Source organism: Rhodococcus sp. NPDC003382 (genome assembly GCF_053589135.1).
In genome coordinates this window covers 226039-283709 of sequence record NZ_JBSFRH010000002.1, presented here as the reverse complement: position 1 = coordinate 283709, position 57671 = coordinate 226039, and the positions used below count along the sequence as shown (strand labels likewise).

51 protein-coding genes, 1 tRNA gene and 2 pseudogenes (2 of these 54 only partly in view) are annotated in these 57671 nt (G+C 67.0%); 39 read left to right on the top strand and 15 right to left on the bottom strand.

From position 1 onward, the window contains the following. From egtD to ACWDUD_RS03150, 23 genes and pseudogenes are all read left to right on the top strand, one after another. Positions 1–918, top strand: the 3' portion of a protein-coding gene (gene egtD / locus ACWDUD_RS03260) for an L-histidine N(alpha)-methyltransferase (protein ID WP_450108302.1). 39 nt of this gene lie to the left of the window's left edge; the window shows 918 of its 957 coding nt (coding positions 40–957); its start codon lies beyond the left edge, outside the window; its stop codon occupies positions 916–918. A gap of 153 nt (positions 919–1071) precedes the next feature. Continuing rightward, a complete protein-coding gene (locus ACWDUD_RS03255; RefSeq protein WP_450108301.1) occupies positions 1072–1953 on the top strand; it encodes a TIGR03619 family F420-dependent LLM class oxidoreductase in 882 nt (293 codons plus the stop codon). Positions 1954–2128: 175 nt separating this feature from the next. Further along, entirely contained in the window at positions 2129–2842 is a 714-nt protein-coding gene (locus ACWDUD_RS03250) for a FadR/GntR family transcriptional regulator (protein WP_450108300.1), read from the top strand. A gap of 343 nt (positions 2843–3185) precedes the next feature. Beyond that, positions 3186–4019 (top strand): mycofactocin-coupled SDR family oxidoreductase, encoded by an 834-nt coding sequence (locus tag ACWDUD_RS03245; RefSeq protein WP_450108299.1) that lies wholly within the window; start codon positions 3186–3188, stop codon positions 4017–4019. A 9-nt stretch (positions 4020–4028) separates the two neighbouring features. Continuing rightward, positions 4029–4217, top strand: coding sequence for a ferredoxin (locus ACWDUD_RS03240; protein WP_420750818.1), 189 nt, complete (start codon positions 4029–4031; stop codon positions 4215–4217). A gap of 13 nt (positions 4218–4230) precedes the next feature. Continuing rightward, a complete protein-coding gene (locus ACWDUD_RS03235) occupies positions 4231–5460 on the top strand; it encodes a cytochrome P450 (protein ID WP_450108298.1) in 1230 nt (409 codons plus the stop codon). Between the two features lie 94 nt (positions 5461–5554). After that, a complete protein-coding gene (locus ACWDUD_RS03230) occupies positions 5555–5941 on the top strand; it encodes an ester cyclase (RefSeq protein ID WP_450108297.1) in 387 nt (128 codons plus the stop codon). A 78-nt stretch (positions 5942–6019) separates the two neighbouring features. Further along, the gene (locus ACWDUD_RS03225; protein ID WP_450108296.1) at positions 6020–6961 is read left to right on the top strand and encodes a PDR/VanB family oxidoreductase; all 942 of its coding nucleotides are present in this window, start codon (positions 6020–6022) and stop codon (positions 6959–6961) included. A 41-nt stretch (positions 6962–7002) separates the two neighbouring features. After that, on the top strand, positions 7003–7785 hold the full coding sequence (locus tag ACWDUD_RS03220; protein WP_450108295.1) for an SDR family NAD(P)-dependent oxidoreductase: 783 nt from the start codon (positions 7003–7005) through the stop codon (positions 7783–7785). Positions 7786–7831: 46 nt separating this feature from the next. Continuing rightward, complete coding sequence (locus ACWDUD_RS03215) at positions 7832–8596, top strand: SDR family NAD(P)-dependent oxidoreductase (protein ID WP_450108294.1); 765 nt, start codon at positions 7832–7834, stop codon at positions 8594–8596. A gap of 192 nt (positions 8597–8788) precedes the next feature. Then, positions 8789–10093 carry a CaiB/BaiF CoA transferase family protein gene (locus ACWDUD_RS03210; RefSeq protein ID WP_450108293.1) on the top strand — a complete coding sequence of 435 codons (1305 nt, stop codon included), beginning with the start codon at positions 8789–8791 and terminating at the stop codon, positions 10091–10093. Next, positions 10093–11265, top strand: a complete 1173-nt coding sequence (locus ACWDUD_RS03205; RefSeq protein WP_450108292.1) for a CaiB/BaiF CoA transferase family protein — start codon at positions 10093–10095, stop codon at positions 11263–11265. Before ACWDUD_RS03210 ends, ACWDUD_RS03205 begins: the two co-directional genes overlap by 1 nt. After that, complete coding sequence (locus ACWDUD_RS03200; protein WP_450108291.1) at positions 11258–12439, top strand: thiolase C-terminal domain-containing protein; 1182 nt, start codon at positions 11258–11260, stop codon at positions 12437–12439. Before ACWDUD_RS03205 ends, ACWDUD_RS03200 begins: the two co-directional genes overlap by 8 nt. Next, positions 12436–12858 (top strand): Zn-ribbon domain-containing OB-fold protein, encoded by a 423-nt coding sequence (locus tag ACWDUD_RS03195; RefSeq protein ID WP_450108290.1) that lies wholly within the window; start codon positions 12436–12438, stop codon positions 12856–12858. Before ACWDUD_RS03200 ends, ACWDUD_RS03195 begins: the two co-directional genes overlap by 4 nt. Beyond that, complete coding sequence (locus ACWDUD_RS03190; protein ID WP_450108289.1) at positions 12855–13952, top strand: phosphotransferase family protein; 1098 nt, start codon at positions 12855–12857, stop codon at positions 13950–13952. The genes ACWDUD_RS03195 and ACWDUD_RS03190 overlap by 4 nt, the downstream gene beginning before the upstream one ends. After that, entirely contained in the window at positions 13952–15202 is a 1251-nt protein-coding gene (locus ACWDUD_RS03185; RefSeq protein ID WP_450108288.1) for an acyl-CoA dehydrogenase family protein, read from the top strand. Before ACWDUD_RS03190 ends, ACWDUD_RS03185 begins: the two co-directional genes overlap by 1 nt. A 174-nt stretch (positions 15203–15376) precedes the next feature. Next, positions 15377–15511 (top strand): annotated as a pseudogene (locus ACWDUD_RS03180) (DNA-binding protein); the annotation flags it as partial. 21 nt (positions 15512–15532) lie between these two features. After that, positions 15533–15826, top strand: a complete 294-nt coding sequence (locus ACWDUD_RS03175) for an OB-fold domain-containing protein (RefSeq protein WP_450108317.1) — start codon at positions 15533–15535, stop codon at positions 15824–15826. Continuing rightward, positions 15823–16974, top strand: a complete 1152-nt coding sequence (locus ACWDUD_RS03170; protein WP_450108287.1) for a thiolase family protein — start codon at positions 15823–15825, stop codon at positions 16972–16974. The genes ACWDUD_RS03175 and ACWDUD_RS03170 overlap by 4 nt, the downstream gene beginning before the upstream one ends. Before the next feature lie 19 nt (positions 16975–16993). Continuing rightward, positions 16994–18292, top strand: a complete 1299-nt coding sequence (locus ACWDUD_RS03165; RefSeq protein WP_450108286.1) for an acyl-CoA dehydrogenase family protein — start codon at positions 16994–16996, stop codon at positions 18290–18292. A 152-nt stretch (positions 18293–18444) separates the two neighbouring features. Continuing rightward, entirely contained in the window at positions 18445–18639 is a 195-nt protein-coding gene (locus ACWDUD_RS03160) for a hypothetical protein (RefSeq protein WP_450108285.1), read from the top strand. Between the two features lie 12 nt (positions 18640–18651). Beyond that, positions 18652–20163 (top strand): class I adenylate-forming enzyme family protein, encoded by a 1512-nt coding sequence (locus ACWDUD_RS03155; RefSeq protein WP_450108284.1) that lies wholly within the window; start codon positions 18652–18654, stop codon positions 20161–20163. Next, entirely contained in the window at positions 20160–21260 is a 1101-nt protein-coding gene (locus tag ACWDUD_RS03150; RefSeq protein ID WP_450108283.1) for an acyl-CoA dehydrogenase family protein, read from the top strand. The genes ACWDUD_RS03155 and ACWDUD_RS03150 overlap by 4 nt, the downstream gene beginning before the upstream one ends. On the opposite strand, the pseudogene ACWDUD_RS03145 reads toward ACWDUD_RS03150, so the two are convergent. After that, positions 21227–22269 (bottom strand): annotated as a pseudogene (locus tag ACWDUD_RS03145) (DMT family transporter). The gene ACWDUD_RS03150 and the pseudogene ACWDUD_RS03145 sit on opposite strands and share 34 nt — an antisense overlap. Between ACWDUD_RS03145 and ACWDUD_RS03140 the strand changes: the two are divergent. Together ACWDUD_RS03140 and ACWDUD_RS03135 are read left to right on the top strand one after the other, a co-directional pair. Then, positions 22268–23686 carry an aminotransferase-like domain-containing protein gene (locus ACWDUD_RS03140; RefSeq protein ID WP_450108282.1) on the top strand — a complete coding sequence of 473 codons (1419 nt, stop codon included), beginning with the start codon at positions 22268–22270 and terminating at the stop codon, positions 23684–23686. The pseudogene ACWDUD_RS03145 and the gene ACWDUD_RS03140 sit on opposite strands and share 2 nt — an antisense overlap. 51 nt (positions 23687–23737) lie before the next feature. After that, the gene (locus tag ACWDUD_RS03135; RefSeq protein ID WP_450108281.1) at positions 23738–24961 is read left to right on the top strand and encodes an MFS transporter; all 1224 of its coding nucleotides are present in this window, start codon (positions 23738–23740) and stop codon (positions 24959–24961) included. A 9-nt stretch (positions 24962–24970) separates the two neighbouring features. Here ACWDUD_RS03135 and ACWDUD_RS03130 read toward each other — a convergent pair whose 3' ends face one another. Both ACWDUD_RS03130 and ACWDUD_RS03125 read right to left on the bottom strand, forming a co-directional pair. Continuing rightward, positions 24971–26077, bottom strand: coding sequence for an NAD-dependent epimerase/dehydratase family protein (locus ACWDUD_RS03130; RefSeq protein ID WP_450108280.1), 1107 nt, complete (start codon positions 26075–26077; stop codon positions 24971–24973). A 51-nt stretch (positions 26078–26128) separates the two neighbouring features. Continuing rightward, positions 26129–28705, bottom strand: coding sequence for a LuxR C-terminal-related transcriptional regulator (locus ACWDUD_RS03125; RefSeq protein WP_450108279.1), 2577 nt, complete (start codon positions 28703–28705; stop codon positions 26129–26131). A gap of 283 nt (positions 28706–28988) precedes the next feature. On the opposite strand from ACWDUD_RS03125, the gene ACWDUD_RS03120 reads away from it, so the two are divergent. Next, complete coding sequence (locus tag ACWDUD_RS03120; protein WP_450108278.1) at positions 28989–30089, top strand: LLM class flavin-dependent oxidoreductase; 1101 nt, start codon at positions 28989–28991, stop codon at positions 30087–30089. A 40-nt stretch (positions 30090–30129) separates the two neighbouring features. Beyond that, a complete protein-coding gene (locus ACWDUD_RS03115) occupies positions 30130–30822 on the top strand; it encodes a ZIP family metal transporter (RefSeq protein WP_450108277.1) in 693 nt (230 codons plus the stop codon). Positions 30823–30843: 21 nt separating this feature from the next. Here the strand turns inward: ACWDUD_RS03115 and ACWDUD_RS03110 are convergent, their stop codons facing one another. The 7 genes from ACWDUD_RS03110 to ACWDUD_RS03080 all read right to left on the bottom strand — a co-directional run bounded on the left by ACWDUD_RS03110 (position 30844) and on the right by ACWDUD_RS03080 (position 37597). Next, positions 30844–31026, bottom strand: coding sequence for a YbdD/YjiX family protein (locus tag ACWDUD_RS03110; protein WP_197253038.1), 183 nt, complete (start codon positions 31024–31026; stop codon positions 30844–30846). After that, positions 31023–33356, bottom strand: a complete 2334-nt coding sequence (locus ACWDUD_RS03105; protein ID WP_450108276.1) for a carbon starvation CstA family protein — start codon at positions 33354–33356, stop codon at positions 31023–31025. Before ACWDUD_RS03105 ends, ACWDUD_RS03110 begins: the two co-directional genes overlap by 4 nt. Positions 33357–33504: 148 nt before the next feature. Further along, the gene (locus tag ACWDUD_RS03100) at positions 33505–34173 is read right to left on the bottom strand and encodes a hypothetical protein (protein ID WP_450108275.1); all 669 of its coding nucleotides are present in this window, start codon (positions 34171–34173) and stop codon (positions 33505–33507) included. A gap of 170 nt (positions 34174–34343) precedes the next feature. Beyond that, positions 34344–34973, bottom strand: a complete 630-nt coding sequence (locus ACWDUD_RS03095; RefSeq protein WP_450108274.1) for a DUF2461 domain-containing protein — start codon at positions 34971–34973, stop codon at positions 34344–34346. 28 nt (positions 34974–35001) lie between these two features. Next, positions 35002–35979: a ribose-phosphate diphosphokinase gene (locus tag ACWDUD_RS03090; protein WP_450108273.1), complete on the bottom strand. Its 978-nt coding sequence runs from the start codon at positions 35977–35979 to the stop codon at positions 35002–35004. Further along, a complete protein-coding gene (gene glmU, locus ACWDUD_RS03085; protein WP_248674944.1) occupies positions 35976–37454 on the bottom strand; it encodes a bifunctional UDP-N-acetylglucosamine diphosphorylase/glucosamine-1-phosphate N-acetyltransferase GlmU in 1479 nt (492 codons plus the stop codon). Before glmU ends, ACWDUD_RS03090 begins: the two co-directional genes overlap by 4 nt. A 71-nt stretch (positions 37455–37525) precedes the next feature. Continuing rightward, a tRNA-Gln gene (locus ACWDUD_RS03080) sits at positions 37526–37597 on the bottom strand. Positions 37598–37815: 218 nt separating this feature from the next. Between ACWDUD_RS03080 and ACWDUD_RS03075 the strand changes: the two genes are divergently transcribed. From ACWDUD_RS03075 to ACWDUD_RS03040, 8 genes are all read left to right on the top strand, one after another. Beyond that, positions 37816–38409 (top strand): TetR/AcrR family transcriptional regulator, encoded by a 594-nt coding sequence (locus tag ACWDUD_RS03075; protein ID WP_197253033.1) that lies wholly within the window; start codon positions 37816–37818, stop codon positions 38407–38409. Between the two features lie 171 nt (positions 38410–38580). After that, the gene (locus ACWDUD_RS03070) at positions 38581–39216 is read left to right on the top strand and encodes a ScbR family autoregulator-binding transcription factor (RefSeq protein WP_197253032.1); all 636 of its coding nucleotides are present in this window, start codon (positions 38581–38583) and stop codon (positions 39214–39216) included. Between the two features lie 137 nt (positions 39217–39353). After that, complete coding sequence (locus ACWDUD_RS03065; RefSeq protein WP_450108272.1) at positions 39354–40679, top strand: lipase family protein; 1326 nt, start codon at positions 39354–39356, stop codon at positions 40677–40679. After that, positions 40676–41926: a Tat pathway signal protein gene (locus ACWDUD_RS03060; protein ID WP_450108271.1), complete on the top strand. Its 1251-nt coding sequence runs from the start codon at positions 40676–40678 to the stop codon at positions 41924–41926. The genes ACWDUD_RS03065 and ACWDUD_RS03060 overlap by 4 nt, the downstream gene beginning before the upstream one ends. 49 nt (positions 41927–41975) lie before the next feature. Then, positions 41976–42305 carry a helix-turn-helix domain-containing protein gene (locus ACWDUD_RS03055; RefSeq protein WP_197253030.1) on the top strand — a complete coding sequence of 110 codons (330 nt, stop codon included), beginning with the start codon at positions 41976–41978 and terminating at the stop codon, positions 42303–42305. A gap of 18 nt (positions 42306–42323) precedes the next feature. After that, on the top strand, positions 42324–42887 hold the full coding sequence (locus ACWDUD_RS03050; protein ID WP_450108270.1) for a PIN domain-containing protein: 564 nt from the start codon (positions 42324–42326) through the stop codon (positions 42885–42887). Positions 42888–42951: 64 nt separating this feature from the next. Further along, complete coding sequence (mfd, locus tag ACWDUD_RS03045) at positions 42952–46602, top strand: transcription-repair coupling factor (RefSeq protein WP_450108269.1); 3651 nt, start codon at positions 42952–42954, stop codon at positions 46600–46602. Next, on the top strand, positions 46599–47489 hold the full coding sequence (locus tag ACWDUD_RS03040; protein WP_450108268.1) for a MazG family protein: 891 nt from the start codon (positions 46599–46601) through the stop codon (positions 47487–47489). Before mfd ends, ACWDUD_RS03040 begins: the two co-directional genes overlap by 4 nt. Before the next feature lie 21 nt (positions 47490–47510). Here the strand turns inward: ACWDUD_RS03040 and ACWDUD_RS03035 are convergent, their stop codons facing one another. The 3 genes from ACWDUD_RS03035 to ACWDUD_RS03025 all read right to left on the bottom strand — a co-directional run bounded on the left by ACWDUD_RS03035 (position 47511) and on the right by ACWDUD_RS03025 (position 50082). After that, complete coding sequence (locus ACWDUD_RS03035) at positions 47511–48410, bottom strand: glycosyltransferase family 2 protein (RefSeq protein ID WP_197253026.1); 900 nt, start codon at positions 48408–48410, stop codon at positions 47511–47513. A 4-nt stretch (positions 48411–48414) separates the two neighbouring features. Beyond that, entirely contained in the window at positions 48415–49401 is a 987-nt protein-coding gene (locus ACWDUD_RS03030; RefSeq protein WP_248674949.1) for a hypothetical protein, read from the bottom strand. Positions 49402–49482: 81 nt separating this feature from the next. Further along, complete coding sequence (locus ACWDUD_RS03025; protein ID WP_231610854.1) at positions 49483–50082, bottom strand: methyltransferase type 11; 600 nt, start codon at positions 50080–50082, stop codon at positions 49483–49485. 195 nt (positions 50083–50277) lie between these two features. Here ACWDUD_RS03025 and ACWDUD_RS03020 point away from each other — a divergent pair, with 195 nt between their 5' ends. Together ACWDUD_RS03020 and gmd are read left to right on the top strand one after the other, a co-directional pair. Continuing rightward, positions 50278–51531, top strand: coding sequence for a glycosyltransferase family 4 protein (locus ACWDUD_RS03020; protein WP_197253023.1), 1254 nt, complete (start codon positions 50278–50280; stop codon positions 51529–51531). After that, a complete protein-coding gene (gene gmd / locus ACWDUD_RS03015; RefSeq protein ID WP_197253022.1) occupies positions 51531–52568 on the top strand; it encodes a GDP-mannose 4,6-dehydratase in 1038 nt (345 codons plus the stop codon). The genes ACWDUD_RS03020 and gmd overlap by 1 nt, the downstream gene beginning before the upstream one ends. 11 nt (positions 52569–52579) lie before the next feature. On the opposite strand, the gene ACWDUD_RS03010 is transcribed toward gmd, so the two are convergent. Continuing rightward, the gene (locus tag ACWDUD_RS03010) at positions 52580–53521 is read right to left on the bottom strand and encodes a GDP-L-fucose synthase family protein (protein ID WP_197253052.1); all 942 of its coding nucleotides are present in this window, start codon (positions 53519–53521) and stop codon (positions 52580–52582) included. A gap of 63 nt (positions 53522–53584) precedes the next feature. On the opposite strand from ACWDUD_RS03010, the gene ACWDUD_RS03005 reads away from it, so the two are divergent. Together ACWDUD_RS03005 and ACWDUD_RS03000 are read left to right on the top strand one after the other, a co-directional pair. Continuing rightward, positions 53585–55504, top strand: coding sequence for a WecB/TagA/CpsF family glycosyltransferase (locus tag ACWDUD_RS03005; RefSeq protein WP_450108267.1), 1920 nt, complete (start codon positions 53585–53587; stop codon positions 55502–55504). Beyond that, positions 55497–56348: a glycosyltransferase gene (locus ACWDUD_RS03000; RefSeq protein ID WP_197253020.1), complete on the top strand. Its 852-nt coding sequence runs from the start codon at positions 55497–55499 to the stop codon at positions 56346–56348. The genes ACWDUD_RS03005 and ACWDUD_RS03000 overlap by 8 nt, the downstream gene beginning before the upstream one ends. A gap of 24 nt (positions 56349–56372) precedes the next feature. Here ACWDUD_RS03000 and ACWDUD_RS02995 read toward each other — a convergent pair whose 3' ends face one another. Next, positions 56373–57671, bottom strand: the 3' portion of a protein-coding gene (locus tag ACWDUD_RS02995) for a DUF4082 domain-containing protein (RefSeq protein ID WP_450108266.1). Its footprint extends 435 nt past the window's final position; the window shows 1299 of its 1734 coding nt (coding positions 436–1734); its start codon lies off the right edge, out of view; it ends in the stop codon at positions 56373–56375.

Below are 57671 nucleotides of genomic sequence, written 5' to 3'. Positions count from 1 at the left end.
GAGGCGTTGCGGGCCGACGCGCGCCGCGGCCTGACCGCGACACCGAAGTGGCTGTCGCCGACCTGGCTGTACGACGAGCGCGGCGGGGACCTGTTCGAACAGATCACCCGGCTGCCCGAGTACTATCCGACCCGCACCGAACGTGCTCTGCTGAAAGCGTTCTCGGCGGACATCGCGGACGCGATGCGGCCCGAGCTGCTCGTCGAACTGGGGTCCGGATCGTCGGAGAAGACCCGGTTGCTGCTCGACGCGCTCGCCCCCTCCCTGCACACCTACGTCCCGCAGGACGTGTCCGAGTCCGCCCTGCAGGGCGCGGTCGCCCGCCTGTCCGCCGACTACCCCGACCTCACGGTGCGCGGGGTGGTCGGGGACTTCACCGGTTCGCTGAGTCATCTGCCCGACGGGGGCCGGAGGATGATCGCGTTTCTCGGGGGCACCATCGGCAACCTGGTCCCGGCCGAGCGGGCGGAGTTCCTGGCCGAACTCGCCGCGACCCTCGACAAGGGGGAGTGGCTGCTGCTCGGCGTCGGTCTCGTCGTCGATCCGGAGATCGTCGTCCCCGCGTACGACGACGCGGCGGGTGTCACCGCCGAATTCGACCGCAACGTGCTGCATGTGCTCAATCACCGGCTCGGGGCGAACTTCGAACCGGATCGTTTCCGACATGTGGCGCTGTGGGACGCGGACAACGAGTGGATCGAGATGCGGCTCGAGGCCACCGCGGCGATGACGGTGCAGATCCCCGGCCTGGACCTCGAGGTGTCCTTCGACGAGGGCGAGCAGCTACGCACGGAGATCTCCGCGAAGTTCCGGCTCGACGGTATCGCCCGCGAACTCAGCGACGCCGGCTTCGTCGTCCGCCACGAATGGGTCGACCCCGACGACCGGTTCGCACTGATCGGGGCGTCGCGTCGCTGAGTCCGCCTGCCCCGGTTCGCTCTCGCTGTGTCGTCTGCGTCCCTGTAGAGGCTGGACAACGCGACTCCATTTATATCATGATGAATATGCGCTACTGTGGTGCAGGTAACAGTCGCGACGGAACGTCGGCGACGCCGCGAGAAGAGGTGAAGCGTGCCGTCCATCGGTCTGAGCGCGTACGGGGCGACCTGCGCAGAACTCGTCGAACTCGCCGTGTGCGCCGAGGAGGTGGGATTCGACGCGCTGTGGTTGGGTGAGCATGTCCTGCACCCGGTCGGCCATCGGAGCGAGCATCCGTCGACGGGTAGCCGGCAACATCACACGGGCCCCCTCGTCGACGCCACGACGGACCTGCCGGACCCCCTGGTCGTGCTTGCGGCCGTCGCGGCGGTGACCGAAACGCTCGAGCTCGGGACGGCGGTCTACCTGGCACCGCTCCGTCATCCATTGCTGTCGGCGCGCGCGGTCGCCACCCTGCAGGAATTGTCCGGAGGCCGGGTTCGTCTGGGCGTGGGAGCGGGGTGGCTCGCGGAGGAGTTCGAAGCGCTCGATGTCCCGTTCCGCAGTCGCGTCTCGCGCACCGAGGAGTGTGTCGAGATCATGCGTAGGGCGTGGGTCGGTGTCCCGTTCTCCCACGAGGGTACGCATTTTCGATTCGACGAGGTGCAGGTTCACCCGCGACCGGTGTCGGTGCCGGTGGTCTTCGGTGGCAACGGACCGAAAGCGCTTGCTCGCGCGGCCGTTCTCGGGGACGGCTGGTTCACTTCGGGCACACCGGATTTCGCCGAGTCGTACCGGATGGTCCGGGAGATCGAGCGCCTCCGATCCGAAGCCGGTCGCACCGACGAATTCCGGTGCTATGTCCGCGTCGACCCGGCTGATGCCGGCGATCTGCATCGCTATCGGGAGAACGGGATGGACGATCTGGTGTTGTGGGCGGATAAGCTCTGGGTCGGAGAGGCACTCGCCGATCGGCGAGCGTCGCTGGCCGCGGCGGCCGAAAGGCTGGAAGTCGGGTGCCGGGTGAGCCGGTAGATGCCGGTGCGTCGATAGCATCGACGGGCACAGACGGAGCAACGCCCGCTCGGACGCCGCGTGCGGTAGCCGAGCGGGACGCGAGTACGGAGGGGAGACCATGCCGAGAACCGGGGTTCGGCGCAGCAACAACGGAAGTGAGGGCGGTGGCCGGGAGGTATCGCTGCTCCGGCCGTTGAAGGCCGCGGAGATCGTCGCACGCTCGATCGTGGGGGACATCCAAGCCGAGGGGCTCGAGCCGGGAACGTGCCTTCCGTCGGAAGCGGCGATGCTGGACAAGTACGGGGTCAGTCGTGAATCCCTCAGAGAGGGATTGAGACTACTCGAGGTCCAGGGAATGATTACGATCAGGCGTGGCCCGGGGGGCGGACCGGTGGTCGGCTCGGTCGATTCGGCTCACCTGGGCCGGGTTTCGGCCCTGTTCTACAACATGTCCGGAGCTACGTACGGGGAGTTGTTCGAGGCATGGGTCTGGGCCGAGGGTGAGCTCGCGGATCGGGCGGCTCGCAATCCGGATGCTGCGTTGCGCGTAAGCACGATGAGTCCTTTCGTCGTGGACGGTGCCCATGTCGAGCCCGAGAGCCTGGATTCCTACCTCGAGGCCCACGCGGGCTTCCATCATGCGGTAGCAAAGTTGTCCGGAAATCGTGTTCTGGCATTGAGTCTCGAAGCGTATGGGCAGATCGTTGCACACCATGTCGCGATGGTGGACGATCCGCGCAAGCTCAACGATGTGCTGTTGGACGATCACCAGCATGTGGCGAAGGCGGTCAGCGCAGGTCATTCGCGTAGGGCGCGTGAACTGATGGAGGAGCACCTGCGCCGTGTCGTCGAGTACTGCAGTGACCGCTTGAACGGAACTCTCGAATCTGCTGTCGAGTGGTTGTAGCTTCGCGACCCGCACTGCAGTAGCAGCGCAACCGATCGCACTCTCACAGATGCCCGGCCGTGAATTGCACGGCCGGGCATCGTGTTTCTCCTGAATCGGGACCTTCGATGCGGGACCGACGTCCCCGTTGCGCAAGCTGTCGAGGGGAATCCGGGATATATCGAGCGATCTCTTGACTTCCAAGTTCATCATGAGCAATATGGGTTTCATTGAAACCAAGTGATGTCCGTCACCGGTCGATCCGGTTTGCTGTTCTCGTAGTGGACGGCGGCATCTTTTCTCGTTCCTCGCAGGACTCGATGTCCGGTTGCAGGCAATCCACAGCAGCGCTCAGGAGGCGTACATGAAACGGTTGGAGGGCAAGGTCGCATTCATCACCGGTGCGGCACGTGGCCAGGGCCGCACCCACGCGGTGCGACTGGCGCAAGACGGCGCAGACATCGTTGCCGTCGACCTGTGTAGGCAGCAGGACCAGCTGGACTACTCCCAGGGCACCCCGGAGGATCTCGAGGAAACCGTCCGTTTGGTGGAGAAGGAAGGCCGACGGATCATCGCGCGTGCCGCGGATGTCCGGGATCTCTCCTCGCTCCAAGCGGTGACGGACGAGGCCGTCGACGAGTTCGGGCGCATCGACATTCTCGTGTCGAACGCCGGCATCTCGAATCAGGGGCAGGTTGTCGGTCTGTCCGACCAGCAGTGGTCCGACATCCTCGATACCAACCTCGTCGGTGCCTGGCATGCGTGCCGCGCCGTGCTTCCTCAGATGATCGAGCGCGGCGAGGGTGGGTCCGTCATCTTCGTCAGTTCAACAGTCGGACTGCGCGGTGCCCCAGGACAGTCGCACTACGCCGCCTCCAAGCACGGTCTCCAAGGACTGATGCTGTCGTTGGCAAACGAAGTGGGAGCGCACAACATTCGGGTCAATTCGGTCAATCCCGGCGCGGTCAACACCCCTATGGCGATCAACGAGAGCCTGCTCAAGATGTTCCTTCCGCACCTCGAGAATCCGACCCCGGACGACGCGGCCGACCTGTTCGCCCAGCTGACGCTGCTGCCGATCCCGTGGGTCGAACCCGAAGACGTCAGCAACGCGGTGGCGTGGCTGGCGTCGGACGAGGCGCGCTACATCCACGGCGTGGCCATCCCGGTCGACGGCGGCCAGCTGGCCCGATCCTAGGAGGCGACGATGTCCAGAATTGCTGTAGACGTCGACTACTGCCAGGCCCACGGACGCTGCTACGCACGATTCCCCGAACTGTTCGATGCCGACGACGAAGGCCGGGCCGTCCTCCTCGGTGGAGGCGCGGTACCTGTGAACGTCGATCCGGAAGAGATCGTATCCGTGTGCCCCGAAGCGGCAATCACTCTGGTGTGAAAGGGATCCGAACATGACCGAACAACTGACCCCCGACGTGCAGGCGCGGACCGGATGTCCCGTCGATCTCTGGTCCGGTGAGTTCAACGAGAATTTCTGGCCCGAAATCAGCCGGATGCAGGACTCCGACACGCTCGACGTGCACATGCAGGGCGATACACCGTGCTACGTCGCCACGCGCTACGAGGACGTCTTCAAGATCCTGCGGGACTGGAAGCGGTTCTCGTCCGAGTACGGTGTTGCAATCTTGGGCGGGGACAACCGTTCCGAAGCCCCGAAGAACGAGGGCCGATTCCTACCCGAAGACCTCGATCCGCCCGCGCAGACCGACTGGCGCAAGCTTCTCAATCCCGAACTGACCGAAGAAAAGATGCGTCGCTTCGTGCCGACGTTCACCGCTGCGATCGACACATTGCTCGATGCCGGGATCGCGGCCGGTCGCTTCCGCGTAATGGAGGATTTCCTGCGCCCGCTCCAGTTGCGGGCTGTGTTCACCAACCTTCTGCTGCTGGGTGACGACCGGATCGACGACTGGATGCGGTGGGCTCACGACATCTTCGTTGCCGAGACGCCCGAGGCCTCGGGCGAGGCCTATGTGAGCCTCTACACCGCCATCGAGGAGCTTGTCCAGGAACGGATGGCGAATCCCATCGACGGGGACCTCGTCAGCATGGTCGCCACTGTCGAGACCATCGACGGCCGCGAACCCACCCTTTCCGAGCGTGTCGCGGTCGTCCTGCCCTTGTCGATCGCCGGCCTCGAATCCACCGGAACCGTCCTCGGTGGAACGATCCACCACTTCGCAACGCACCCTGACGACTGGGCCGAAATCGTTGCCGACCCCAGCTTGGTTCCCGACGCGGTCGAAGAAGGACTGCGCATGTTTGCGAACGTCACCGTTCTCCAGCGCACCACGACTTGCCCCGTCACGATCGGCAGCACCGAACTCGCCGAAGGAGCAAAGGTCTGGACGTCCTACAACGGCGCGAACCGTGATCCTCGAAAGTTCGACGACCCCCACACGTGGAACCTGCACCGCAAGGAGAAGAACCACATTGCTTTCAGTATCGGTCCGCACCGCTGCCTCGGATCCAACTTCGCCCGCGTCATGATGACGACGGTCCTCGGACGAATGGTCGAGCGTCTCCCGAAATTTACGCTCTCGCAGGGACAGGAGATCGAGTACCACTCCATGCCGACGCGTGGCATTCACGAGTTCACCGTGGACGTTGTCTCCGATTGACGAGCGGATTCCGGTACTGAGTAACTCCGGCGCCCGCGATGGTCGCGGTCGCGATGATCTAGCCCGACCTACCCCCCTTCCCCTAGGACATTTCATGACAACCACTCAGCCGCAGGAACTCCTGGATCTGGCGCTGGCAGTCGTCGACGCCTGGAACCGCGTCGACCTCGACACATTGCGTGAACTCGTCGACGAGAACATCACCGTTGTCCATCAGAACCGCGGGGTGGCCGCGACCGGCCGTGACCTGATGCTCGAGACCGTGGAACAGATGAAGGCGGTCTTCCCGGACCGCTCGATCGGTGAGACGACCCGTTGGGCCACGACCGGCAACTCGATCATGCGTGAGACAACGTGGCAGGGAACCGCGACCGCCGACGTGCCGGGTTTCGGCCAGGCGGGCGAGTTCTGCAAGCTCAACGTGCTCTCGATCATGTCGTTCGAGAACGGTCGCCTCACCGAGTGGTGTGACTACGGATGATTCACGTGCGCGCGGTGCCGGCCTCTGCCGGCACCGCGCGCCACCCACCTCCCCGCCGTGTGAACCGGAAAGTGAACCATGGATCTCGAACTGTGTGTCGCCGCGCGGCGTCTCGTCGCGGACTCCGTCGTCGAACTGACTCTCGCCCTGCCCGAGGGTGGCGACCTGCCGTGCTGGGAACCCGGCGCACACATCGATCTGCACGTCGGTGATCTCGTCCGGCAGTATTCTCTGACCGGTCTGGAGACCACGCCCGGCACGTGGACCGTCGCGGTCCTGCGGGAGCCGAACAGTCGCGGCGGGTCGGATTACATCCACGACCGTCTCGTCGAGGGCAGCCGCGTCGCCTCCGCCGGTCCGCGCAACCACTTCGCATTCCGGCCCGGCAACGGCGGAGTGCTCTTCGTCGCCGGGGGAATCGGCATCACGCCCTTGCTGCCGATGATCGCCCGGGCAGACGAGGCCGGAACCGACTGGCGCCTGGTCTATCTCGGACGTGCCCGAACCGGGATGGCGTACATCGACGATCTCGTGAAGTACGGCGACCGCGTCGAGATCCGCCCCGACGACGAATACGGGCTTCCGGATGTGGCCGCGCTGATCGCGGCCACTGCACCGGATACTTCGATATATACGTGCGGGCCTGAGGGGCTGCTCTCGTCTCTGGAGTCGGTGTGCTCGTCGGCGGAGTCACCGCGTCCACTTCGCCTCGAACGATTCGTGCCGAAGGCTGTGGAGACGGACGGACCCGAAAACGAGTTCGAGGTCGAGTTCGCCCAGAGCGGCCTGACGGTGCTCGTGCCCGCGAACCGCTCAATCCTCCAGATCGCGGAGGAGGCGGGCGTCGACATCATCTCCTCCTGTAGCGAAGGCACCTGCGGGACCTGTGAGACAGCGGTTCTGGACGGTACTCCGGATCACCGAGACTCGGTCCTGACAGCCGACGAGCGGGAATCGGGCATGACGATCATGCCCTGCGTCTCTCGGTCGAGGACTCCGAAATTGGTGCTCGACGTCTGAGCGCTGTTACACCACAACCTTTCCCTTCGACAGGAGATTCCATGACAGCGGACATCACGGCATCCGGCGTGCTGGCCGGCCAGTACGCACTGATCACCGGCGCGAGTGAAGGCATCGGACTGGGTATCGCCGAATCCATGGTGCGCGCGGGTGCACATGTGATGATCGCAGCCCGGCGCCGCCCGCAACTCGAGATCGCCCAGAAGAACCTGCGTGAATTGGCCGGACCCGCCCAGCGGGTGGAGATCGCGGAGGTGGACATCCGGGAGCCGCAGTCGGTCGCAGCGTTGTTCGAGCAGGTGGACACGGTGTTCGGCGAATTGAACGTCTTCGTCGCCAATGCGGGCAGCGGGTCGATGGTGAAGTTTCTCGATATGACGGAGGAGATCTGGCAGTCCACCATGGAACTGAACATCAACGGGACCTTCCGCTCGTGCCATCAGGCCGCCACGCGGATGGCAGCACGCCCCGACAAGTCCCGGAACGCGTCGATTCTCGTCGTATCCTCGATCCGCGCTCTCGGTACGCGTCCGGGCACAATCCACTATGCGACTACGAAGGCCGGGCTGAACCAATTCGTGCGGGTCGCCGCCTACGAGCTCGCCGAGTACGGCGTGCGTGTGAATGCGTTGTCACCCGGCATCACCGCAACTCCGATGGCACTGAACAGGAATCCCGAGGTTTTCGAGAAGATGGCCGCGACGGTGCCGATGGGCCGCGCGGGCAGTATCGAGGACATGGGTGCAGCCGCGGTGTATCTCTGTGAAGCCGGGTTCGTGACCGGCGTCAATCATATCGTCGACGGCGGCGAATCGCTGTACTGATGTAGCGAGCCGGGACACACGGTTCCCGGCCGGGAAAGGCGTGATCGTGACGATCGACCGAAACAACTTGCAGGGCAAGGTTGTCCTGATCACGGGGGGCAGCCGCGGTCTCGGCGCGCAGATGGCGTGGGCGTTCGCCGAGGAGGGTGCGCACGTCGTAGTCGCGAGCCGGAAGGCGGGGTCCTGCATCGAACTCGCCGCGGAGATCGAAAGGACGACCGGCGTCGAGGCGCTCGGACTCGCCGGCCATGTGGGGGATTGGGACTCGCTTCCCGCCATGGTGGATGCGGTGTACGAACGGTTCGGCCGGATCGACGTTCTCGTCAACAACGCCGGCATCGCACCACTCTACGACGAGGTCGTCGGAGTGGGGGAGGCTCTGTTCGACAAGATTATCGACGTCAATCTCAAGGGACCCTTCCGTTTGTGTGCGTTGGTCGGTGACCGGATGAAGGCCGCTGGAGGCGGTTCGATCATCAATATCAGCAGCAACGCGTCGGAACGGCCTGCGCCCGAGTATGTACCGTACGGTGCGGCGAAGGCCGGACTGAACTCGCTGACGAAGGGGTTCGCGGCTGCGTACGGGCCGGAGGTGCGGGTCAACTGCATCCTGGCCGGCGCCTTCTTCACGGATATCAGCAAGGGTTGGGACCGTGACGCATTCGAGGATCTGGCATCGAACTGGCCGATCCCCAGGGGTGGAGATCCCCGCGAAATCGTAGGAGCGGCCCTCTATTTCGCCGGAGATGCGGCCAGCTACACGACCGGGACGATTCTGCCCGTGGACGGTGGGCGTATGGCCGTGGGCTGACCGATCGCTCCCATGCGCGGAATCTGTTGGGACACTGATAAACCCCACACGCCTAGGTGTGTGGGGTTGGGTGTTTCCAGGCTTGAATAATTCATCATGACGATTTAGTGTGAGTGCATCGAGGGTGACCGTGATCACCCGCCTGGGTGGCGCGCGATCGCGCCGGTTCGCACATCGAGAGAAAGGCACGCGATGACTGCAGTGGAAAGCCCCTCGGAGGTGGATCGGAGACCGCGCCCGCGTGTCGGTCCGCTGTCGGGCATCAGGATCGCCGACTTCTGCTGGATGGGCGTAGGCGCCGTTGCGACGCGCATGCTGGCGGACTTCGGTGCCGAGGTCATCAAGATCGAAGCGCGCGATCGCCTGGATATGCCCCGCCGGCTACCCATCTACAAGGGCGAGGCACGTTCCTACGGCGAGGAGGATCCGAACCCGGATCCGAACAAGGGTGGCTTGTTCAACAACTACAGCCGAAACAAGCTCGGCGTGACGATCAACATGAAAACCGAACGGGGCCAGCAGCTCGTTCGACAATTGATCTCCGCGAGCTCGGTGGTCACCGAGAACTTCGCACCCGGCGTGATGGAGAAGTGGGGCCTGACCTACGAAGAGCTCAACCGGCTGAGTCCCGAGGTCATCTACGGCCGCATGAGCGGATTCGGTCACGACGGCCCGCACCACCAGTACAAGAGCTACGGCCCCGTAGTGCAGGCGGTTTCAGGGATCTCCTTCATCTCGGGACTGCCCGACCGCGAGCCGTCGGGCTGGGGCCTGTCCTACATGGACAATCAAGCGGCCTACTACAACTCGGCGGCTCTGCTGATGGCGGTGCTGCACCGCAATGCCACCGGCCGCGGCCAGGAGATCGACGTGTCGGCAGTCGAGGCGGGCATCAACCTGCTGGGCTCCGACTTGCTCAATGCCTCCGTCAACGGAGTGGCAACCCGGCGTCCGGGCTACCCCGCAGGCAACCGCCTTCTCGACCGGCCGGCCGCACCGCACGGCGTGTACCCCGGATCCGCCGAGGACACCTGGGTTGCCGTGGCGGTGTTCGACGACGAGCAGTGGGCGCGGCTGGTGGGGGTGCTCGGCGACCCGGAGTGGGCGCGCTCTCCCCGGTTCGCGGATCGGGAGTCGCGGTTCGTACATCAGGACGAACTCGACGAGCACCTGTCCCGGTGGACGACCCAGCGCACGCCACACGAGACGATGGAACTGCTACAAAATGCGGGCGTACCGGCGGCGGCGGTCCAGAATGCGCGGGATCTCGCGGAGACCGATCCCCAGATCGCGCACCGGGGCACATTCTTCGAACTCGACCACCCGGTGATCGGCGTTGCGAAGTTCGAGGGCACTCCGATCCGATTCACGGAGACGGTTCAGGAGAACTGGCGTTCGGCGCCGTTGCTCGGTGAGGACAACGAGTACGTGTTCGGCGAGATTCTCGGGCTCGATCCCGACGAGATCGCGCGGCTGAGCAAAGAGGGTGTGATCTGATGGAACTGATCTTCAACGGACTGGTGGTCGTCGAGATTGCCGACGACCCCGGCGGGGAGTACACCGGAAAGTTGTTCGCGGATCAGGGCGCGACGGTAATCAAGATCGAACCGGGGGACGGGGTGTCGAGCCGGCGCATCGGTCCATGGGCGGGTGACACCGAAGACCCCGATCACAGTCTGAATTTCTGGACCTACAACACCTCGAAGCGGTCCGTCGTGCTGACGGACGACGACGAGGGGCGTGCGCGTCGCGCCGAACTCATCGCGACCGCGGATGTTCTCATCACGACGGGCCGACCGGTCGACCTCGCCGAAGCAGGTCTCGACCTCGAGGACCTGTGTGCACGTCACGAAAAGCTCGTCGCCGTCTCGGTGTCGCCGTTCGGACTGACGGGTCCTTGGGCGAACTACCTCTCTTCGGACCTGGTGGGTCTCGCCGCGGGTGGCCTGCTCAACAGTTGCGGATACGACGACCACACCATCCCCCCGATCCGTCCGGGTGGAAACCAGGCCTATATGACAGCGGCGAGTTTCGCGTTCTGCGGAGCGTTGCTGGCACTGATCGAGCGGCAGGGGACGGGCCGGGGCCAGCTCGTCGACGTGTCGATGCACGAGTCCGTCGCGGTGACCGGAGAGCTCGCCAACCCGTACTGGTTCTATCCGAAGGCCATCGTCCAGCGGCAGACCTGCCGGCACGCCCAACCCACTCTGACTCAGCCGGCGCTGTTCCAATGCGCGGACGGGGTCTGGGTCTACTTTGCGCTCATTCTCGCCGACCAGTTCGCCTGGAAGGCCCTGACCTCGTGGATGGACGAGGTCGGCGTCGCTGCAGACCTCGTCGACGAGGCCTACCTGTCGCTTGCCCACCGGCAGGAGAACTTCCCGCACATCCAGGGCCTGCTGGAAGCGTTCTTCCTCATCCAGGATTCCGACACCATCTACCGGGACGGACAGCGATGGGGCCTGCCCATCGGTCCGCTGCGTGCCCCCGAGGAGGTACTGCGCGACGAGCATCTCGCCGCGCGCGAGTTCTTCGTCCCGGTCGAGATGGCGGACGGCAGCACGGCGACCTTCCCCGGTGCGCCCTTCCGCTTCTCCGGCGGATTCGGCAATCCGATTCGTCCTCCGCTGCTCGGCGAACACACCGAGGAGGTGCTGACCCATGGTTGACGGATGGAAGCGCGACGCGTGCGCGATCGTCGGCATCGGCGAATCCGCGTATACCAAGAACTCCGGCACCAGCGTCACGGCGCTGGCAGCCGAGGCTACGCTCGCCGCGCTCGCCGATGCCGGAATCTCTCCGTCCGAGGTGGACGGTATCGTCCGCAACGATATGGACCGTGTGTCCTGCGCCGCGCTCGCCGACGCGATCGGTGCCCGGAACCTGACGTACTACGGCGACGCGGGGCCCGGAGGATCCGGACCGTGTGCGATGGTCGCGCAAGCGGTAGGTGCGGTCATGAGCGGGCAGGCCGAGACGGTGGTGGTGTTTCGATCACTCAACGGCCGCTCCGGCACCCGGTTCGGGCTGTCGTCCGAGCTGGCGCGCACAACCGGTGGCGGCGAGAGCATGACCGAGTTCTACGGGCCGTATGGTTTGCTCTCACCCGGACAATTCTTCGCTCTGCTCACGCGGATGTACATGAACCGCACCGGTTTGACGTCCGAGCAGCTCGGTCGTGTCGCGCTCGCAGCGCGGCGTCATGCGAACAATAATCCGCGCGCCCAGATGTACGGGCGCAAAATGACACTCGACGACTATCTCGGATCCCGGATGTTGTCGTCGCCGCTGCGCCTGTTCGACTACTGCCTCGAAACCGATGGTGCTGCCGCGGTCGTCGTCACCAGTTCCGCGCGGGCTCGGGATCTCCGCCAGGCTCCTGCTCTGATCCGGGCGGCGGCAATGGGGACGGGCCCGAGCCCGCAACCCGGCATGATGTACCCGGTCCTGAACCGCATGGACCCACTGTCCATGCCCTCCCGATATTGCGCGGAAACACTGTATGCACGAGCAGGCCTCGGGCCGGAAGACGTCGACTCGGCGCAGATCTACGACTGCTTCACAATAACGGCGCTCCTGCAACTCGAAGACTACGGCTTCTGCGCGCCGGGTGAGGCGGGCGACTTCGCGGCGGCCGGTGAACTCGAGATCGGCGGAGCGCTGCCGTTCAACACCAGTGGGGGCCATATGTCCGAGGGATACATCCACGGAATGAATCACATCGTCGAAGGTGTTCGCCAGATCCGCGGAACCTCGACGACTCAGGTCGATGGAGCCGAAGTTTCGCTGGTCACTTCGGCGCCGCCGCCGGCTACGTCCGCTCTGATGCTGGTGGCGGCATGAGCGGGAGGCTGGCTCCGGTCGTGAACGATCCGGCGACCCGGGGATATTTCGAGGCGGCGGCGCAAGGGCATCTCGTGGTGTCGACATGCGCCCAGTGCCACGCTCACAATCATCTGCCGCGGCCTCGGTGCGTGAATTGCGGTGGTAGCGAACTCCGTTGGGAGAGTGTACCGAAGCGTGGCCGGGTGGTGTCGTGGACGGTTGTCGAACACCAGGTGCACCCCTGGTTCCCGGTGCCGTACACCATCGTAATCGTGGAGATCGACGATTGTCCGGGCGTGCGGATGACCGGCTATCTGGAAGGGCGTGTGGAAGTAGACGAATCTACTTACCTTACAGCAGATTTCGAAGAGCTAGGCAGTGACGACGAGGGAAACGTAGTTGTCCTGCCACGGTGGAGCATCGAGGTAGATCGATGACGGATGAACAGACGCTCACCGAGCTGGCTCCGGTCCGCTCGGGTGAAGCACTCGAGTGGGACAGCCTGGAGAGCTACCTCCGAGCGACTCTTCCCGAACTCGAGGGAGAGTTCTCGGTCCTCCAGTTCCCCAGGGGTTCTGCCAATCTCACCTACCGTGTGCAGTTCGGCGACACTCACTTGGTCGTACGCCGGCCTCCCTTCGGGAAGCTCGCACCCGGCGCGCACAGTATGGAGCGTGAGTACCGGGTTCTGTCGCGGTTGCACGCGGCGTATCCGCGTGCACCCCACGCGCTGCTGCACTGTGCGGATCCCTCGGTGATCGGCGCGGAATTCTTCGTCAACGAGTACCGCAGTGGAATCGTGGTCTGGGATTCGGTACCCGACTCCATGGCCTGTCTTCCCGACGCCGGCCGTCGGCTCGGTCTGGCCGTCGTCGACGCACTGGCCGATCTCCACGAAGTGGACGCCGACGAGGTCGGGCTGTCCGACCTGGGGCGTCCCGAAGGCTACCTCGAACGGCAGCTGACGGGCTGGCAGAAGCGGTGGGCAGCGGTCGAAGCGCAGTGCAGTGACGGCGAGACGATCCGAGTAGTCCGCGAGGTCGCGAAACGGTTGACCGGCCGTGTGCCCCGCAGTCAGCGGAGCGGCATCGTGCACAACGACTACAAGGTGGACAACTGCCAGTTCGCTCCGGGTGACCCGGATCGGGTCACGTCGGTGTTCGACTGGGACATGGCGACGCTCGGAGACACCCTCGTCGATCTCGGGACCTTGCTCAACTACTGGCCGGATACCACCGTCGACCAGTCGTCCGACGATGCGTTCATCGTCGTTCCTGGGATGCATGCCCTGGGGCTTCCGAGTCGTCGCGAGGTAATCGAGCGGTACGCGACGAACAGTTCGCACGATCTGAGCGATATCGCGTGGTACGAGGCGTTCGGTTGTTGGAAGACCGTAGTCATCCTCCAGCAGCTGTACGCCCGATATGTGCGCGGTGAAACCGCAGACGAGCGGATGCGGGAACGCGGTGACGACGTGGCGCCGCTCGCGCGGCGTGCACTGGGACTGTTGTCCGGGAGTGGAGGTATCTGATGCGCGACTCGGCACTTGCGGAGTTTCGGGAGCAGGCGCGGAGCTGGCTGGCGAGTTCCGGAGTCCCCTACCGTGCGACGTTGTCGGACGGTACGGACGAGACGGTCGGATCCGACGACGTTTCGGTGTTCCACAATCTCTCGTTCGACGACGAGAAGCGATTACTGGACCGACTCCGTGCCTGGCAGCGGGTCAAGTTCGACGCCGGCTACGGGGCGCTGACCTGGCCCGAGGAGTTCGGGGGGCGGAGCCTGACGCCGGAGTTCGAGGATGCGTTCGCCATCGAGGAACGTGCTTTCGACACGGGCGGATCCCACGAACTGCTCTCGGTCACCCTGCATCTGATCGCCCCGACGATCCGCCTCCTGGGCACGGACGAGCAGCGGCGCCGGTTCATCGTGCCGCTGCTCAGGGGTGAGGAACTGGCATGTCAGCTGTTCTCCGAGCCGTCCGCAGGATCGGATCTCGCTTCGCTGGGTACCCGTGCGGTTCGCGACGGCGACGACTGGATCCTCACGGGTCAGAAGGTGTGGACCTCTGGTGCCCAGTTTGCGCAGTGGGGCGAGCTCATCGCGCGCACCGACCCGGATGTCCCCAAGCATCAGGGAATGACTGCTTTCATGGTGCCGATGGATGGGCCGGGCGTGGAGATCCGGCCACTGCGTCAGATGTCGGGTGGTACGAGTTTCAATGAGGTCTTTCTCGATCGTGTGCGGATACCCGACAGTCAGCGGCTCGGTGCCGTGGGGGAGGGTTGGAAGGTCGCGTTGACCACTTTGGGTTTCGAACGCGGCGCCAGTTCGACGAGCGATGGAGTGGGTGGCAGCCTGCAGCAGACGTTGGCCCTCGCGTCCTGTACCGGGGCGGACGCGGATCCCGTGCACCGCAAGCGTCTCGCGGACATCGTCATTGCGCACAAACTCGGCGAGATCGCCCATGCGCGCGACAAACAGGCTCGGGAATCGGGGGAACCACTCGGTGCGATCGGTTCGGTACGCAAGATGCAATGGGTGGGAAGGATGCTCGGGATCTCCGACTTCGTCGTGGCGGCGTTGGGGCCTCGGCTGGTTGTCGATTCGGGCGAGTGGGGTACCTATGCATGGGGACAGCATGTGCTCGGTGCTCCCGGTTACCGCATCGCGGGTGGATCCGACGAGATTCAACGCAACATCATTGCTGAACGGATGCTGGGCCTGCCTGCCGAGCCTCGCGGCGACCGAGTTGCGCCGTGGCGGGATATCCGTCGTTGAGGGGTAACCAGGTGTTGTCATATTTCATCATGAGGATTACTGTGAGCATCATCGGGATGTGACCCGGACCATTCGCCCGATCGGATCCCGCCGGAGTGAAGACGCGTGAAAGTGGCGCCTCCGGATTTCGGGTTTCAAGTCATCCCAGACGATTTCAGACGAGGAGTATCGCCGATGACGGCATATCGGTTGGTCGATCGCACGCTGTTCGCGGAACACGTCGCGGCAGACCCGGATTTGCAGCCGACGCTCCGTGGTGGGCGGTGCGCCGAATGCTCAACGGTGACGTTTCCCTTTCAGGACGGGTGCCCCCGCTGCGGAACTATCGGGATGGGCGCGACCGATCTTCCGGCGGAAGGCGAGTTGTGGTCCTTCACCGTTCAGGGATTCGAACCGAAGGCCCCGTACCGAGGCGACGGGCCCTTCGAACCCTACGGTGTCGGTTACCTGGATCTCGGAGACGTTCTCGTCGAGTCGATCCTGACGGAAAACGACCCGAACGAACTTCGCATCGGGAACCGCATGCGACTGCGTCTGGTGCCGAGCTTCACCGACCCCGACGGAACCGCGGTGCTCACCTTCGCGTTTGCACCCGTCGATCCGGAAGACGAGGTTGTCCGATGAGTACACCGGATATCGCCGTGGTCGGTATCGGCATACATCCCTTCGGCCGGACTCCTGGGGTCAGCGGGCGGGCGCAGGGTGCGTTCGCGGTACGTCGGGCATTGGACGACGCCGGAATTCAATGGAGTGAAGTGCAGTTCGCGTTCGGTGGTAGCTACTCCGCCGGTGACGCAGACTCGCTGGTGTCGGATCTCGGTATGACGGGCATACCCTTCATCAACGTCTCGAACGGTTGCGGCACCGGCGGATCGGCGTTGACCGCGGCGTGCGATTCGATCCGTTCCGGGCGCTACGACCTGGGTATCGTCGTCGGCTTCGACAAGCACCCTCCAGGCGCGTTCAACGAAGATCCCGAGAACCTGGGTCTGGGTTCGTGGTATGGCGAGACCGGAATGATGGTCACCACTCAGTTCTTCGCCATGAAGATCCAACGCTACATGCACACGTACGGGATCGAGCGCTCGACGCTCGCCGAGGTGGCCGCCAAGGCATTTCGCAACGGGTCTCTCAATCCCAATGCGTGGCGGAGGAAACCGCTGACGGTCGAGGAAATCTCCGAGGCCGCGATGATCAGTCACCCGCTGACGCAGTACATGTTCTGCTCGCCGGGTGAAGGGGGCGTTGCCCTCGTGCTTTCCCGCGCAGACCGGGCGAAGCAGTACACAGACCGGCCGGTGTACCTGCGATCGTGCGAATTCCGTTCGCGCCGATTCGGTTCCTTCGAGGTATACAGTCCCTGGAGTTCGCCCGAGGTAGCACCCGGGCCGACGACAGAGGCCTCCACTGCGGCATTCGAGGCAGCCGGCGTCGACCCGAGCGAGGTGGATCTGGCGCAGATCCAGGACACCGAGTCCGGTGCCGAGATCATGCACATGGCCGAGACCGGTCTGTGCAAGCACGGTGAGCAGTCCGCGCTGATCGCCGCCGGCGAAACCGAGATCGGGGGCCGCCTGCCGATCAACACCGACGGCGGTGTGCTCGCGAACGGTGAACCGATCGGCGCAACCGGCCTGCGCCAGGTATACGAGAACGTTCTGCAGCTTCGGGGCGATGCCGGCGGCCGCCAAGTACCCGGAGACCCCCGTGTTGCTTTCACCCATGTCTACGGTGCACCCGGTATCAGTGCGTGCACCGTGATGACGCGCTGACACCGACAGAGGAGATCTCATGGGCTTCGGATTCGAACCCGACGACGAGTACCGCAAACAACTCGACTGGGTCGAGGAGTTCGTCACCGACGAGGTGGAGGCCGTCGACCGGGTGGTGGGGCACGCGTGGAACGTCCACGACCCCGTCCGCAACGCGTTGATCCGCCCGCTCCAGGCGCAGGTGCGCGAGCGCAACCTGTGGGCGTGCCATCTGGGCCCGGAGTTGGGTGGACCCGGTTACGGACAGCTCAAGCTGGCGCTTCTCAACGAGAAACTCGGTCACACCCACAGTGGACCCGTCGTCTTCGGGTGCCACGCACCGGATTCGGGCAACGCTGAGATACTCGCGCACTACGGTACCGACGAATTGAAGGAACGCTATCTCGTGCCGCTCCTGGAGAACGAGATCGTGTCCGCGTACTCGATGACCGAGCCGCAGGGTGGATCGGACCCGACCGCCTTCGTCACGAGAGCCGAACTCGACGGCGACGAGTGGGTACTCAACGGCGAGAAGTGGTTCTCTTCGCACGCCGACTTCGCATCATTCCTCATCGTGATGGCGGTGACGGACCCGGATGCCCCACGCCATCGGCGGGCGTCGATGTTCGTCGTCCCCTCCGACACCCCAGGTATCGAAATCATCCGCAACGTCGGGGTTGCCGGCCACGAGAACCTCGGCGGTACACACGCCTACATTCGTTACACCGACGTCCGCATCCCCAAGGACCACCTGCTCGGCGAGCGCGGCCAGGGATTCGCCGTTGCTCAAACGCGACTCGGCGGAGGAAGGATCCATCATGCGATGCGCACCGTCGGACTTGTACGGAAGTCCCTGGACATGATGCTCGAACGTGCGGTTTCCCGGAGCAGCCGCGGTGGCACTCTCGCCGACCACCAGCTCGTTCAGGAAATGATCGCGGACTCGTGGATCCAGTTGCAGCAGTTCCGCCTTCTCGTTCTCGACACCGCATGGAAGATCGACAAGTACAACGACTATCGCAAGGTCGTCACCGAGATTTCCGCGGTCAAGGCCGCGATGCCGAAAGTGCTGCAGGATGTGGCCGGGCGTGCGATCCAGCTCCACGGCTCGCTGGGTATCTCCACCGAGATGCCGTTCGGAGCGTGGGTCATGGAGAGCTACCACATGGCATTGGCGGACGGCGCGACGGAACTGCACAAGATTCAGGTCGCCAAGCAGTTGCTGCGCGATGTGAAACCGGTACCCGGACTGTTCCCGACCGGCCATCTCCCCGCTCGTACGCAACGCGCCGTCGAAAAGTTTCGCCACGTGCTGGACGACGACGCCCTGGTGCTCTGACAGATGTGCCCGCGGCGTTCCCTCCGCGGGTTACCGAACCGGAAGGTGAAGAAATGAAAACCGGAATCCGACTCCACAGCGTGGTGTGCGATACGTCCGTCGTGGTTGTGCGAGCCGTCGAGGGGATCGTCCTCGAGTGCGGAGGACACCCCATGTCCGAAACCCCGGATGCGGCTCGCGCCGAGGCTGCTGCCGGTGCCACTGCCGGTACCGTGATGGGGAAGCGCTACGAGGACGCCGAGTTGGGGCTCGAGGTGCTGTGCGTCAAGGCCGGCGCCGGTACCTTGTCGGTTGCGGGTCGTGCGCTGACCTTCAGGGAAGCCAAGCCCCTGCCCTCGTCCGATTGAGAACCGATTGCCATGAACCTCACGATGCTTCTCGAGATGGCAGCTGGTTCCGACCCCGAGCGGATAGCCGTCGGAACCAGGAACGACGGACTCACGTACGGGGAACTGTCTGCGCGGTCGACGGCACTGGCCGGCGAGTTCCGGAAGTCCGGTGCGCGGCATGTGGCACTGCTCGATCTGAACTCGCCCACGGTTCCAGTGGTGCTCTTCGCTGCGGCGGCCGCCGGACTTCCACTAATTCCCTTGAACTACCGGCTCACCGACGAACAGATCGACCACGCAGTGGGACGGCTCGAGCCGGTCACGGTCGTCGTGGGAGAGGCCATGACGACCCGGGTGCCCACACGCGCCGGCATTTCGCTCTTGCCGATTGCCGATGCGTCGGGAACAGGTTCGCGTGAAGACGGTCTGCAGGAGTTCGTCGCCCCCGACGATCCTGCTGTGCTGCTGTTCACCAGCGGTACCACCGGCGCTCCGAAAGCGGCCGTGCTCCGTCACCGTCATCTGACGAACTACATCCTGGGGACCGTGGAGTTCTGGAACGCCGACGAGAACGAAGCGATCCTGGTCTCCGTTCCGAACTACCACATCGCAGGCATCAGTTCGATTCTCAGCTCCGTGTATTCGGGTCGCCGCATCGTGTACATGCCCTCGTTCGATCCCGAAGGGTGGGTGGAACTGGCGTCGCGCGAACGTATTACGCATGCGATGGTGGTTCCGACGATGCTCGGCCGGATCCTCGATGTGCTCGAGTCCGCGGGCACCCGTCTCCCCGCATTGCGTTCACTGTCGTACGGCGGAGGTCGGATGCCGGTCGCCACCGTCGAACGGGCAATGCGTCTGCTGCCGGACACCGACTTCGTCAACGCATACGGACTGACCGAAACGAGTTCGACCATCGCCGTTCTCGGACCGGAAGATCATCGGGAGGCGCTTGCCTCGGACGATCCGGCTGTTCGCGGGCGCCTCGGTTCGGTCGGCCGTCCGCTGCCGACGCTCGAGATCAGCATCCGGGACCGCTCCGGCAGTGAGGTACCTGCCGGTGAGCCGGGCGAGGTTTTCGTGCGTGGAGAGCAGGTGGCCGGCGAATACACCTCGCACAGTGCACTCGACGATGACGGCTGGTACCCGACGCGCGACCGAGGGTGGCTCGATGCCGACGGGTTCCTGTTTCTCGACGGTCGAGCCGACGACGTGATCGTCCGCGGCGCCGAGAACATCTCGCCGGGTGAAATCGAAGACGTACTCGTCGAACATCCCACCGTGGCCGACGCTGCCGTGATCGGGATCGCGGATCGGGAATGGGGTGAACGGGTCGAGGCGGTGGTCGTCGCGGCACCACACCGGAGTCCCGCGGAAGTTGAGCTGCAGGAGTGGGTCCGGGTGCGTCTGCGGTCGACCCGGGTTCCCGCCCGGATCCATGTCTGGACCGAGCTGCCGTACAACGACACGGGCAAATTGCTGCGCCGGGTACTGCGTGACGAGCTCGCTGCTCGCACCGAGACGAGTGAGGTGGCTCGATGATTCTGGCCGAAAACGAAGATCTCGTCGCATTGCAGCAGGTCGCCCGGGAGTTCCTGGGCTCCGGCGAACTCGCGGCACCGCAGTCCGGCAGTGTGCAGTTCGATCGTGCGAAATGGTCGCGTGCCTGTTCCGAGATCGGTATTGCGGGAGTCTCGGAGCCCGACGAATTCGGGGGAGCGGGTTTCGGTTTCGCGGCGCTCGCCGTAGTGCTGGAGGAGGCGGGCCGTAGCCTGTCCTCCCTGCCGATTCTCAGTTCGGTCGTACTGGGGCAGGGTTTGCTCACGCTGGCAGGCGACGAACGCGCCCGCGCCGAACTGCTCCCGGCGCTGCTCGACGGCTCGCGGACCGCGACCGTCGCGACCGGAGCCGTGCGCAGTGACAGGGCAGCTTGGAGCGATTCGGTGACGGCCAACTGTTCCGGGGACGACTGGACGCTGAGCGGCACGGTCGGTGCGGTGCTCGACGGTGCGACGGCGGATTGGCTGTTCGTGCGGGCGGAGACCGCGAAGGGCCCTGCGATCTTCGTCGTCGAGACGGATGCCGCCGGGGTGGGCCGTACGGTGCAGGACTCGATGGATCTGACGAGGTCGTTCGCGCGGATCGACCTCCACGACGTTCCTGCGCAGCTCATCCGGACAGCCGCGCCGGCGGACACTGTCCTTGCATCGCTGGCTGATGTAGTGGCCGTCGCCGTGGCGTGCGAGCAGTTGGGCGGAGCCGAAGAGGCACTTCGGATCGCGGTGGCCTATGTGGCAGAGCGGGTCCAGTTCGGCCGCGAGATCGGATCGTTTCAGGCGATCAAGCATCGCTGCGCAGACCTGGCGATCGCGGTCGACGAAGCGCGTTCGGCCGTGGCCCACGCGGTGTGGGCCCTTCATGAAGGCGACGACGCGCTGCGTCTGGCAGCTCCGCTCGCGGCTGTGGTGGCGGGGCGGACCTTCTTGGATTGTGCCAGGGAGAACGTCCATCTTCACGGAGGGATCGGCTTCACATGGGAACACGCCGCTCACTTGTATTTTCGGCGTGCGACGAGTGACGCGACCCTGTTCGGCGATGCGGAGCGTCACCGTGAGCGGGTCCTGTCCGCGGTGCTGTAGGGTGCGGGGACGGAAATGTTGTTCGTCGCCGTGAACGACCGGCGATCTTTGCTCACACGACCGTCTCGTGGTGGCAGGGGCGTCGTCGCGGTCGTTGACCGGTTGCGGACAGTGGTTGCCGCGCAAAGGATCACGGCGGCACCCCGACGAGGACGGGCACCGTCGGCGGTTCGCCGAGAAGCACCGCGGCCCAGCAGATCGTCATCACCGGCTGGGTGAGCTGGATCTGGCTCACCCGCGTCATCGGGCCGATCGCCAGACCCCGGTACCAGGCGAAGAAGCCCAGGAACATGCTGACCACTGCCAGATAGGCGAACGCCGTCCACTCGGTGGCCGTGCCGGTGGGCGGGTGGTCGGCGACGGCGAGCACGGTCACGGCGAGGGTGACCGGTGCGCTGAGCACGAGCGCCCACGAAATGGTCTGCCAGGAACCGAGTTCGCGCGCCAGCAGGCCACCTTCGGCGTAACCGATCGCGGCGGCGACGACGGCGCCGAGCAGCAGCAGGTCGGCCGGGTGCAATCCGCCGAACTCACCCGACTGCAGCATGCCGAATGCCACCGCGGCGGTCGCGGAAACGGCGGCGGTGACCCAGAACGACGGCGCCGGCCGCTCCCGGCCCCGAACCACGGCGGCGACCGCGGTCGCCGCGGGGAGCAGGGCGATCACTACCGCGCCGTGAGTCGCGGACGTCGCGGTCAGCGCGTATGCGGTGAGGACGGGGAACCCGATCACGACCCCGCCGGCGACCACCGCGAGCCGCATCCACTGCGCGCCGCGGGGACGTCGCTGCCGAGTGAGGGCCAGTGCGGCGGCCGCGAGCAGGGCCGCGACGACCGCCCGCCCGATTCCGACGAAGATCGCGGACATCGCGCCGTCGTGCACCGCGATCCGGGTCAGCGGCAAGGTGAGGGAGAACGCGGCCACACCCGCCAGACCCCATCCGAGTCCGCTCTTCGGGGTCGATAGCACCTGGCTGTGCTCGATAGTAGCGCTACTATTGGATCTCATGTCCGACGATAGCAGTAGTGCCCGGATCGTGTCCGATCTTCGGCGCTGGATCGCGACCGCACCGCCGGGCGCGAAACTCCCGTCGACGCGCGCCCTCGTCGCGAAGTACAGCGCGAGCCCGGTCACCGTGCAGGCAGCGCTGCGGACGCTCCAAGCGCAGGGATCGGTGGAAAGCCGTCCCGGAGTAGGAACTTTCGTCCGCGCCGTCCGGGTGGCGGGACCCAGGGACTACGGGTGGCAGACCGCGGCGCTCGGTTCGCCGGACCGCCGTGTACCGCGGCTGCCCGCCTCGCTCCGCACCCTCCCGAACGATGTGATCGCGCTGCACTCCGGCTACCCCGACCGCGAACTGCTACCGGAGCGGCTGGTGCGAAGTGCCTTCGGTCGCGTCGCCCGCAGCGACGCCGTCGTCGGGCGCCCACCGACCGCGGGTCTCCCCGAACTCCAGGCATGGTTCGCGACCGAACTCGGGGCCGCGACCCCGCTCGGTGTGGCACCCCCGACGCCGAGCGACACCGTCGTCGTCCCCGGCAGCCAGAGCGGGCTCAGCGCCGCATTCCACGCGCTGGTCGGAGCCGGCAACCCGCTGCTCGTGGAATCACCCACCTACTGGGGCGCGATGGTCGCGGCCGCGCAGGCCGGCGTGCAGGTCGTGCCCGTCCCCAGCAGCGCCGGCGGCCCGGACGTCGGGGAACTCGCCCGCGCGTTCGACCGCACCGGAGCCCGCGCCTTCTACGCGCAACCGAACTTCGCGAATCCCACCGGCGCGCAGTGGTCGCCGGACCTGGCCGACGACGTCCTCCGCCTCGTCCGCGACGCCGGGGCCTTCCTCGTCGAGGACGACTGGGCACACGACTTCGGGATCACCGCCGATCCGGTGCCGCTCGCGACGCGTGACGACAACGGGCACGTCGTCTACGTCCGGTCGCTGACCAAGAGCGTGTCCCCGGCCGTGCGGGTCGCCGGGATCGTCGCGCGGGGGCCCGCCCGCGACCGCATCCTCGCCGAAGTGCAGGCCCAGTCGATGTACGTCAGCGGTGTCCTCCAAGCGGTCGCCGTCGACGTCGTCACGCAACCCGGGTGGCGCACCCACCTGCGCGGCCTGCGGCCGCAACTCGCCGCCCGCCGTGATCTGCTCGCCCGGTCCCTGCGCGAGCACGCACCCGGGCTGCACCTCGACGCCCTGCCCGCGGGCGGGCTGAACCTGTGGGCGCGGCTGCCCGAGCACACCGACGTCACCGCACTCGTCCGCGACTGCGAGGCCGCGGGGGTCGTCGTGACCGCGGGCGACGAATGGTTTCCCGCCGAACCCACGGGCCCGCACCTGCGGATGAACTTCTCCGGTCCCGACCCCGGGGCGTTTCCGGACGCGGCCCGGATCATCGGCGAGGTCCTCGAACGTCAGCGGAAGGACTGAACAGACGGGCCGGTTGGACAGACCCGGGTGGGGCACGGAAGCCTGGTCGGTATGGCTTCACCGCGACCTGCACTGACGACCCCGGTCCTGCTGCTCATGGCGCTGGCGACCGGATTGTGTGTGGGCGCGAACTACGTCAACCAGCCCCTGCTCGACACCATCGCCACGGCTCTCGGCACCTCGCACTCGGCAGCCGCGTTCACCGTCACCGTCGCCCAGGTGTCCTATGCGCTCGGCCTGCTGTTCCTCGTCCCGCTCGGGGACATGCTCGACAAGCGACGACTCGCCGTCGGCCTGATGATCCTCGCGGCCGCCGGGCAGGTGGCCAGCGGATTCGCCCCGAACATCGGGGTCCTCACCGCCGGTATCGCCGTCACCGGCCTGTTCTCCGTCGCCGCACAGGTGCTGGTGCCGTTCGCCGCGACCCTCGCCGAACCGGAACGGAGCGGCCGGGCCGTCGGCACCGTGATGAGCGGGCTGCTGCTGGGAATCCTGTCGGCGCGCAGCGTCGCCGGGTTGCTCGCCGAACTCGGCGGCTGGACCACCGTGTACCGGGCCGGGGCGGTCGCGCTGATCGTCGTCGCGGTCGCGCTGTGGCGGAAGCTGCCGAGCTCGCGGCCCACCGCCTCGACCGGTTACGCGGCGACGCTGCGGTCGCTCGGCACGCTCGCGCGCACACATCGGCGGCTGCGCACCCGCGCGCTGCTCGGCGCGGTGTCGTTCGGATCGCTGGCGGCCCTGTTCTCGACGATGACGTTCCTGCTGGCCGGCGAACCCTACGGTTTCGGCGACGCGCAGATCGGCCTGGTCGGTCTCGCCGGGGCGGCCGGTGCGCTCGCCGCGAGCTTCGTGGGAAGGGCCGCGGATCGCGGATACGCCCGGCTCACGACGGGGATCTCCGTGGTCCTGCTCGTCGCGTCGTGGGCTGCGCTCGCCGCCGGTGGCCACAGCCTCGCGTGGTTCCTGATCGGGTTCGTCGCCGTCGACCTCGCGGTGCAGGGCGTGCACATCACCAACCAGAATGTCGTCTTCGCGCTGGAGCCGGCGGCGCGGGCCCGCATGAACTCCGTGTACATGGTGGCGTACTTCGTCGGTGGGGCCTCCGGTTCGGCGCTGGGGACCGTCGCGTGGACGACGGCCGGATGGTCCGGGGCGTGCATCGCCGGAGTTGCCCTGGCGGTCACCGCGGTCGGCGTGTGGGCACTGGATCTGCGTGCCGAGCGCCTCGCGGCCACGACACCGCCGCAGGACACCGTCACCGCCGGCCGGAGGTAGCCCCGACGATCAGGGCCGCGCTCCCACACCGGTGGCCAGTTCCTGTATCCGGCCGCGCACACTGTCCGGCGCCAGCGGCGGGGTCGGCAGGCCGGCGCCGGAGCGCAGTCCGTCGACGAACTCCCGGAGAACCTCGACGGGGGAGTGGGTCGGTGACCAGCCCAGCTCGGATCGTGCCCGGGCACAGTCCATCAGCGGCAGCCGCAGCACGGTGTCGAACAGCCCGGGCTCGGCCGGGGCGAGGTGGGTGTGCCACGCGGCGGCCGCCGCGGACCGGACGAGACCGCTGCGCACCGGGACGACCCGGGCACCGAGCAGATCACCGAGCGTGTGGGCGTCGACCGGGGGTTCGGCGGCGAGGTTGAAGGGACCGCGCACCGGTCGCAGCACGGCCCGGACGTAGGCGTCGGCGACGTCGTCGGCGTGCAGAATCTGCATGCTGAGACCGGGCATGTCGGGGACCACGGGGATCGCGCGCACCAGCGAGCCGGGGACGAACGGGCCTCCGAAAATTCGGCGCTGCGCCGACGCCGAGCCGCGCTGGAAGATGAAACCGGGACGCATCCGCACGACCCGGATCTGCGGGTGGTCGCGTTCGAACACGTCGAGCCACCGTTCGAGATAAGCCTTCTCCCGCGGATACGCCGCGCCCGGCCAGCCGTGGGTCGGCCACGACTCGTCGACGGCGTGCCCGTCCTCCGGGCCCGGCGAATAGGCGCCTACCGACGACGCGACCACGATCACCGGAACCTGCGCGTCCGCCGCCGCGGTGAGCGTCCGGATCGTGCCGAGGACATTGTTCTCCCACGTCTTCTCGGGTTTGTGCGTGGGATGGAACAGCCACGCGAGATGGATCAGCGCGCCGGCGCCGCGCATCGTGGAGTCCAGCTCCGCGGTCGCGACGTCGACCGCCTCGAACCGGGCCTTCGGAGCGGTCCATTCGGTGGCGCGGCGCGCAACGCCGAGTATCGATTTCACGGCGTCCTGCTCGCCGAGCGCCCGCACCACGGCGGTGCCCACGTTGCCCGTCGCACCGGTCACCACCACGTGGAGTCCGGACGGTGCCGCCTGTGTCTCCTCGCGCTGCGTCTCCTCGCGCTGTGTCTCCTCGCTCATGGACCGGGGCATACCCGCAGCCCGCCGCGGCCAATCGGCGCGTCGCGACGGTCAGGTCAGGTCGGTCGTGGGAAGCAGCCGCAGCTCCCGCGCGCGGCCCACCGCTTCGTAGCGCGTGTGCACACCGAGTTTGCGGTAGATGCTGCGCAGCTGGGTCTTCACCGTGTTCGGGGAGACGAACAGTTCCTTGGCGATCTCCCCGAGCGTCGATCCGCGCGCGAGCAGCGCCAGCACTCCCGCTTCCCGCGGCGACAACTCGACCCGGGCGATGGTGTCGACGAATATCGACTCGACCGGTCCACCCGGCACCGCCGTGCCGCTCCACGCGACCAGCGTCTCGACGTAGCGCGGGGGCAACGTCGTGAATGCGCGGCGATTGCCGAGCCGGACGGAGAGCATGCACGCGCGGTTCCAGGCACGCACGGCGTCGTCGTGCCCGTCCCGATCGACCTGGGCCGCAGCCTCGAGCAACAGGGCCTCCAGGTGGGCGCGCGGATAACCGCAGTCCGTCCAGGAGACTCGTTTGAGCAGTTTCGACGCGACCTCGGGGTGACCTGTGAGCAGTTCGACGCGCGCGGCCGCCACCACCAGGAACGGGTGGTTGGACGGCTCCTCGTCGACCGTCGCACGAGCCAGATTGCCGTTGCCGAGCGCGAGTTGCAGGTCCACCTCGACGGCGGTGAGCAGTACCCGGGAGAACGCACCGGCCGAGTGCTTGTCACTGTGCGCAGCGATGGCCTGGTGCAGCCAGGTCAGACCCGAGTAGGCGTCGTGGGTGGCCAGCGCGTACTGCGAGTGGGCGTAGGCGACGAACGCCCACAGCTCTTCGCGCACACTCGGCCGGCCGAGGAGTTCGAGCGTTTCCTTCGCGGGGGCGAGGTCGAGCACATCGAGATGCTGCAGGACCGCCGCCGTCCGGCCGGAAACCTTGGCTGCGCCGGACCACGACCCGGCGTTGTAGCGGCGGGCCCGGTCGAGCCATTCGCGCACCCGGGTGTTGTCGCCGGCCAGCGCCCAGCCCAGCGCCGAGCCCCCGGCGGATTGGTGTGCCACGAAAACCAGTTCGTACGACACGCCACTCTGGTAGGCGCGCCGAAAGATGGTCGTCGCCTCGGGCAGGTGCCCGGCGAGCTGCAGGGTCAGGGCCCACTGCATCCGCAACAGCGGCAGCTGTTCACCGAAGGCGGCGGGCCGGCGGGCCGTGATGCTCGACACGAGCGGTTCGAACTGCAAGGTGCGCGTCGCGGCCTCCGCGATGCGGCCGCCCCGGCGCAGCGCGATCGTCTGCGCGGTCGCCACGTACAGGTGGTTGACGGCTTCGGTGTGGCGGGCCGGATCCGTGAGGGTCGCGGGGTCGTCGACGAGTTGCTCCCCCAGGATCGGATGGTCGTCGATCATCGAGGTGACCAGGGCCCGCCCGGCCCGCAGCTCGGGATTGTCGACGAGCACGTCGTCGGGCAGCGCCCGCATCACACGGACGAGCTCACCGAACCGGTTCGAGGCCATGTCCACCCAGGAACGCCGGACGATTTCCGCTGCGAGAGCCCAGTTCCCGGATTCGGCTGCATAGAGCGCCGCCGCCGAGGGCCTGTCCGCATCCATCTCGGACCGGGCGAGCCGGGCCAGCAACTCGTCGAGACGGCCGGGGTTCTCCCGGCGGGACACGGCCATCACCCGCTCACGGAGGGCCGGCGGCCACCACCAGGTGGGGGCGTCGACACCGAACGAGCCGACCATCAGGCCGACCGTCTCGAGGTGCACCATGAGCCGGCCCGCGTCCGGGCGCCCGGTCAGGCTGACGGCGTCCTCCGGGGTGATGCGGCTCGCGGCGGCGATCGACAGCGCGAACGCCCGATGTTCGGGGCCGAGGCGCGCGAGACGCTCGTCGACGTACTTGTCGAGGAGCGCGGCCACACCCGGATCGGGCAGACCGTGCTGACCGGTACGGCTGGTCGGGCGGTTGCGCACGACCGCGGCCGCGGCGGACACCAGCGCCGGCACCCCGCCGAGCGCGTTGTGCAGGTCGCCGAGCGCCGCATCGTGCAGGGTGACCCCGTGCCGGTGGAACAGTTCGGTGGTTTCCTCCCGGGTGAACGCCAGGTCGTCGGCGGAGACGAACGTGGAGTCGATGCCGCGGGCGGTGATGCTCAGCAGCGCGGAGGTGCTGCCCTGCATGCACGCGATCACGTCGACGGTGTGGGACTCGTCGAGCAGATCGAGCAGCGGGGCGATGAGGGTCCGTCCGGTCGTGACGGGTACCCCGGACAGGACCAGCACGATCGGTGTCTCCGACGAGTCCAGGACCCGGACGAGAAGATCGCGCGGACCCGCGGTGGCTTCCGGCACGGCGAGCCCGGCGCGCCGGCAACAGTCCAGGACCACGGCCCAGACCTCGTCCTCGGTGGCATCGTCCGGCAGCGGCGGCACCCACAGCACGGAACGGTCGGGGGCGCCGCCGGCATGCAGCCACGACGCGACGAGCGTGCGTTTGCCGAAACCGGCCGGCGCGAAGACCATCGTCAGCGCCGACTCACGGTCGAGCAGGGCGGACAGTCGGGGTCGTGGCAGCGCACTGCGCAGCGCCCGCCACGACGGCACCCCGGCGCGACCGGGGGTCGGAACGCTCACGCGGACTCCTTCGACAAAGCACGAGCTGAACGAAGGCCACCGCTCCCGATCGGGGGCGTCCCCTCCGGGCCGTCGTCAGCTCAGCGTATCCAACAGCATGACGAATCGGACAATATGCCCCCGATGTCGTCTCACCCCATGATGGTGGTGGTGGGCAGCGACTTTTGCAACGGCCCATATGCAAACCCGGCCGTCGGGAACGCTGTCGACACGAACTCGGGAGTTTTGGTCACGGCGAGAACATCCCTGGGCTTCGCGACCGGCGGGGGCGAGACTCCGTGAGGTGCGCTTCCAGATCCTCGACATCATCTTCAATCCGCCGCATCCGGTCACCGGCCGGGTCGTCCCACCTGCCGACCGGCTCGAACGGGTCGTCGAGATGGCGGTGCTGGCCGAGCAGCTCGGCATCGACAGCTATTCGGTGGGGGAACGGCACGCGGGTGACGTGCTGTCGTCGAGCCCGACGGTCGTGCTCGGTGCGATCGCCCAGGCCACCGACCGGATCCTGCTGTCCACCGGCGTCACGGTCCTGTCCGTTCTCGATCCGGTCCGGGTCGCCGAGGATCTGAGCACCGTCGACCAGCTCAGCCGCGGTCGCCTCGAGATCGTGATCGGCAAGGGCAACGAGGTACTGCAGTATCCGCTGTTCGGGCTGGACATCGGCAGGCAGTACGAATACCTGACGGAGAACTACGAACTGCTGCGCACCTTGCTGCGCGAGGAGCACGTCGACTGGACCGGGGACCACCGGCCGCCGCTCACCGACGTGACGACCCTGCCGCGACCGTTCGACGGACCCTTCCGCATCTGGCACGGCTCGGCGACGTCCGCGCACGCCGTCGACCTCGCCGCGAAGTGGGGCGATCCGATCGTGACCGCGAACGCGCTGCAGCCGCGGGAGAACTACAAGGTGCTCATCGACCGCTATCGCGAGCAGTACGCCGCGCACGGGCACGACCCCGAGAAGGCATACGTCGGTTCGGGTTCGGGCGGATTGTTCCTCGCGGACACCACCGAGCAGGCGATCGACGAGTACCGGCCGATCTACGAAGGGATCGTCCGCCAGGCCGATCAGCGCAAGCACGATCCGGCGGCGGTCGGGAAGGTCACCAGCTTCCGCACCATCGAGGACGCGGTCGAACGGGGGCCGGCGCTGGTCGGTTCCCCGGAACGGGTCGCCGAGAAGATCCTCGACTACCACGCGAGTTTCGGGCACGTCCTGCAGTCGGTGTCCATCAACCACGTGCTGGATTTCGAGCAGCAGAAGGACACCCTGCGCCGCTTCGCGGAGGAGGTGATCCCGCTGGTGCGCGCCGAACTGCCCCCGACCACGTTGTGGTCCGACGCGGACCCCGACCGCGCGAAGGGCTTCGCCGCGGCCTGACGAATCCGCGCGAGTCGACGGCCGGCAATACCATCACGAGATGTCGACCGCCCTCTACTACGGTCTCGGAACTGCGCTTCCGATGCTCGTCGGTGCCGTCATCGGCCTGCGCCACGACCTGCCGAGGCCACTGCTGGCCGGACTGATGGCGTTCGGTGCCGGAGCGATGGTCGCGGCGGTGTCGACCGAGCTGTTCCAGCCGGCGTTCGAGTCGGAAGGGGTCGTCGTCGCCGGGATCGCCCTGATGCTCGGTGCCCTGGTCTATGTGGTTGCCGACCACCTCCTCGAGAACCGACTCGGATCTGCGGCGCTCGGTTTCGCCCTGATGCTCGGCGCACTTCTCGACGGGATCCCGGAGAACACGGCCCTCGGTGTCTCGCTCGGCGCCGAGGGCGGCGGTCTCGTCCTGCTGGTGGCGATCGCGGTGGGCAACGTGCCCGAAGCGGTCGCGGGTGCGGCGTCCATGCGCGGGCGCCCGAACTTCGACCGCAGCCGGGCGGGTCTGCTGTGGACGGCGACCGCAATCGTGCTCGTGCTGGTGGTGGTCGCTGCGAATGCCGCGGCGGACTCGATCTCGGCGCAGTCGATCGCGGTGATCCAGGCGTTCGCCGGTGGCGCGACGATCGCCGTGCTCGCGGATTCGCTGATGCCCGAGGCGTACCGGGAGGGTGGCTGGTGGGTCGGGTTGTCGACCGCGGCGGGCTTCCTGGTCGCCTTCGCGCTCGGTGGCTGACGGCCGGCGTCCACCGAACGTTCAGCAGCAGCGGGCGCCGGGATTCGAATCGGTCGCCGCGTGTCGGTCCCGCCAGTACTCGCGTTCGGTCGGCACCGGTTCGCCCGGGTGGAGCCGCCGGTGCAGTTCGACGTACCGCGCGTAGTCGTGGTCGCCCATCAGCGCGCCGACCCACCACCAGACGCGGCGCAGCACGGCGGTCACGACGCACCGTCCTCGCTGTGCGGGTGCGTATGCTCCCGGTGTGCATGATCGGGGTGCACGTGCGCCGCACCGGGCACCCGGACCTTCCCCGCATGGATCAGCTCGTCCCACTGTTTCTGCAGGTCCCGTTCGGCAGGGGTGGGCACGAATCCGGCGGGCGCGAAGATCTTCGACGGGACGTCGGGGGTTTCGGTCGTGGGCAGGCCACCGGCCCGCACCGCACGCACGCACACCACCACCCCGGCGGCGACGACGATGAGCACCAGCCCCGCGAACACGATCGACAGGGTGCCCTGGATGAACGTGTTGCGGATGACCGCGTTGATCGCCTCCGGGGTGCGCGCCGATCCGAAGCTGGTGGCGCCCGAGTTCTTCGCGTCGACGAACGCGCGGTGCTGCGCCCAGTAGCCGACCGCCCGATCGGACGAGAAGATCTTCTGCCACGACGCGGTCATCGTCACCACGAGATCCCACACGAGCGGCACCCCCGGAATCCACGCCCACTTGACCAGGCCCTTCTTCACGACGATGGTCAGCACCACGGTCAGCGCGATCGCGGCGAGCAACTGGTTGGCGATACCGAACAGCGGGAACAGCGTGTTGATGCCGCCGAGCGGATCGGTGACGCCCATCAGCAGGATCGCACCCCACAGCCCGACGACGACCAGCGTGCAGAACCAGGCGCCGGGACGCCAGGACGGATCCTTGAACCGGCGGGCGGGCCCACCGAAGTTGCCGAGCGAATCCGACAGCATGAACCGGGCCACGCGGGTGCCGGCGTCGACGGTGGTGAGGATGAACAGCGCCTCGAACATGATCGCGAAGTGGTACCAGAACGACTTGAGGCTGTCGCCCCCGAACAGGTCGCTGAGCACCTGCGACATACCGAACGCGAGGGTCGGCGCCCCGCCGGTGCGGGAGATGATCGACTCCTCGCCGACCGCTTCGGCGGCGACCGTGAGTTGCTCCGGCGTGATGTCCGGGCCGCCGAGACCGAGGCCGTTGACGTAGGTGGCGGCGGTCTCCGGGGTACCCCCGGTCAGGGCCTCGGGGGCGTTGAGCGCGAAGTACAGGTGCTGATCGATGATGCACGCGGTGACCAGCGCCATGATCGCGACGAACGACTCGGTCAGCATGCCGCCGTAGCCGATCAGCCGGATCTGCTTCTCCTTCTCGAGCAGCTTCGGGGTCGTGCCCGACGCGATCAGCGCATGGAAACCGGACAGCGCGCCGCACGCGATGGTGATGAACAGGAACGGGAACAGCGATCCGGCGAACGCGGGTCCGTTGCCGGCGATCGCGAACGGGGTGATGTCGGGCATCTCCAACGCCGGCCGGGCGATGAGGATACCGATGGCGAGCAGCGCGATCGTGCCGACCTTCATGAACGTCGACAGGTAGTCGCGCGGGGCCAGCAGCAGCCACACGGGCAGCACCGCCGCGGCGAAGCCGTAGGCGATGAGCAGCCACGCGATCGTCACCTTCGACAGCGTGAACCAGTCCGCGCCCCACTCGGTTTCGGCGACCCAGCCGCCGCCGATGATCGCCAGCAGCAGCAGGACCACGCCGATGGCCGAGACCTCCGCGACCTTCCCGGGTCGCAGGTACCGCAGGTACACGCCCATGAACAGCGCGATCGGGATGGTCATGGCGATGGAGAACAGGCCCCACGGGCTCTCGGCGAGCGCGTTGACGACGACCAGCGCGAGCACCGCGATGAGAATGATCATGATGACGAACACGGCGATCAGTGCGGCGACGCCGCCGATCGGGCCGAGCTCGTCGCGGGCCATCTGGCCGAGGCTGCGGCCGCGCCGCCGCGACGAGATCCACAGCACCAGGAAGTCCTGGACGGCCCCGGCGAACACGACACCGACGATGATCCAGAGGGTTCCCGGCAGGTATCCCATCTGCGCGGCCAGGACCGGGCCGACGAGGGGACCGGCCCCGGCGATCGCCGCGAAGTGATGACCGAACAGCACCCGGCGGTCGGTCGGCATGTAGTCCTTGCCGTTCTCCAACTCCTCGGCCGGTGTCGCCCGGTCGTCGCGCGGCTGCACGATCTTGCGTTCGATGAACCGCGCATAGAAGCGGAACGCGATCAGATAGCTGCACACCGCAGCGATCACGAACCACACCGCGTTGATGTTCTCGCCGCGCACCAGGGCGATCATCGCCCACGCGATCGCACCGAGAATCGCCAGGACGAGGAAGACGACGCGGGCGGTGGGGGAGATCGGCGTCCGGTCCACGACCCCGACCGGAGGGAGGTCGGGATCGGTCCGCAGATGCTCGATGTCCCCGCGTGTTCCTGCCGGTTCGACTGCCATGTCGGCTCCTCCCCGGGTCGACCCGGGTCGGTGGTCCGATCGGCGGGACGAACCTCGTCGGCTGCACGTGATGTGACAGCCGTCACGCTACCGTCTGGTGGCGGGCGGGAACGGGAAAAACCGGGGATGCCGCTCCGGCGGCAGTGGATCAGGACAGGGCGCTGAGCCGTGCCTTCTCCAGCGCGCCGAGCGTGCGCATGATGGTGGCCTTCTGCTTCTCGAGGTCGCTGCGGCGGGCGCGCGCCGCCAGGCCGGTCTGCTCGGCGACGAGCGCGAGCTGCGCGTCGATCGCGGAGAGCTGGTCGAGCAGTGCGAGGGCGCGGGCCTGGATCTCGTCGACGTCGACGGCGTCGGTGCGCACGGGTGCGGGGGCGGGCTCGGAGGCGCTGCGGGACGACGAGGGACGCGGCGACGAGGTGCGCGGCTTCGAGGCGCGGGCCGGGGCGTTCTCGGCGACCACGGCGGCGGCGCGCGGGCGGAGGGCCTTGCGCACGAGCGCCGGATCGGGCTGCTCGGCGAGCCGAATGTCGTTGAGGGCGCGGCGGGCATCGCGCGCGGCGAGGCGGTGCTCGTACTCTTCCTCGTCGTCGGACTGGAGGGTTCCGCCGATCGGGCGCAGACCGTACATGCCGACGAACTTGCGCGCTTCCTCGATGATGTCCTCGTGCTTGCGGCAGGTCGCGCAGCGCGGCTCGTTGCGGTACTCCTCGACGGCCTCGAGATCGCCGCACCACACGCAGGCACCCGGTGTCCACCGTCGTGCTGTCCGGATTGTCGCGGATTCGGTGGGGGCCTCGAGAGTCTGCGCGTCGATCACGAGGAGCCACCTTAAGTGAAAATCGGGCGGCCACGGCGCGTGGGACGGACGTGACCTGCGGGGACGGACGGGAAAGTGACGAAGATCATGCTAGCGGGATGACGCCGGAAGGCAAAGTGTTGCGGCACAGCACTTTCCGTACCGGACGGTCTGCTGGCTTCCGTCGGGGGTCAGGTCGCGGTCGCCGCGGTGAGCCATTCCACGAGCGGACGGAAACGGCGCCAGGCGTCACGGACCTCGTCGAGCGTGCGGGCGCTGTCGAGCCACGGGGGCGACTGTTCGGTGCGTCCCGCGGTGAGCGCCTTGTGGCGCATCAGGTCGAGCCGCGGATGCTCCGGGTCGACCCCGCGCGGACGCGTCTTCAGTTGTGCGCCACCGATTTCGAAACCGTCGCGGCGAAGTTTCCGGACCAGTTTCTCGAGCTGGGTGCCGCGCCGTTCGTCGTCGACGGCCGCGCGGTACGCCTCGATCTGCGCACCGGATCCGGCGTAGAAGCCGCCGGCGACGACCAGACCCGCCGCGTCGACCTGCACGTAGTAGCCGACCCCCGGGGCGGTCTGCACGAAGCCGCCCTGATGCGTCTTGTACGGCGTCTTGTCCTTGCTGAACCGGACATCGCGATAGGGCCGAAAGACCTTGCCGGTACCGAATTCCGGCTCCAGTTCGGCGAGCAGCGCAAGCATCGGGCCGCGCACGCAGTCGTCGTATACGGCCTTGTGCGCGGCCCAGAATGCCTTGCTGTTGTCGGCTTCGAGATCCTCGTAGAAGTCGAGTGCGGCGACGGGGAATCCAGTGAACACCCCGACAGTGTGCCCTGTGGAACGGGTTTCAGGCCACGCCGTTGAACAGCGAGGTCACCGAGCCGTTCTCGAACACCTCGCGGATCGTCTGCGCCAGGAGCGGAGCGATCGACAGCACGGTGAGGCTCTCGAACTGCTTCTCCGGCGGGATCGGCAGCGTGTTGGTGACGATGACCTCCTTGGCACCGCACGCGGCGAGGCGCTCGGCGGCCGGGTCGGACAGCACACCGTGCGTCGCGGCGATGATGACGTCACCGGCGCCGGCCTCCTTGAGGACCCGCACCGCGCCGGCGATGGTGCCGCCGGTGTCGATCATGTCGTCGATCAGGATGCAGGTGCGGCCCTCGACCTCACCGACCACGCGATTGGACTTGACCTGGTTCGGCACCAGCGGATCGCGGGTCTTGTGGATGAACGCCAGCGGGGCACCACCGAGGGTGTCGGCCCACTTCTCGGCGACGCGGACGCGACCCGAGTCGGGGGAGACCACGGCGATGTTGTCGACGCCGTAGTGGCCGCGGATGTACTCCGCGAGCTGACCCTGCGCGTGCATGTGGTCGACCGGGCCGTCGAAGAAGCCCTGGATCTGGTCGGTGTGCAGGTCGACGGTGATGATGCGGTCGGCACCGGCGGTCTTGAGCAGGTCGGCGATCAGGCGGGCCGAGATGGGCTCGCGGCCGCGGTGCTTCTTGTCCTGACGGGCGTAGGGGTAGAACGGCAGGATCGCGGTGATGCGCTTGGCCGAACCACGCTTGAGCGCGTCGATCATGATGAGCTGCTCCATCACCCACTGGTTCAGCGGGAACGGATGGCTCTGCAGCACGAAGGCGTCGGAGCCACGCACCGACTCCTCGAACCGCACGAAGGTCTCGCCGTTGGCGAAGTCACGCGCGGTCTGCGGCGTGACCTGGATGCCCAGTTCCTTCGAGACCTGCTCCGCCAGCTCGGGGTGTGCCCGGCCGGCGAAGAGCATCAGGTTCTTCTGATTGTCGATCCAATTGGTCACTGGTCCAGGCCGTCCTTTTGCGGTTCGTTCTCTTGCTGCTGCTGCGACGCCAACGATGCTGCCTCAGCGGCGGGGGTCCCGGCTCGATTTCGCTGGACCCATCCTTCAATATTGCGCTGTGGCGCACCCGACACTGCCAGCGCCCCCGGTGGAACGTTCCGCCGGAGCACCGTCCCGGCGCCCGTGTACGCGCCGTCGCCCACCGTCAGGGGGGCCACGAACATGGTGTCGGAACCGGTCCGCACGTGCGATCCGACGACGGTCCGGTACTTCTTGACCCCGTCGTAGTTCACGAACACGCTCGACGCGCCGATGTTGGAATGCTCACCGATCGTCGCGTCCCCGACATAGGTCAGGTGCGGCACCTTCGAATGCGCTCCGATCTGCGCGTTCTTCGTTTCGACGAACGTGCCGATCTTGCCTTCGGCGCCGAGTTCGCTGCCCGGTCGAAGGTACGCGAACGGGCCGACGGACGCGTCCGCGCCGATCACCGAATCCGATCCGTGGGTCCGCACCACCGACGCTCCGGCACCGACCTGCACATCGGTCAGGGTGGTGTCCGGCCCGATCACCGCGTCCTCACCGATCGACGTGCGCCCGTGCAGTTGCACACCCGGGTGCAGTGTCACGTCCGGTGCGAGGGTGACGTCGACGTCGACCCACGTGGTCGCCGGGTCGATCACCGTCACACCCTCGCGCATCCAGTACTCGAGGGTGCGGCGGTTCAGTTCGGCCGCGAGCGCCGCGAGCTGCACACGGTCGTTCGCTCCGGCGACACTCACCGCGTCGTCGGTGTAGTGGGCGCGCACGGTCAGCCCCTCGCCGCGGGCGATCGACACGACGTCGGTCAGGTACAGCTCGCCCTGCGCATTGTCGGCGCTGAGCTTGCCGAGCGCCGAGCGCAGCGCGGCGACGTCGAACGCGTACACCCCGGCGTTCACCTCGGTGATCGCCAGCTGGGTCGGGGTCGCTTCCTTGTGCTCGATGATCGCGGTGACGTCGCCGTCGGTGGTGCGCAGGATCCGGCCGTAGCCGGTGGGGTCGGCCGCGGTCGTGGTGAGCACGGTGACGGCCGCAGCTTCGGGTTCGGCGTGCGTCTCCAGCAGGGCGCGCAGCGTGTCGCTGTCGAGCAGCGGGACGTCCGCGGCCGTGACGACGACGGTGCCGGCGAAGTCGTCGGGAAGGGTGGTCAGTGCGCACTCGACGGCGTGCCCCGTGCCGAGCTGCTCGTCCTGCACGGCGACGCGAACGTCTCCGTCGAGGTGGGCTGCGAGATCGGTGACGGCGGTGGAGATGCGTTCACGGTCGTGACCGACGACCACGACCAGGTGATCCGGATCGAGCGCCGCCGCCGCGCGCACGGAATGCTCGAGCATGGTGCGGCCGCCGAGCGAATGCAGCACCTTGGGGGTCTTGGACCGCATCCTCGTACCCGCTCCGGCGGCCAGGACGACTATTGCGGTCTGCACTTGCATGAAGCTCCCTCGACGTTCGACATGCGTCATGGACGAGCGTGTGAGGGCCGGGTCGGCCCCCGTTCGCCTTGCTCCGCCGCCAGGACTCGAACCTGAACTATCTGAACCAAAATCAGAGGTGCTGCCGATTACACCACGGCGGATCGCCGCACGTCCGCGAAGTGAACCCCGGGGCGTGCGGTGTGATCCTCGCATGCCGATACGGTCGGCGTCGAACGCGGGGCGGAGACGAGGCGGTCCGCACGGCCCGCAGATTAGGCTCGGCTCCGGGGCCCAGCGTGCAAGCAGGTGTGGCGCCGGAAAGGAAACCGTCGTGTCGCGAACACCGCAACATCAATCGGAGCGGACCCCGCGTATCCGCATGACCGGAACGCAACGCCGCGAGCAGTTGATCGAGATCGGCCGGGCCCTGTTCGCCGAGCGCGGTTACGAGGGCACGTCCATCGAGGAGATCGCGCAGCGCGCCGCCGTGTCCAAGCCCGTCGTCTACGAACACTTCGGCGGGAAGGAAGGGCTCTACGCCGTGGTCGTGGACCGCGAGATGACCATCCTCATGTCGATGGTCACCGAGAGCCTGACGCGGAACCGGTCCCGCGTCCGCGTCGAACGGGCCGCGCTCGCGCTGCTCACCTACATCGAGGAACGCACCGACGGTTTCCGCATCCTGGTGCGCGACTCCCCGGTCGCCGCCGAGGAAGGCACCTACTCGAGCCTGCTCAACGAGGCGATGCGTCAGGTCGGCACCCTGCTCGCCGGCGACTTCGCCCGCCGCGGCCTGGATCCGGACCTTGCGCCGCTCTATGCGCAGGCCCTCGTCGGCATGGTCGCGACCACCGCGACCTGGTGGCTCGACGAACGCAGCCCGTCGAAGGAGGTCGTCGCGGCGCACCTGGTGAACCTGTGCTGGAACGGCCTGACCCGGCTCGAAGCCGATCCGACGCTCGGCGCCGATTGATACAGTCGAAAGTCCGCGAATACCGAGGTAGACGACACCGCGGTGGTACCGTTGCCCGGCCGATTCGTAGAAGCGACGGGATTGAGGTGACAGTGGTTTCCCGCACGTCGATTGCCTGTGCCGAGCGTGTCCGGGCCGAGCGCCCTGTTCCCGTTCGCCGGGGGCGCTGAGATGGCACGTCAGGTTCGCGCCGAGGCCACCCGGGAATCGGTGCTGCGCGGCGCCGCCGAGGTCTTCGTGCGGCTGGGATACGCGAACGCCAGCCTCAACGAGATCATCGACGAATCGGGCGTGACCAAGGGCGCGCTGTACTTCCACTTCGGCTCCAAGGAGGAGCTCGCCCGCGGCGTCATCGACGCCGGTTTCGCCCGCTCGGCGGAGGCCGGTCTCGCCAAGATCGACGAACGCACGCCGGCGCTGGAGACGATGATCGAGCTGTCGGTCCTGTCCGTCGACCTGTCGGTCTCCGACCCGGTGGTCCGCGCGATGTTCCGGCTCGTTCTCGAGATCGGCGACTATCGCGGCTCCGGCGACAACCTGTTCGAGATGTGGCTCGGCACGTTGCAGCAGCTGGCGCGCCGGGCGCAGGAGGAAGGCGACTTGTCCCCGGACTTCGATCCCGACGCGGCCGGTCTGATGGTGCTGCAGATGGTCGTCGGGGCGCGCACCGTCGCCGCCGGTCTCGGTCGCCGCGACCGGTCGATCGAACACATCGAGCTGATGTGGACGAACCTGCTGCCGTCGCTGGTTCCGGCGACGAAGGTCGAATACTTCCGGCAGTTCGCCGCGCGACGCCTGCGCGTCTGAGCCGCCCGCGGCTGCGCGTCCGACGACGCCCCGGCGGGTTATCTGTATCCGTCGGTAACGGACTGTTACTGTGCCGTGAACTGCGCGCTGCGCCGGGGGCAGCGCGCAGTTCATCACACAGTGACAGGAACGTATCGATGCGAGCCTTGCGACATCTCGTGGCGATCGGCGCTGCTTCCACCGCGCTGGCACTCGCCCTCACCACGGCGACCACCGCCGGCGCCGAACCCGTCCAGGTCGACGACGTCTTCAACCCGTTCGTGGTGAGCACCTTCCGCGACGGGCAGATCGCGCATCCGGCGCAGTGGACGCCGCGCCCGGCGTCCTCCGACCCGTGGTTCGACCCGCCCGCCCTCGGCGACGGGGACGTCCCCGGCACCCTGCTGCGGCACCGCCCGGTGACGGTGCAGGTGTACGGGGTGCAGCCGGGCCACGTCACCGCCCATCAGCTGATGTACGTCACCACCGATTTCGACGGCTCGCGCACCGTCGCCACCGGCATCCTCATGCTCCCCGAGGACGGCACGCCGCCGCAGGACCGCAGACTCATCGGCTATTCCGAGGCCAACGACAGCCTCGGCCCGAACTGCATGCCGAGCACCCAGTGGACCGGTGGCAACCAGACCGATCCGTCGCTGTTCTCCGCGCTCGGACCCGTCGCGCAGATGTTCGGCCGCGGCTGGGCCGTGATGATGAGCGACACCGCCAACGACGGCGACACAGCACCCAACGGCTTCTCCATCGGCCGGTTCAGCGGCCCCGCGACCCTCGACGGGCTGCGCGCGGCCATCGCGCTGCCCGACGCCGGGTTCGCGCCGGACGTCCCGGTCGGGATCTTCGGGATCGCCGGGGGCGGGGTGGCCGCGGGATTCGCCGCGGAGATGGCCGGCACCTACGCGCCGGAACTCAATCTCGTCGGCACCGTGCTGCAGGCCATGGTCGTCGACAGCGCGACCTTCGAACGCACCGCGGACGGCGGTATCGGCTCGGGATTCGTGTTCGCCAACTCGCTCGGATTCGCGGCGAAGTACCCGGAGATCGACCTCGACGCCGAACTCACCCCGCTCGGCCGGGCCGCCGCCGACCTGTTCCACAGCACCTGCCAGGGGCTGTATCTGATGTTCCCGTTCGTGCCGCTGTCCGCGCTGTACGCGAACGGGCGGCCCGCCGACAATCCGGCGTTCGCGCGGGCCTACGCCGAGAACACGCTCGGCACGCGACCGCACGAGATCCCGACCGCGCCGGTGCTCATCACGTCGTGCCGCGACGACTTCCTCGTCCCCTACGAGGACGTGGAGAACCTCGGCAACTTCTGGCGCGCGCACGGCGCCGACGTCGAATTCGATCCGTCGGTGTGCGGGATCGGCGACGTGCTGACCGACCCGGTCCGGGTGGGCGTCGAGTTGCTCGGCATGCAGAACGTCGACTGGTTCGATCGGCGCTTCGAGGAGGCCGGCCGATGAAACGTCTGCTCGCCACCGCTCTGACCGCCGTGACCCTCGCCGTCGGGGCCTCCGGAACAGCCACTGCCGCACCCGATCTCGACGCTGTCCTCGATCTCGACACCGTCCTCGACGTTCCCCGCAACAACCTCGACTCCGAGCACGGCGGGGGAGTCGCGACCGATCTGTCGGCCGACCCCGAGGTGCTGCGGCCGCTGCTCGACCGGGCCCGCGCCACCGGGGTCGACCCGGAACGCTACGCGGCCCTGCTGCACCAGTACTGGCTCGCCATGGCCGCCCGCAATGCCGGGATCGACCTGAATCGGTGGGATCCGCAGCTCGGGTTGGCGGCCAACGAGCAGAATCTGAAGAACACCTTCGCCTACTACCAGAAGCTGCAGCGCGAGCATCCCGACTTCCTGTGGACCGGACAGGGGGGCCTGGCCGGACCGTCCTTCGGTGCCGGCGTCATGGACGTCGACCTGGTCGGGGTGGTCATCGGCGTCCGGGAGCTGCGTGACGCCCTCGCCCAGGTCACCCGCACGCTCGACGACGCCGCAGCCCCCGCGGCGGCGGAGCTGCCCGAGGACCTGCGGGCGGTACTCGCCGTCGGGCACACCATCACCCCCGAGGACATCGCGGACTTCCAGGTCCGGGTCATCGCGATGAGCAAGCACATCTTCACCGACCTGCTGCCGCAGCACGAGGCATACCTGGCCGGTGGTCTCGACGCGATCGACGAGTTCCGCCGGGCGGGCATCATCGACGACCGCGCCGTCCGGGCCTGGCGCGATCTCGCGACCGGGGACCCGGAGCTGGTGGTGCGCGGCAACGCCGAACTGCTGCACCGCGAGCAGTACCAGTCGATCGCCGACCAGTGGGACGCCACCCGCGAGGCCCGCGGTCCCGTCGGCCGGGCGCTGACCTACCTGTCGACGTTCGGCGCCGACCCCGCGATCCCGGGCGTGCTACCGCCCCGGGAGGCGTTCCCGCTGACGCTGACCGCGGGCGATCCCGCCGTCGGCCCGCAGTGGCGCCTGCAGACACCGCTGCCCGCGTTCAACTGGTCGGACCGCGACGCCCGCTGGGAGTACATCACCACCCACATGCTGCCGAAGTACCGGTCGCTCGCCCAGGATCGGCCGGCCGAACTCGCGGTCGCCCTGAGCAAGCCGATGGATCAGCAGTTCCTGGAACAGCGGGCACTGAATCGGCTGGTGCCCATCCTGCGGTCGGCGGCCCGCACGACGCAGGTGCAGTACTACTGAACGCGCTCGCTCGTTGCAATCGGCGGCGCGGCCTGACAGCATCGCCGCCGTGACCTTCGGACCGTTCGATGCCGAGCATGCCCCCGCCGCGCTCGCCCGCGTCCTCGACGACCTCGGTGCGGACGCAGCGGTCACGATCACCGCCGTGCCGCCGCTGCTGACCGTCACCCAGGCGGCGGACGTGCTGGGTGCCTCCCGCGCCGAGGTGGCGCGCCTCGTCGACAGCGGGGCGCTGCCCGCCGAGTTCCACGGCCTGCACCGGCGGGTGGACCGCGCCGACGTCGTCGCACTGGCGCAGCGTCGCGCGACGATCCGCACCCAGGTCCTCGACAACCTCGCCGACCTGGCCCGCCGCGACGGCCTGTACGACGAATTCTGATCGGAAAGCAGGGGGAAGATGCCCGTACGGGTGGTGCTCGGTGCGTCGGTGCTCGCCGACGCGCGGATACGGGACGTCGTGCTCGCATTCGCGGAAGACGGTCTGTACCAACCGTATTGGAGCGACGGTGTCATCGCCGAAGTGGATCGCCGGCTGCCGGCGGAACTGCCGCGACCGGCCCGCGACTACCTGTTCGCCGAACTGGACCGGGCGTTCCCGGGCGCCCGCGTGACGTGGCCGACGACGGTGCTGCGGGAGGTGCCGTACGTCGTCGACCCGCGCGACACCCACCTGACGGCGGTCGCGCTGATCGCCCACGCCGACGCCGTCGTCACCACCGACCCGGCGATCGCCGCCGCGCTCGAACGCTCCGGAATCGAACCCTGGACCCCCGACGCGTTCGTCACGTTCGTCGTCGACGCCGACCCCGGCCGCGCGCGGGCCACGCTGCTGCGGATGGTGCGCAGACGCTGGCTCCCCGGCGCCGACGAGACCGACGACGCACTGCTGTCGCGCCTGGTGACCTGGGCGCGCCGTGCGCTGGGGGACAGCAGCGCCGACCTGCTCGCGTCCGCGGACTGAGGCACCCTGTCCGCGACGCATAGAATCGAAAAGTTCTCGTCGTACACCCAGGAGCGACTGTCACGTGTCTGCTGTGCCCGCCACCCCTCTGTCCGGACTGGCGCGGATCGCGCTGGCCGACGACCAATTGCAGCGGGTCGCCTCGCTCGCCGGCACCGCCGAGCAGGCCCTGGTCGCCCCGCCCGCGGCCCGCCCCTTCGTCGCCGCCGCGCTCGCGGAGAAGGCGCCGCTGCTGGTGGTCACCGCCACCGGTCGCGAAGCCGACGACCTGACCGCCGAACTCACCGAGATCCTCGGCGCAGCCGTCGCGCAGTTCCCGTCGTGGGAGACGCTGCCGCACGAGCGGCTGTCGCCGAGCGCGGACACCGTCGGCCGGCGGCTGCAGGTGCTGCGCCGCCTCGCCCGGCCCGACGACCGCGACTACGGCCCCGAACTGCGCGTCATCGTCGCGACCGTGCGGTCGCTGGTGCAGCCGATGGCGCCGGGGCTCGGCGAGATCGATCCGATCACCCTGCGGGTCGGTTCCGAACACGACTTCGACGAACTCGTCGAACGCCTCGTCGAACTGGCCTACACGCGCGTCGACATGGTCGGCAAGCGCGGCGAGTTCGCGGTGCGCGGCGGCATCCTGGACGTGTTCCCGCCGACCGCCGACCACCCGGTGCGCGTCGAGTTCTGGGGCGACGAGGTCACCGAGCTCCGCCCGTTCTCCGTCGCCGACCAGCGCTCGATCCCCGACGTCGAGGTCGCCACGCTCATCGCGCCGCCCTGCCGCGAACTGCTGCTGACCGAGGAGGTCAAGGAACGCGCGGCGCAGCTCGCGAAGGACAACCCGGCCGACGCGGCGCTCGTCGAGATGCTCGACAAGATGGCCGGCGGTGTTCCGGTCGAGGGCATGGAGGCGCTGCTGCCCGTGCTGCAGTCCGGTGAGCTGCAGCTGCTCACCGAGGTGCTGCCCGCCGGCACCCACGTCCTGCTCTGCGACCCGGAGAAGGTCCGCACCCGCGCCACCGACCTCGTGCGCACCGGCCAGGAGTTCCTGGAGGCGTCGTGGACGGCCGCGTCGATCGGTGGTGCCGCGCCGCTGGACACCGCGAACCTGACCGGCGCCGACGGCCGGAAGATGGATCTCGCGGCCTCGGCGTACCGGTCGCTGCGGCAGGTCCGGGAGGCCGCCGAAGCGCAGGGCGTGCCGTGGTGGACGCTGAGCCCGCTCGCCTCCGGCGCCGACACCGAGGTGGTTCTCGAGGTGCAGCCCGCGCCGGAGGTGCGCGGTTCCGAGGAACTGCTGTCGATGCTGTTCGTGAACCTGCGCGCGCACGTCACCACCGGTGGCCGCGCGGTGATCGTGGTCGCCGGTACCGGTACCGGGCTGCGCGTGCTCGAACGGTTGAAGGACAACGAGGTTCCCGCCGCGAAGCTCGAGCCGGGCGCCGAACCGGTCCGCGGCCAGGTCGGCGTGATCAAGGGCGCGTTGCACGAGGGCCTCGTGCTGGCCGGCAACGGCGACAACCAGGTGCCGGGGCTCGTCGTCGTCACCGAGGCGGACCTGACCGGCAACCGGGTCACCACCGCCGAAGGTCGCAAGACGCCGGTCAAGCGGCGCAACCAGGTCGATCCGCTGGCGTTGACCGCCGGCGACTACGTGGTGCACGACCAGCACGGCATCGGCCGGTTCGTCGAGATGGTCGAACGGACCGTGGGCGGTGCGCGCCGCGAGTACCTCGTCATCGAGTACGCGGCGAGCAAGCGTGGCCAGCCCGGCGACCGGTTGTTCGTGCCGATGGAGTCGCTCGATCAGCTCTCCCGGTACGTCGGCGGTGAACTGCCCGCGATCAGCAAGCTCGGCGGCTCCGACTGGGCCAACACGAAACGCAAGGCGCGCAAGGCGGTTCGCGAGATCGCGGGGGAGCTGGTGCGCCTGTACGCGGCGCGGCAGGCGTCGCCCGGTCACGCCTTCGGCCCGGACACCCCGTGGCAGAAGGAGATGGAGGACGCGTTCCCCTTCACCGAGACCCAGGACCAGCTCACCGTCATCTCCGAGGTGAAGGCCGACATGGAGAAGCCGGTGCCGATGGACCGCGTCGTCATCGGCGACGTCGGCTACGGCAAGACCGAGATCGCGGTGCGCGCCGCGTTCAAGGCCGTGCAGGACGGCAAGCAGGTCGCGGTGCTGGTGCCCACGACCCTGCTCGCGCAGCAGCACCTGCAGACCTTCACCGAGCGGATGGCCGCGTTCCCCGTCACCGTCAAGGGCCTGAGCCGATTCACCGATCCGGCCGAGTCCCGCGAGATCGTCGCGGGCATGGCCGACGGCGAGGTCGACATCGTGGTCGGCACCCATCGGCTACTGCAGACCGGAATCCGTTGGAAGGACCTCGGTCTGGTGATCGTCGACGAGGAACAGCGGTTCGGTGTCGAACACAAGGAACACATCAAGGCGCTGCGCACGCACGTCGACGTGCTGACCATGTCGGCCACCCCGATCCCGCGCACCCTGGAGATGAGCATGGCCGGCATCCGCGAGATGTCGACGATCCTCACCCCGCCCGAGGAACGGCACCCGATCCTCACCTACGTGGGCGCGTACTCGGACAAGCAGGTCGCCGCAGCGATCCGTCGCGAGCTGTTGCGCGACGGCCAGGTGTTCTACGTCCACAACCGCGTCAGCTCGATCGACAAGGCCGCCAAGAAGATTCGCGACCTCGTCCCCGAGGCCCGGGTGGTCGTCGCGCACGGCCAGATGAACGAGGACACTCTCGAGAAGACCGTGCAGGGCTTCTGGGAACGCGAGTTCGACGTGCTGGTGTGCACCACGATCGTCGAGACCGGCCTGGACATCTCCAACGCCAACACGCTCATCGTCGAACGGGCCGACTCGCTCGGTCTGTCGCAGCTGCATCAGCTGCGCGGTCGCGTCGGCCGGTCCCGCGAACGCGGCTACGCGTATTTCCTGTACCCGCCGGAGAAGCCGCTCACCGAAACCGCGTACGACCGGCTCGCAACCATCTCGCAGAACTCCGACCTCGGCGCCGGCATGGCCGTCGCCATGAAGGACCTCGAAATCCGCGGCGCCGGAAACGTTCTCGGAGCCGAACAGTCCGGTCACGTCGCCGGCGTCGGCTTCGACCTGTACGTGCGCCTGGTCGGCGAGGCCGTCGAGGCGTACCGCGCCGCGGCCGACGGCACCCCCATCACCACCGAGGAGGCGCCCAAGGAGGTGCGGGTCGACCTGCCCGTCGACGCGCACATCCCCGCCGACTACGTCACCTCCGACCGGCTGCGCCTCGAGGCCTACCGCAAGCTCGCCGCCGCGCAGGACGACGCGGCGATCGCCGCCGTCGTCGAGGAACTCGTCGACCGGTACGGCCCGCTGCCCGAAGAGGTCGGCCGGCTCGTGTCCGTCGCGAAGCTGCGGCTGCTGTGCCGCGAATACGGGCTCGAGGAGGTCGCGGTCGTCGGCACCCAGCTCAAGATCTCCCCGATGGAACTGCCCGACTCGAAGCAGATGCGGCTCAAGCGGATCTTCCCGGCCGCCCAGTACCGCGCCACCAGCGGCATCGTGCAACTGCCGCTGCCGCGCACCGGCGGGGTCGGCTCCGACCGGGTCCGCGACGTCGAGCTGCTCCAGTACATCGCGGACTTCCTGCTGGCCATGGACGGCAAGGCGCAGGGGTCGGTGGACGTGCGGGTCGCGGCGGGGGTGAGCGCGTGAGCGTCGTCCTCCTCGACCCGCGCCGGCCAGGGGTCGTGCCCGCGGCCGCGGTGCGCCTGCTGCGCGGGCCGGTCGAGTACGGCGACGAGGTCCCCGACGAGGTGCGCGCTGCGCTCGGTCTCGACCACGAACCGGGAGCCGACGTACTCGTGGCCCTCGACGCCGGCAGCGACGCCGTGGCGGCACGGACCGCGCGCGGGGAGACCGTGGTCGCGGCGGACCCGGTGCCCGGCGACCGGTTGCTCGAGGCGGTCGACGTCATGGACCGGCTGTGGGGGTTCGGCGGCTGGGAGGTCACCCAGACCCACGACTCGCTGCGGCGCTACCTGCTCGAGGAAACCTACGAGCTTCTCGACGCCATCGACGAGGACGACCGGGCCGGGCTGCGGGAGGAACTCGGCGACCTGCTGCTGCAGGTGCTGTTCCACTCGCGGATCGCCCAGGAGTCGCCGACCGACCCGTTCGACGTCGACGACGTCGCCGGCACCCTCGTCACCAAGCTGTCGCAGCGGAGCCCGCACCTGACCAACGGTCACACCGGCCCGCTCGACGTCGCCGAGCAGGAAGCGGCGTGGCAGGCGGCCAAGGCGGCGGAGAAGGCCCGGGAGTCGTGCCTCGACGGCATCGCGATGGCGCAGCCGGCGTTGGCACTGGCGGAGAAGGTGGTGTCCAGGAGCGCGGAGGCAGGGTTGCCGGAGGATCTGGTACCCGACTCGCTCGGGACGATCCGGATCGGCGGACAGTCCAGCGCCGAGCATCGGCTGCGGAAGGCCGTGATCGAATTCGCCGGCCGTATCCGCGAAGCCGAGAACGCCGCCGAAGCGAATCGTGGTGAACGCCGGTCGCTGTCGCCCGACGATTGGCACAGGTTCTGGCCACGAGGCTGAGAATCCCGGCGGCCGGTCGTCTCACCGACTCCGGCGACCTGTCGCTTCGCCGAGCATCCGGGCGAGTCGGCGGCCGACCCGGACGACCAGATCCTGTTGCCGCTGTACGTACAATCCTGCCACCGCAAGCCGGGCCGCACGCCGCTGCTCCGAGTCGAGGTGGTGCTCGGCCAGGGCACGCAACATCTCCCGGCACTCGAGGGTGGTGGCGCAGTGCGCCTGCCAGGACGGCACATCGAGCTTGCGTGCCAGTGCCGTGGGCGTCGCGTGTGTCAGGTTCCTCCGCCCGAGTACTTCGGGAACGTGTGCCCACGGTCCCGTCAGTGCCAGTTTCGCGGCGAACACCTCGTCCTCACGCAGCATGTTCCTGCGTTCTATCCGGAGCGCCGGTTCACGACGGATAAGGCTGTACACGGGATCGACGAGGGGAACGTTCTCGTTCAGCATGCCCAAGAATGCGGCAAACCGGGTGACGGGATCACACGAACCGAGGGCAGTGTCGTTGTATCGGGCACTTCGGATGAGGCCCTCGGGAGTGAGGTAGTCCATCCGGTGGGTCACCAGCACGAGCCGGTCGTCCGCGGCGAACGCAGCCAGACTCCGTGAGATGCAATGCGGTGCGAGCCAGTCGTCGTCTCCGACCCACCGAAAGAACGTCCCGGTGGCCAGCCCCAGCACACTGATGTAGTTGTTGAGCACGCCGACATTCACGGGATGCCGGTGGTAGACGATCCGGCGGTGACGCTCGCGGAGATCGCGGCATACTTGTTCGGTGTTGTCCGTGGAGGCGTTGTCGCAGATCACCAGTTCGAGATTCTCGTGATCCTGCGCCAAGACGGACCGCACCACGTCCTCGATACGATCTGCACCGTTGCGCACAGGTAACCCGACCGAGACCAGCGTGCCGGACGCCGATGTCATGGGGTCACACCCGTTCGAGCCAGATCTCCCGCCAGAACGGTACGAACTCGCGCGGGCAACTGACGTTGTGCGAACCGTTGCAGGTGATTCCTTCGAGGATGATGCAGGGATTCTTCATCGTCAGCAGCTCCCCGGTTCTCTCGTCGATGCATCGGGTCACGCGTGCCTGCACCCGGGCGGTGCGGCCGCAGTGGCGTGCCATTTCCTCCTCGAAGCCCATGCCCCGGTTCAACCGATCTTCGTTGAGGGTCTCCATGATCTCGCTCTTGGTCTTGATCCGGACCGTTTCGCCGGGTTGCAGGTTCAGGTGGGCGGTCGGTGTCCTGCCCACCGCCCGGCCCTGCACGAAGCCCCACGGCAGTCCGTTGCGAAACCACAGTTTGCGCGGGAGGAGTCGCCGACTGATGTCCTGTATCCGGTTGAACAGGCCTACGAGGAAAGCTTCGGCGGACTCGACGGGTCGGACGTTTCCGGTTTTCACGTCCGTCACATACTGCCCGAGATCGCGGAACGGAAGGCATGTCGGCGCGGCGCGAAGCAGTTCGGTGGCTTGGCACGAATAACGTGACGTGCCGTCCGGGCCGGGCTCCTTGCGGGTGTTGGCATCGAGCAGTGGAATGTCGACGCATGACGATCGGGGCGGGTTCGGCATTCCCGGCTCCACGCGTTTGAGCCATGCCTCCTTCCAATACAGCGAACACGAAGTCTGGCAACCTCCGTGAGCAGATCCGTCGCAACGTGAGTCGGTCAGGTGGACGGCGTGCTCCATGCGGTGGATGCCGGTTCCGGAGATCGTGTCGCAGAGCTTGTACGCAACCTTGTGCACGGTCAGCCGACGACCACAGAACCGGAGCATTTCCGGCATGAACGGAAGGTTCTCGAGCTCTCCGTTCTCATCCAGGGTTGCGAGAATCTCTTCGGCGCTTCGCACCTCGACGAGGTCACCGACGCGCAAACTCGGAACAGGTGTCCTGGCCACGGACTTCGTCATAGGGATGCCTCCTTCCCCGGTGGCCGCAGGTGCTGTGGAATTGTGGTCGGCCCGGGTCCCGGGCTCCTCGTCGGTATGCCGCTACGAGTCCGTCGCAATGATCGATTTCGTGAGACCGAATATGCGTTCGTGCAAGATCATTGCGTTCGGGAAGTAGTCCCGCATCTCCGTGATGCCGATCAGTTCGGTCCACAGAACCTCGTGGCGCGCCTCTTCGGTGCTTTCAGGACGTGTGTGTACCAGCGGCCAGTGTTCGGCGATGGCGACTCGGGCAGCGGCCGGCATGAACTGCATTCCGGGAAAAAGCCAGTGCGGTTCGACCGGAAAATACCGGTACGGCGTCTGGACCCAATAGCGTGGTGCGAGCTCTCGGACCTGACGAGCCAACTCCGTTCTCCGCGCGTGTCCGCCCACGTGCTCGATGAGCGAATTGGAGAACACGACGTCGAAATGGGTGTCGGTCTTCGCGTCTGCGAGAACTCGTGCGGCATCGCATGCGTCACCGAGGACCGGGGTGATCCACCCGTCGTCGGACTCACCGGGCTCGAAGAGATTGAGTACGGTGACGCGGCCCGGCCTGATCGGGGCGCGGCGCCAGGTCTCCACCGTGCCACCGAGGTCGAGAACGTGTGCCTTCTCGATCTCAGGGAACGCCTCGGTGAACATCTGCCAACGCCGCATCCTCGCCTTCGCACCGAGAGATGTCGGAGAATCCACGACCATGCGTCGTATCCGGGTGCCGTTCACGCGATCCCTCCGGCGGTGTGGCTCTCGAGGTTCGTGAAGGACCACACTATCACCGTCGGGTGAGTAGGAGACCGATCTCGACACCGTTCGAGGGGGACGTCCCCGGCCGGGGGTATTACTCTCGAATTCATGACCCGACAAAGGGTTCGTATCGCAATCGTGGGTATCAACTATGCCCCCGAGTCGATCGGGATCGCGCCGTACACGACTCTTCTCGCATCCGGACTGGCTGCCCGTGGACACGACGTTCGGGTGTTGACCGGCTTCCCGCACTATCCGGAGTGGATCCGCCGCGAGGGGCGCTTCCGTCTTCGATCCGAGGAATTCGCGAATCACGTTCGTATCGGCCGTTTCGGTCACTACGTTCCGCGGCGAGCGACGGCGTTCGGGCGTGCCGTGATGGAAACCACCTTCGGGTTGCAGGTTCTGCTGGCACGATGGAACGACCCCGAGGTCGTTCTGTTCGTGAGTCCGCCATTGCTTGCCGCAGGGATGTCGGCGTTGCGAGCGCGATTGTCGCGGTCGCGGCCGGCGGTCGGCGTCATCGTTCACGACATCTACAGCCGCGGGGTCGCGGAGACCGCGGCGATCGAAGGGAGGTCGGCTCTGGCGGTTCAAGCGCTGGAGGCGGCAGTCGTCCGGCTGGCGGACGAGGTCGTGGTGATCCACGAGGGGTTCACGGAGATCCTGGAGCACCTCGGTATCGAGCGCGGCCGGATCCGCACCATCCGGAACTGGAACCACGTCGCGCCACCGGATCCTGCGGCGAGCGCGGTGTTCCGCGTGGAATCGGGATGGGACCCCGACGAGGTGGTGGTCCTGCACTCGGGGAACATGGGGGCCAAGCAGGGCTTGGAGAACGTGCTGGCGGCTGCGCGACTGGCGAGTCTCCAACGACTCCGCGTCCGGTTCGTTCTGCTCGGCGACGGAAATCAGCGCGCCCGTCTGGAGTCGGAGGGTGCGGGTATCGATACCCTGCAGTTCCTGGATCCGGTCGGTGACGAGGTCTTCCCTTCGGTCCTGGGAGCTGCGGATGTGCTTCTGGTGAACGAACGTCCCGGTGTGGCGCAGATGGCGGTTCCCAGCAAGCTGACCTCCTATCTCAATTCCGGGAAGCCCGTCCTTGCCGCGACGGACGAGGACAGCTTCGCCGCGACGGAGGTTGCCGCGTCGGGCGCGGGTGTCCGGGTTCCGGCCGACCGGCCGGACCTACTGCTTCGTGAAGCGGTGCGGCTGGGTACGGACAGCGTGCTCGCAGCTCGGCTTGCGGAGTCGGGACGGCGCTACTGCGCCGGCACGCTGTCCGAGCACGAGGCCCTGGATCGCTACGAGGAATGGATCCTGGATCTCGTGCGTGCCCCCCACGGGTTGGGAGCACGTTGATGCCGAAGCGGGCATTCGTGACCGGCATAACCGGGCAGGACGGGTCCTATCTCGCCGAGTTCCTGTTGGACAAGGGCTACGAGGTGCACGGAGTCATTCGCCGCGCGTCGACGTTCAACACGCACCGCATCGACCACCTGTATGTGGACCCTCACCAGCCCGGCGCAAGGCTCTTCCTGCACTACGGAGACCTCGTGGACGGGGCGCGGCTCGCAACATTGCTTTCGACGATCCGTCCTGACGAGGTGTATCACCTGGCGGCGCAATCTCATGTCCGGGTCAGCTTCGACGAGCCGGAATACACCGCCGAGACAACAGCATTCGGAACTCTCAGATTGCTGGAGACCATTCGTCGGATCGGCCTCGACTGCCGCTTCTATCAGGCCTCGAGTTCCGAGATGTTCGGGCCGTCGCCGCTGCCGCAGAGCGAAACCACTCCGTTCCATCCGCGTTCACCGTACGGCTCGGCGAAGGTCTTCGCTTTCTGGACGGCGTGCAACTACCGGGAGGCGTACGGACAGTTCGCCGTCAACGGCATCCTGTTCAACCACGAATCGCCCAGGCGAGGAGAAACCTTCGTCACGAGGAAGATCACGCGCGCGGTCGCGCGTATCCGGGCTGGGCTCGACCGTTATCTGTATCTGGGCAACATCGACGTGATCCGTGACTGGGGATACGCGCCCGAATACATCGAGGGAATGTGGCGGATGTTGCAGGCCGACACCCCCGACGACTACGTCCTCGCGACGGGAACGGGATATTCCGTGCGCGAGTTCCTCGCTCTCGCCTTCGATCACGTCGGACTCGATTGGGAGAAGTACGTGCGATTCGATGACCGGTATCTTCGTCCTGCCGAGATCGATGCGTTGGTCGGCGACGCGGCGAAGGCCAGATCCTGCCTCGGCTGGGATCCTCGGGTGCGGACCCCGGAACTTGTGAAACTGATGGTCGATGCCGATATCTCGGCGCTCGAGGCCGGGGAGCGGCACTGGATCGACAGGCCTGCGCTTCCGGGTTGGAGCACTGCACCGAGTTGACCACGGTCGGGTCAGCGGCGATACGTGTCCTGGTGTGCGAGAAACCACTCGTAGGTCGTTCTGATTCCTTCTGCGAGAGGAATCTTCGCGGACCACCCGAGGTCTGTGAGGCGCTTGGTGTCGAGCAGTTTGCGGGGGGTCCCATCGGGTTTGGATGCATCCCACCGAATCTCCCCGTGATAACCGACGGTGTCGGCGATGATGCGTGCGATCTCCGCGATCGTGACATCGGAACCCGAGCCCACATTGATCGGGCGCTCTCCGTCGTAGTGATCCAGCAGGAAGTGGAACGCGTCAGCGGCGTCGTCGACATGCATGAGATCGCGCCGAGGCAGTCCTGTGCCCCAACAGGTCACGTGTGGAACATCCGCGAGCATCGCTTCGTGGAAGCGCCGGATCATCGCGGGTACGACGTGGCCGTCGTGCGGAGAGAAGTTGTCGCCCGGACCGTAGAGGTTCGTCGGCATGGCGCTGATATAGGGCAGCCCGTGTTGCCTACGGATCGCGGTGACCTGCGCGACCCCGCCAAGCTTGGCCACCGCATAGCCTTCGTTCGTCTCCTCCAGTGGGCCGGTGAACAGGGCCTCTTCACGGATCGGCTGCGCTGTCAACTTCGGATAGATGCAACTCGAACCCAGGAAGAGGAATCGCTCCACCCCGTTCGAGACCGCGCTGTCCAACAGGTTGAGCTGTAGCCGCAGATTGTCGGAGAGGAAGTCCGCAGGTCGAGCGGCATTCGCCGCGATTCCGCCGACCCGCGCCGCCGCGTCGACCACGACCTCCGGGCGGACATCGCGGAAGAAGGCTGCGGTCGCGTGGGCGTCGCGAAGATCCAATTCCGATGAATCGAGTCCGATGAGGTTCTCGAATCCACACGCAGCGAAGTGGCGCCACAGGGCTGAGCCGACGAGACCCTGATGCCCGGCGATATAGATCCGGGTGCTCGGCGACATCGATGGGAAGCTGGTCACGGTACGACCGTATTCGACGCAGCGCGGCGCATTCGGCGATTCACCATGCACAGCGCGCTTTCGTTCCCGAGCGAAGGCCGATCAGGCGTGCGCACAGCACTCCTTCGATACAATTCCGAGAACGGAGAAGCCCTGAGATGCACGGATTGGGCAGAAGCAATGCCGCTCACAAAATCCGAGAATCGACGCGATCCGCCTCGGCCGCATCCTGCGCCGTGGCCCCGTATGGTCGTGGACGCAGTCCCGATCGACCTGATCGATCGCGAACTGGCGATGTCACTGATCATCGATGCACTCACCGCACCGGCTCCGCTGGTCGTCGCCTCGGCGAATCTCGACCATCTTCATCATTTCGGGGGCGACGAGTCCTGGGCCGCGAGGCCACCCGCCGTATCCGTGGGGGCGGCACCGGAGGGGTTGCGTTGGCTCACGCTCCTCGACGGGGTGCCTCTCGTCCGGAAGGCCGAGGCGCTCAGTGGCCGGGACTGGCCGAAACTGTCGGGTAGCGACTTGATCGGCCCGATTCTCGAGTATGCGGCGAGGCAGGGTACGCGCGTCGGTTTTCTGGGTGGAACCGCCGGAACACACGAGCGTCTCCGTGCGGCGCTCAGCACACGTCTTCCGACCTTGAACATCGTCGGTACCTGGTCACCGGCGAGATCCGAACTGCAGGATCCTGCCAGTTCGGCGGCGATCGCCGGACAGATCCGTTCCGCCGGCGTGGAGATCCTGGTGACCGGACTCGGAAAGCCCCTGCAGGAGAATTGGATTGCGCAATTCGGTAAGGAAACGGGCGCTCGGGTGCTTCTCGCCTTCGGCGCAGTTGTGGACTTCCTTGCCGGCAGGGTGCGCAGGGCGCCGAGGTGGATTGCCGACAGCGGGCTCGAGTGGGCATGGCGGCTGATGCTGGAACCTCGCCGGTTGAGTCATCGCTATCTCGTCGAAGATCCACCGGAGTTGCTGAGGCTGATGCGCAAAGCCCGGACTGTGCAGCGTGGATCGATGATGTTGATCCACGACGCGAGCGCAGCGCGCGGGACGTTCGTCGCGCCCGGGCGAAGGGCCGTCGTCACCGTTGTGGTGGTGACGCACAACAGTGCTGACGATATCTCCAGGTTGATCGACGACCTGAGCCTCGCGGCTCACGAGCTGTCCATCCGGGTGGTCGTCGTCGACAATCGCTCCTCGGACGGCACACCCGCGTTGGTGCGCCTGCACCCCGATGTCACACTCGTCGAAACCGGGGGCAACCTCGGTTATGCCGGTGGAATCAATGCGGCTCTCCCGTTCGTCGATCCTTGTGACGCCGTGTTGATCCTGAACCCCGATCTGACACTGGCGGTCGACACCGTGACACGTCTGATGGCCTCGCTCCGCTGCGACGATCGTATCGGTGCGGTGGTGCCACTCATCTTGGACGAGAACGGTGAGCTCTATCCCTCGATTCGTCGCGAGCCGTCGCTCATGGGTGCGGTCGGTGACGCATTGTTCGGCGGCAGGTTGCGCAAGAGGCCGCGGTTTCTGTCCGAGATCGTCTACAACCCAGAAGATTACCTCGACGCACACGATGTCGACTGGGCGACGGGAGCAGCGGTGCTGATCCGGGCGTGGGTCGCGCGAGAGGTCGGCCCCTGGAACGAAGAGTTCTTCCTCTACTCGGAGGAAACGGACTACTTTCGCCGCATCCGAAAGGGAGGACACCTGGTTCGGTTCGAACCGTCCGCGATCGTGCAACACCGGCAGGGGGGATCGGGCACATCGCCCGTCCTCACGCGACTCATGACCGTGAACCGCGTTCGCTACGTGGAGCGTCATCACGGCGGCACGTACTCGATGCTGTTCCGATCTGTAGTTGCACTCTCCGAAGCGCTGCGCGCCTACGATCCGGAGCACCGGCGCACACTGTCCACCGTTCTGAGGCGCAGGAAATGGCGAGAACTACCTCACGCAACCACAGATGACTGAATCACTTTCCGGCCACACTCGACGCGGCGCTGTGATCGTTCCTGCATACAACGAGGCAGGGGTGATCCAACGGACGCTCGTGCCGCTCGGCCCGCCCGCAGCGGAGGGATACTTCGAACTCGTCGTGGTGTGCAACGGCTGTACCGACGACACCGCCGCGATCGCCCGAAGAATCCCGGGCGCGCGGGTGGTCGAGTTGGCGGAAGGATCGAAACCAGCAGCTTTGAATATCGGCGACCAGGTTGCTTCGCTCTGGCCTCGACTCTATCTGGATGCCGACATCCGGATTTCGGCTGCTGCCGTGCTGGACGTCCTCGATCGTCTCGCCCGCGGTGACGTTCTTGCCGCACGTCCGCCGTTCCGCTACGACTTCGGCGGCGCCGATCCGCTGGTCTGCAGTTACTATCGTGCCCGACAACGGATTCGACGGAAACCTGTGTTGTGGGGGGCCGGCGTGTACGCCCTCACCGAAGCAGGACACTCGAGATTCGGGTCGTTCCCGAACCTGATCGGAGACGACCTCTTCGTGGACGAGCAGTTCGATCCGGACGAGAAGGCCGTCGTCGATACGGAACCTGCGGTGGTGAAGACTCCGAACGACATCACGAGTTTGCTCGCGATTCTGCGGCGCAGCCGGCGCGGCACAGCCGAGGCCCGTCCGGGTGTCGGCAGCGCGGGTGGCACGGGTACGGCCACCGCGCTCGCGGTGTTGCGGTCGGTCCACGGTCCGAAATCTGCCGCAGATACATTGGCGTACATTGCTTTTGCGCTCGCCGCTCGATGGGGTGCGCGCCGAAGGACCGTCGGCTGGGAACGCGACGAAAGTAGTCGGTCTCTCGGCTGATGCCTCGTCACTGCTGGTGCCTCGTCATTCGAAGGCGCAGCCGGCTCCGTCGAGGCGGTAGAGATGAACTGCGTTTCCGTCGACGAAGAAATCGCGAAAGGTCTTGTCGACGACGGGGATCGTGCGGCCTTCGTCCAGGACCTCCACCTGGGTCGCATCGCCGCACGAGAGCGTAATCGTGGCGTCGCCGCCCGAGTTTCGGGTGGATCCGGCGAGGATGTACAGATTGCCGTCGTGATATTTCGTAGCCGCGTCGACGGGCCCGTCGGTCTCGGCGAATCCGTCGACGAACGGCGCATTGAGCACTGGGGCGAGACTCGTGATCTGATTGTTGACCGCCGATACCTCGCCGCGGATGGCATCTCCGCACCGGTCCCGGAAAAGGTTGTACGACAGGCAAGGACCTCCGAAGTTGTGGGCGAAGTAGATGATGCCCCGTGCGCCGTTGATGATGCTGCTCCAGACCGCGGCTCTGATCTGTGGGCCGGTGATCCCGGCCTCCGCGCTCTCCGAGAAGGGCTGCCCCACTTCGACGAAGTTCCACACCGGCATGGCCGCGCGTGGCTGGACCAACGAACGAACGTGTCGCGTCGTCACGCCGTAGTTCGCAGCCAGTTGGCATTCCGAAGGGGGGAGATCGGTCTGTCCGTTCGTTCTGAGGACACCACCCTCGTTCGCCTGACAGATGCTCTCGTCGGTGAACCAGTAGTTGTCCGCGGAAACGACATCCTGGAAATCGTTGACGAACCGCTGGGCCGCATCCCGGGTATCCCAGAATGTAACGCCCTTACCGTAATTCGTGAACGCAAGGATGTCCGGAGGTATCCTGTCTCTGAAGGCCGACATCACCGTGTAGCCGCACTCGGCGTCCTCGGGCATGCAGATCGGCCCTTCCCCCGGCAATCGGCCTGTCCACGGTGCCTCGCCGGCTCCTGCCCACATGTCCGCCTCGTCCGTGGTGAACTGACCGGCCATCAGGGGGTCGGCCCGACTGGGCAGCGCGAACATTCCGGCGTCGCGTATTGCGCGAACGTTGCTGTCCTCGGTCAATTCCACATAGGTGTTCAGACCGAGTGCGCGATCGTTGCCGGCCTCCTCGGGAGAGGTCACCTTGGCGAACCAGATTGCGAGCGGGAAGAAGTCCGAGGTCGCCGGTAGTGAATTGTCGAACATGTCGTAGTAGTTGTCGCCGCCGTCGACCGGACGTAACGACGGACCCGATGGTTCGAAGACGACATCGACGAAATAGGCGGTGCCGCCGTCCGACTGATCGGGGATACCGCTGCCGTATGTGAACAGCCCTCGGAGTGCGGTCAGCCAGCC

What these genes read in the sequence shown, in the direction of transcription:
- ACWDUD_RS03175 (WP_450108317.1), top strand. Translation starts at nt 15,533, where the DNA reads ATGGGCGCGACCGATCTTCCGGCGGAAGGCGAGTTGTGGTCCTTCACC.
- ACWDUD_RS03065 (WP_450108272.1), top strand. Translation starts at nt 39,354, where the DNA reads ATGCGAGCCTTGCGACATCTCGTGGCGATCGGCGCTGCTTCCACCGCG.
- ACWDUD_RS03075 (WP_197253033.1), top strand. Translation starts at nt 37,816, where the DNA reads ATGACCGGAACGCAACGCCGCGAGCAGTTGATCGAGATCGGCCGGGCC.
- ACWDUD_RS03190 (WP_450108289.1), top strand. Translation starts at nt 12,855, where the DNA reads ATGACGGATGAACAGACGCTCACCGAGCTGGCTCCGGTCCGCTCGGGT.
- ACWDUD_RS03235 (WP_450108298.1), top strand. Translation starts at nt 4,231, where the DNA reads ATGACCGAACAACTGACCCCCGACGTGCAGGCGCGGACCGGATGTCCC.
- ACWDUD_RS03060 (WP_450108271.1), top strand. Translation starts at nt 40,676, where the DNA reads ATGAAACGTCTGCTCGCCACCGCTCTGACCGCCGTGACCCTCGCCGTC.
- ACWDUD_RS03005 (WP_450108267.1), top strand. Translation starts at nt 53,585, where the DNA reads ATGCACAGCGCGCTTTCGTTCCCGAGCGAAGGCCGATCAGGCGTGCGC.
- glmU (WP_248674944.1), bottom strand. Translation starts at nt 37,454, where the DNA reads ATGCAAGTGCAGACCGCAATAGTCGTCCTGGCCGCCGGAGCGGGTACG.
- ACWDUD_RS03030 (WP_248674949.1), bottom strand. Translation starts at nt 49,401, where the DNA reads ATGACGAAGTCCGTGGCCAGGACACCTGTTCCGAGTTTGCGCGTCGGT.
- ACWDUD_RS03170 (WP_450108287.1), top strand. Translation starts at nt 15,823, where the DNA reads ATGAGTACACCGGATATCGCCGTGGTCGGTATCGGCATACATCCCTTC.
- ACWDUD_RS03115 (WP_450108277.1), top strand. Translation starts at nt 30,130, where the DNA reads ATGTCGACCGCCCTCTACTACGGTCTCGGAACTGCGCTTCCGATGCTC.
- ACWDUD_RS03020 (WP_197253023.1), top strand. Translation starts at nt 50,278, where the DNA reads ATGACCCGACAAAGGGTTCGTATCGCAATCGTGGGTATCAACTATGCC.
- ACWDUD_RS03135 (WP_450108281.1), top strand. Translation starts at nt 23,738, where the DNA reads ATGGCTTCACCGCGACCTGCACTGACGACCCCGGTCCTGCTGCTCATG.
- ACWDUD_RS03150 (WP_450108283.1), top strand. Translation starts at nt 20,160, where the DNA reads ATGATTCTGGCCGAAAACGAAGATCTCGTCGCATTGCAGCAGGTCGCC.
- ACWDUD_RS03205 (WP_450108292.1), top strand. Translation starts at nt 10,093, where the DNA reads ATGGAACTGATCTTCAACGGACTGGTGGTCGTCGAGATTGCCGACGAC.
- ACWDUD_RS03070 (WP_197253032.1), top strand. Translation starts at nt 38,581, where the DNA reads ATGGCACGTCAGGTTCGCGCCGAGGCCACCCGGGAATCGGTGCTGCGC.
- ACWDUD_RS03245 (WP_450108299.1), top strand. Translation starts at nt 3,186, where the DNA reads ATGAAACGGTTGGAGGGCAAGGTCGCATTCATCACCGGTGCGGCACGT.
- ACWDUD_RS03140 (WP_450108282.1), top strand. Translation starts at nt 22,268, where the DNA reads ATGTCCGACGATAGCAGTAGTGCCCGGATCGTGTCCGATCTTCGGCGC.
- ACWDUD_RS03010 (WP_197253052.1), bottom strand. Translation starts at nt 53,521, where the DNA reads ATGTCGCCGAGCACCCGGATCTATATCGCCGGGCATCAGGGTCTCGTC.
- ACWDUD_RS03130 (WP_450108280.1), bottom strand. Translation starts at nt 26,077, where the DNA reads ATGAGCGAGGAGACACAGCGCGAGGAGACGCAGCGCGAGGAGACACAG.
- ACWDUD_RS03200 (WP_450108291.1), top strand. Translation starts at nt 11,258, where the DNA reads ATGGTTGACGGATGGAAGCGCGACGCGTGCGCGATCGTCGGCATCGGC.
- ACWDUD_RS03185 (WP_450108288.1), top strand. Translation starts at nt 13,952, where the DNA reads ATGCGCGACTCGGCACTTGCGGAGTTTCGGGAGCAGGCGCGGAGCTGG.
- ACWDUD_RS03210 (WP_450108293.1), top strand. Translation starts at nt 8,789, where the DNA reads ATGACTGCAGTGGAAAGCCCCTCGGAGGTGGATCGGAGACCGCGCCCG.
- ACWDUD_RS03000 (WP_197253020.1), top strand. Translation starts at nt 55,497, where the DNA reads ATGACTGAATCACTTTCCGGCCACACTCGACGCGGCGCTGTGATCGTT.
- ACWDUD_RS03050 (WP_450108270.1), top strand. Translation starts at nt 42,324, where the DNA reads ATGCCCGTACGGGTGGTGCTCGGTGCGTCGGTGCTCGCCGACGCGCGG.
- ACWDUD_RS03240 (WP_420750818.1), top strand. Translation starts at nt 4,029, where the DNA reads ATGTCCAGAATTGCTGTAGACGTCGACTACTGCCAGGCCCACGGACGC.
- ACWDUD_RS03165 (WP_450108286.1), top strand. Translation starts at nt 16,994, where the DNA reads ATGGGCTTCGGATTCGAACCCGACGACGAGTACCGCAAACAACTCGAC.
- ACWDUD_RS03025 (WP_231610854.1), bottom strand. Translation starts at nt 50,082, where the DNA reads ATGCGGCGTTGGCAGATGTTCACCGAGGCGTTCCCTGAGATCGAGAAG.
- ACWDUD_RS03105 (WP_450108276.1), bottom strand. Translation starts at nt 33,356, where the DNA reads ATGGCAGTCGAACCGGCAGGAACACGCGGGGACATCGAGCATCTGCGG.
- ACWDUD_RS03225 (WP_450108296.1), top strand. Translation starts at nt 6,020, where the DNA reads ATGGATCTCGAACTGTGTGTCGCCGCGCGGCGTCTCGTCGCGGACTCC.
- gmd (WP_197253022.1), top strand. Translation starts at nt 51,531, where the DNA reads ATGCCGAAGCGGGCATTCGTGACCGGCATAACCGGGCAGGACGGGTCC.
- ACWDUD_RS03155 (WP_450108284.1), top strand. Translation starts at nt 18,652, where the DNA reads ATGAACCTCACGATGCTTCTCGAGATGGCAGCTGGTTCCGACCCCGAG.
- ACWDUD_RS03035 (WP_197253026.1), bottom strand. Translation starts at nt 48,410, where the DNA reads ATGACATCGGCGTCCGGCACGCTGGTCTCGGTCGGGTTACCTGTGCGC.
- ACWDUD_RS03220 (WP_450108295.1), top strand. Translation starts at nt 7,003, where the DNA reads ATGACAGCGGACATCACGGCATCCGGCGTGCTGGCCGGCCAGTACGCA.
- ACWDUD_RS03195 (WP_450108290.1), top strand. Translation starts at nt 12,436, where the DNA reads ATGAGCGGGAGGCTGGCTCCGGTCGTGAACGATCCGGCGACCCGGGGA.
- ACWDUD_RS03160 (WP_450108285.1), top strand. Translation starts at nt 18,445, where the DNA reads ATGTCCGAAACCCCGGATGCGGCTCGCGCCGAGGCTGCTGCCGGTGCC.
- ACWDUD_RS03230 (WP_450108297.1), top strand. Translation starts at nt 5,555, where the DNA reads ATGACAACCACTCAGCCGCAGGAACTCCTGGATCTGGCGCTGGCAGTC.